At 69.7% G+C, this 53,035-nt stretch carries 50 protein-coding genes and 1 pseudogene (1 of these 51 only partly in view); 38 read left to right on the forward strand and 13 right to left on the reverse strand.

The window, feature by feature from the left end:
* The 6 genes in view from ACFXMG_RS29370 to ACFXMG_RS29395 are tightly spaced (at most 48 nt apart) and all read right to left on the reverse strand, a layout consistent with a single transcriptional unit that may run on beyond the window.
* Positions 1-1,001, reverse strand: the 5' portion of a protein-coding gene (locus tag ACFXMG_RS29370; RefSeq protein WP_383816546.1) for a hydroxymethylglutaryl-CoA synthase. The gene continues 265 nt to the left of window position 1, outside the view; only the first 1,001 of its 1,266 coding nucleotides appear in the window; it begins with the start codon at positions 999-1,001; its stop codon lies beyond the left edge, outside the window.
* Positions 998-2,053 carry a hydroxymethylglutaryl-CoA reductase gene (locus tag ACFXMG_RS29375; protein ID WP_383816543.1) on the reverse strand — a complete coding sequence of 352 codons (1,056 nt, stop codon included), beginning with the start codon at positions 2,051-2,053 and terminating at the stop codon, positions 998-1,000. Before ACFXMG_RS29375 ends, ACFXMG_RS29370 begins: the two co-directional genes overlap by 4 nt.
* A 24-nt stretch (positions 2,054-2,077) precedes the next feature.
* Entirely contained in the window at positions 2,078-3,208 is a 1,131-nt protein-coding gene (locus tag ACFXMG_RS29380; RefSeq protein ID WP_383816540.1) for a phosphomevalonate kinase, read from the reverse strand.
* On the reverse strand, positions 3,205-4,275 hold the full coding sequence (gene mvaD, locus ACFXMG_RS29385; RefSeq protein WP_383816537.1) for a diphosphomevalonate decarboxylase: 1,071 nt from the start codon (positions 4,273-4,275) through the stop codon (positions 3,205-3,207). The genes ACFXMG_RS29380 and mvaD overlap by 4 nt, the downstream gene beginning before the upstream one ends.
* On the reverse strand, positions 4,265-5,323 hold the full coding sequence (mvk, locus tag ACFXMG_RS29390) for a mevalonate kinase (protein WP_383816536.1): 1,059 nt from the start codon (positions 5,321-5,323) through the stop codon (positions 4,265-4,267). The genes mvaD and mvk overlap by 11 nt, the downstream gene beginning before the upstream one ends.
* A gap of 48 nt (positions 5,324-5,371) precedes the next feature.
* Entirely contained in the window at positions 5,372-6,220 is an 849-nt protein-coding gene (locus tag ACFXMG_RS29395; RefSeq protein ID WP_384338869.1) for an HAD family hydrolase, read from the reverse strand.
* Positions 6,221-6,456: 236 nt separating this feature from the next.
* Here ACFXMG_RS29395 and ACFXMG_RS29400 point away from each other — a divergent pair, with 236 nt between their 5' ends.
* The 8 genes from ACFXMG_RS29400 to ACFXMG_RS29435 all read left to right on the forward strand — a co-directional run bounded on the left by ACFXMG_RS29400 (position 6,457) and on the right by ACFXMG_RS29435 (position 15,939).
* Positions 6,457-7,767: a hypothetical protein gene (locus ACFXMG_RS29400; protein ID WP_384119963.1), complete on the forward strand. Its 1,311-nt coding sequence runs from the start codon at positions 6,457-6,459 to the stop codon at positions 7,765-7,767.
* A 917-nt stretch (positions 7,768-8,684) separates the two neighbouring features.
* On the forward strand, positions 8,685-9,770 hold the full coding sequence (locus tag ACFXMG_RS29405) for a polyprenyl synthetase family protein (RefSeq protein ID WP_383816528.1): 1,086 nt from the start codon (positions 8,685-8,687) through the stop codon (positions 9,768-9,770).
* A 147-nt stretch (positions 9,771-9,917) separates the two neighbouring features.
* Complete coding sequence (locus ACFXMG_RS29410; protein ID WP_383816525.1) at positions 9,918-10,637, forward strand: HAD family hydrolase; 720 nt, start codon at positions 9,918-9,920, stop codon at positions 10,635-10,637.
* 879 nt (positions 10,638-11,516) lie between these two features.
* Positions 11,517-11,861, forward strand: coding sequence for a hypothetical protein (locus ACFXMG_RS29415; RefSeq protein WP_384119960.1), 345 nt, complete (start codon positions 11,517-11,519; stop codon positions 11,859-11,861).
* Between the two features lie 43 nt (positions 11,862-11,904).
* The gene (locus ACFXMG_RS29420; RefSeq protein ID WP_383816521.1) at positions 11,905-12,552 is read left to right on the forward strand and encodes an undecaprenyl diphosphate synthase family protein; all 648 of its coding nucleotides are present in this window, start codon (positions 11,905-11,907) and stop codon (positions 12,550-12,552) included.
* 115 nt (positions 12,553-12,667) lie between these two features.
* Positions 12,668-12,922 carry a phosphopantetheine-binding protein gene (locus ACFXMG_RS29425; protein WP_383816518.1) on the forward strand — a complete coding sequence of 85 codons (255 nt, stop codon included), beginning with the start codon at positions 12,668-12,670 and terminating at the stop codon, positions 12,920-12,922.
* Positions 12,923-12,978: 56 nt separating this feature from the next.
* The gene (locus ACFXMG_RS29430) at positions 12,979-13,959 is read left to right on the forward strand and encodes a beta-ketoacyl-ACP synthase III (RefSeq protein WP_383816747.1); all 981 of its coding nucleotides are present in this window, start codon (positions 12,979-12,981) and stop codon (positions 13,957-13,959) included.
* A gap of 675 nt (positions 13,960-14,634) precedes the next feature.
* Positions 14,635-15,939, forward strand: a complete 1,305-nt coding sequence (locus ACFXMG_RS29435; protein ID WP_383816516.1) for a tyrosine-type recombinase/integrase — start codon at positions 14,635-14,637, stop codon at positions 15,937-15,939.
* Between the two features lie 303 nt (positions 15,940-16,242).
* Here the strand turns inward: ACFXMG_RS29435 and ACFXMG_RS29440 are convergent, their stop codons facing one another.
* The 4 genes from ACFXMG_RS29440 to ACFXMG_RS29455 all read right to left on the reverse strand — a co-directional run bounded on the left by ACFXMG_RS29440 (position 16,243) and on the right by ACFXMG_RS29455 (position 19,858).
* Complete coding sequence (locus ACFXMG_RS29440; protein ID WP_383816514.1) at positions 16,243-17,136, reverse strand: phosphotransferase family protein; 894 nt, start codon at positions 17,134-17,136, stop codon at positions 16,243-16,245.
* Positions 17,133-18,272, reverse strand: a complete 1,140-nt coding sequence (locus ACFXMG_RS29445) for an XRE family transcriptional regulator (protein WP_383816512.1) — start codon at positions 18,270-18,272, stop codon at positions 17,133-17,135. Before ACFXMG_RS29445 ends, ACFXMG_RS29440 begins: the two co-directional genes overlap by 4 nt.
* Before the next feature lie 439 nt (positions 18,273-18,711).
* Positions 18,712-18,900: a DUF397 domain-containing protein gene (locus ACFXMG_RS29450; RefSeq protein ID WP_383816509.1), complete on the reverse strand. Its 189-nt coding sequence runs from the start codon at positions 18,898-18,900 to the stop codon at positions 18,712-18,714.
* Between the two features lie 7 nt (positions 18,901-18,907).
* Complete coding sequence (locus ACFXMG_RS29455; RefSeq protein WP_384902633.1) at positions 18,908-19,858, reverse strand: helix-turn-helix domain-containing protein; 951 nt, start codon at positions 19,856-19,858, stop codon at positions 18,908-18,910.
* A gap of 261 nt (positions 19,859-20,119) precedes the next feature.
* Between ACFXMG_RS29455 and ACFXMG_RS29460 the strand changes: the two genes are divergently transcribed.
* The 11 genes from ACFXMG_RS29460 (at position 20,120) to ACFXMG_RS29510 (ending at position 32,845) form a co-directional block, all read left to right on the forward strand.
* Positions 20,120-20,728 carry a DUF6624 domain-containing protein gene (locus tag ACFXMG_RS29460; protein ID WP_383816504.1) on the forward strand — a complete coding sequence of 203 codons (609 nt, stop codon included), beginning with the start codon at positions 20,120-20,122 and terminating at the stop codon, positions 20,726-20,728.
* 199 nt (positions 20,729-20,927) lie between these two features.
* Positions 20,928-21,782 carry a hypothetical protein gene (locus ACFXMG_RS29465; protein ID WP_383816501.1) on the forward strand — a complete coding sequence of 285 codons (855 nt, stop codon included), beginning with the start codon at positions 20,928-20,930 and terminating at the stop codon, positions 21,780-21,782.
* Complete coding sequence (locus ACFXMG_RS29470) at positions 21,779-22,492, forward strand: hypothetical protein (RefSeq protein ID WP_383816499.1); 714 nt, start codon at positions 21,779-21,781, stop codon at positions 22,490-22,492. The genes ACFXMG_RS29465 and ACFXMG_RS29470 overlap by 4 nt, the downstream gene beginning before the upstream one ends.
* A gap of 62 nt (positions 22,493-22,554) precedes the next feature.
* A complete protein-coding gene (locus ACFXMG_RS29475) occupies positions 22,555-23,127 on the forward strand; it encodes a hypothetical protein (RefSeq protein ID WP_383816497.1) in 573 nt (190 codons plus the stop codon).
* On the forward strand, positions 23,124-23,924 hold the full coding sequence (locus tag ACFXMG_RS29480; protein ID WP_383816495.1) for a hypothetical protein: 801 nt from the start codon (positions 23,124-23,126) through the stop codon (positions 23,922-23,924). The genes ACFXMG_RS29475 and ACFXMG_RS29480 overlap by 4 nt, the downstream gene beginning before the upstream one ends.
* Before the next feature lie 53 nt (positions 23,925-23,977).
* Positions 23,978-24,175: a DUF5999 family protein gene (locus ACFXMG_RS29485; RefSeq protein WP_383816492.1), complete on the forward strand. Its 198-nt coding sequence runs from the start codon at positions 23,978-23,980 to the stop codon at positions 24,173-24,175.
* Positions 24,172-26,061: a glycoside hydrolase family 15 protein gene (locus tag ACFXMG_RS29490; protein WP_383816491.1), complete on the forward strand. Its 1,890-nt coding sequence runs from the start codon at positions 24,172-24,174 to the stop codon at positions 26,059-26,061. The genes ACFXMG_RS29485 and ACFXMG_RS29490 overlap by 4 nt, the downstream gene beginning before the upstream one ends.
* Positions 26,062-26,845: 784 nt before the next feature.
* Positions 26,846-27,187, forward strand: a complete 342-nt coding sequence (locus ACFXMG_RS29495; protein WP_383816489.1) for a hypothetical protein — start codon at positions 26,846-26,848, stop codon at positions 27,185-27,187.
* 1,091 nt (positions 27,188-28,278) lie between these two features.
* Positions 28,279-29,349: a PP2C family protein-serine/threonine phosphatase gene (locus ACFXMG_RS29500; protein WP_383816487.1), complete on the forward strand. Its 1,071-nt coding sequence runs from the start codon at positions 28,279-28,281 to the stop codon at positions 29,347-29,349.
* A 689-nt stretch (positions 29,350-30,038) separates the two neighbouring features.
* The gene (locus ACFXMG_RS29505) at positions 30,039-30,875 is read left to right on the forward strand and encodes an IclR family transcriptional regulator (protein ID WP_383816485.1); all 837 of its coding nucleotides are present in this window, start codon (positions 30,039-30,041) and stop codon (positions 30,873-30,875) included.
* Between the two features lie 626 nt (positions 30,876-31,501).
* A complete protein-coding gene (locus tag ACFXMG_RS29510; RefSeq protein ID WP_383816482.1) occupies positions 31,502-32,845 on the forward strand; it encodes a DUF1254 domain-containing protein in 1,344 nt (447 codons plus the stop codon).
* A 150-nt stretch (positions 32,846-32,995) separates the two neighbouring features.
* On the opposite strand, the gene ACFXMG_RS29515 is transcribed toward ACFXMG_RS29510, so the two are convergent.
* Together ACFXMG_RS29515 and ACFXMG_RS29520 are read right to left on the reverse strand one after the other, a co-directional pair.
* A complete protein-coding gene (locus ACFXMG_RS29515) occupies positions 32,996-33,520 on the reverse strand; it encodes a hypothetical protein (RefSeq protein ID WP_383816481.1) in 525 nt (174 codons plus the stop codon).
* A gap of 347 nt (positions 33,521-33,867) precedes the next feature.
* Complete coding sequence (locus ACFXMG_RS29520) at positions 33,868-35,175, reverse strand: XRE family transcriptional regulator (protein WP_383816478.1); 1,308 nt, start codon at positions 35,173-35,175, stop codon at positions 33,868-33,870.
* Between the two features lie 287 nt (positions 35,176-35,462).
* Here ACFXMG_RS29520 and ACFXMG_RS29525 point away from each other — a divergent pair, with 287 nt between their 5' ends.
* The 9 genes from ACFXMG_RS29525 to ACFXMG_RS29565 all read left to right on the forward strand — a co-directional run bounded on the left by ACFXMG_RS29525 (position 35,463) and on the right by ACFXMG_RS29565 (position 43,192).
* Positions 35,463-35,897: an NUDIX domain-containing protein gene (locus ACFXMG_RS29525; RefSeq protein ID WP_383816476.1), complete on the forward strand. Its 435-nt coding sequence runs from the start codon at positions 35,463-35,465 to the stop codon at positions 35,895-35,897.
* A 38-nt stretch (positions 35,898-35,935) separates the two neighbouring features.
* On the forward strand, positions 35,936-37,822 hold the full coding sequence (locus tag ACFXMG_RS29530) for a radical SAM protein (protein ID WP_383816473.1): 1,887 nt from the start codon (positions 35,936-35,938) through the stop codon (positions 37,820-37,822).
* The gene (locus tag ACFXMG_RS29535; RefSeq protein ID WP_383816470.1) at positions 37,819-38,463 is read left to right on the forward strand and encodes a hypothetical protein; all 645 of its coding nucleotides are present in this window, start codon (positions 37,819-37,821) and stop codon (positions 38,461-38,463) included. Before ACFXMG_RS29530 ends, ACFXMG_RS29535 begins: the two co-directional genes overlap by 4 nt.
* On the forward strand, positions 38,460-39,191 hold the full coding sequence (locus ACFXMG_RS29540; RefSeq protein ID WP_383816467.1) for a hypothetical protein: 732 nt from the start codon (positions 38,460-38,462) through the stop codon (positions 39,189-39,191). Before ACFXMG_RS29535 ends, ACFXMG_RS29540 begins: the two co-directional genes overlap by 4 nt.
* 5 nt (positions 39,192-39,196) lie before the next feature.
* Positions 39,197-39,832 (forward strand): hypothetical protein, encoded by a 636-nt coding sequence (locus ACFXMG_RS29545; RefSeq protein ID WP_384902645.1) that lies wholly within the window; start codon positions 39,197-39,199, stop codon positions 39,830-39,832.
* 16 nt (positions 39,833-39,848) lie between these two features.
* Positions 39,849-40,742 (forward strand): protein kinase, encoded by an 894-nt coding sequence (locus ACFXMG_RS29550; RefSeq protein ID WP_383816462.1) that lies wholly within the window; start codon positions 39,849-39,851, stop codon positions 40,740-40,742.
* Between the two features lie 109 nt (positions 40,743-40,851).
* The gene (locus tag ACFXMG_RS29555) at positions 40,852-41,007 is read left to right on the forward strand and encodes a hypothetical protein (protein ID WP_383816459.1); all 156 of its coding nucleotides are present in this window, start codon (positions 40,852-40,854) and stop codon (positions 41,005-41,007) included.
* Positions 41,008-41,109: 102 nt separating this feature from the next.
* Positions 41,110-42,012, forward strand: a complete 903-nt coding sequence (locus ACFXMG_RS29560; protein WP_383816456.1) for an aKG-HExxH-type peptide beta-hydroxylase — start codon at positions 41,110-41,112, stop codon at positions 42,010-42,012.
* A 550-nt stretch (positions 42,013-42,562) separates the two neighbouring features.
* On the forward strand, positions 42,563-43,192 hold the full coding sequence (locus tag ACFXMG_RS29565; RefSeq protein ID WP_383816453.1) for a response regulator transcription factor: 630 nt from the start codon (positions 42,563-42,565) through the stop codon (positions 43,190-43,192).
* 57 nt (positions 43,193-43,249) lie between these two features.
* Here the strand turns inward: ACFXMG_RS29565 and ACFXMG_RS29570 are convergent, their stop codons facing one another.
* Positions 43,250-44,287, reverse strand: a complete 1,038-nt coding sequence (locus ACFXMG_RS29570; protein WP_383816451.1) for a LuxR C-terminal-related transcriptional regulator — start codon at positions 44,285-44,287, stop codon at positions 43,250-43,252.
* A gap of 228 nt (positions 44,288-44,515) precedes the next feature.
* On the opposite strand from ACFXMG_RS29570, the gene ACFXMG_RS29575 reads away from it, so the two are divergent.
* From ACFXMG_RS29575 to ACFXMG_RS29620, 10 genes and pseudogenes are all read left to right on the forward strand, one after another.
* A complete protein-coding gene (locus ACFXMG_RS29575) occupies positions 44,516-44,680 on the forward strand; it encodes a hypothetical protein (protein WP_383816449.1) in 165 nt (54 codons plus the stop codon).
* A gap of 655 nt (positions 44,681-45,335) precedes the next feature.
* Positions 45,336-46,445, forward strand: coding sequence for a hypothetical protein (locus ACFXMG_RS29580; RefSeq protein ID WP_383816447.1), 1,110 nt, complete (start codon positions 45,336-45,338; stop codon positions 46,443-46,445).
* Positions 46,442-47,194 carry an ATP-binding protein gene (locus ACFXMG_RS29585; RefSeq protein ID WP_383816444.1) on the forward strand — a complete coding sequence of 251 codons (753 nt, stop codon included), beginning with the start codon at positions 46,442-46,444 and terminating at the stop codon, positions 47,192-47,194. Before ACFXMG_RS29580 ends, ACFXMG_RS29585 begins: the two co-directional genes overlap by 4 nt.
* Positions 47,195-47,316: 122 nt before the next feature.
* Entirely contained in the window at positions 47,317-48,000 is a 684-nt protein-coding gene (locus ACFXMG_RS29590) for a WhiB family transcriptional regulator (protein WP_383816441.1), read from the forward strand.
* Complete coding sequence (locus ACFXMG_RS29595) at positions 47,997-49,139, forward strand: DUF2637 domain-containing protein (RefSeq protein WP_383816438.1); 1,143 nt, start codon at positions 47,997-47,999, stop codon at positions 49,137-49,139. Before ACFXMG_RS29590 ends, ACFXMG_RS29595 begins: the two co-directional genes overlap by 4 nt.
* The gene (locus ACFXMG_RS29600; RefSeq protein WP_383816436.1) at positions 49,136-49,321 is read left to right on the forward strand and encodes a hypothetical protein; all 186 of its coding nucleotides are present in this window, start codon (positions 49,136-49,138) and stop codon (positions 49,319-49,321) included. Before ACFXMG_RS29595 ends, ACFXMG_RS29600 begins: the two co-directional genes overlap by 4 nt.
* 236 nt (positions 49,322-49,557) lie before the next feature.
* A complete protein-coding gene (locus ACFXMG_RS29605) occupies positions 49,558-50,052 on the forward strand; it encodes a plasmid mobilization protein (RefSeq protein ID WP_384338867.1) in 495 nt (164 codons plus the stop codon).
* 4 nt (positions 50,053-50,056) lie between these two features.
* On the forward strand, positions 50,057-51,766 hold the full coding sequence (locus tag ACFXMG_RS29610; RefSeq protein WP_383816430.1) for a relaxase/mobilization nuclease domain-containing protein: 1,710 nt from the start codon (positions 50,057-50,059) through the stop codon (positions 51,764-51,766).
* 750 nt (positions 51,767-52,516) lie between these two features.
* Complete coding sequence (locus ACFXMG_RS29615; protein WP_383816428.1) at positions 52,517-52,672, forward strand: hypothetical protein; 156 nt, start codon at positions 52,517-52,519, stop codon at positions 52,670-52,672.
* Positions 52,673-52,765: 93 nt separating this feature from the next.
* Positions 52,766-53,035, forward strand: a pseudogene (locus ACFXMG_RS29620) (hypothetical protein); the annotation flags it as partial.

The following is a 53,035-nucleotide window of genomic DNA, read 5'->3' on the forward strand; positions in this document are numbered from 1 at the left end:
CCGATGTGGTGCCCCGTCAGGTCCGGCGCGTGGTCGAGGAGCGAGGCGAGGGCCAGGTACATCGACGCGGTGTAGCTGTTCCCGATGACGGCGTTGTACTCCGTCGTGTACCGCAGCGCGTAGCCGACGGCACGGACAAGCTCCTCGGAGAGCTTCGTGTCCTCAGCGGGCGAGATCCCCCCGGAGAACGCGGAGTCCGGGAGGAGCGCCTCGTCCTGGCAGCGCAGGAGGTGCGCGTGGGCCTTGTGGGCCATCTTGGTGAACGGCTGGTGGTAGCAGAAGGAGTGGAACGCCTCGATCTCACGGCCCCCGCGCAGCGTGTAGTCCGACCAGGCGCCCTCGACCGCCCGGAGATACGCGGAGACCGACATCCGCCCTTCCACCAGGGCGGTCTGGCGGTAGTTCGGACGCCAGAAGTCCATGATGTCCGCGCAGTAGAGCCCCGACGGTCCGTCGACACGCAGCAGCGCGGGATCGGCGGAGATCAGGAGGGCCACGGCTCCCGCACCCTGCGTCGCCTCGCCCGGGCTGGCGAGGTCGTACTGGGAGACGTCGCTGGCGATCACCAGCACCTGCTCCTGCGGGTTCTGGTGGATCAGGCCGATGGCGCACTGGAGGGCCGCTGTCGCCGCGTAGCACGCCTGCTTCAGCTCCACCACGCGCGCGTGCGGGGAGAGCCCCAGGAGGGAGTGCACGTAGACGCCGGCGGCCTTGGACTGGTCGATGGACGTCTCCGTCGCGAGCAGGACGGTGCGGATACGTTCCTTCCCGTGACGCTTGAGGATCGGAGCCGCCGCGGCGGCCGCCATGGTCACGATGTCCTCGTCGGCCGCCGGTACGCTCATCGACTGCTGCCCGATGCCGATGTGGTACTTCTCGACCGGCACTCCGTTGCGCCGGGCCAGTTCCGCGTGCGGAAGGACGAACCGGGTGGTCGCGAACGAGAGGTCGTGGATGCCGATCGCCCGCGGCTCGGCGTTGGGCTGGACCTGGTACGTCATGCCGTTCCTCCTGTGCGTTCCAGCGTGGTGTGGGCCTTCATGAGTTCGCCCGGGTTGGTCTGGGCCGCGAGCAGCGACAGTTCGCCGCAGAGCGTGGCGGCGGCTGCCAGGACCGCGAGGCGGCGGGCGTTGCCGCCGGTGCCGGCGTTCTGGTCGCGACAGCCGAGCCGGTCCATGGCCTGGTCGGCGAAGTCCAGGTCCTTGCCGTTTCCGACGGTTCCGACGATCAGGTTCGGAAGGGTGCAGGAGAAGTACAGATCGCCGTCTCGGTCCTCAGCAACGGTCATCCCCTGGGAGCCCTCGATGATGTTCGCGGCGTCCTGCCCCGTGGCCAGGTAGAAGGCCAGCAGCATGTTGGCGTAGTGGGCGTTCGCGGTGCGGACGGCGCCCGCGAGCGACGTCCCGATGAGGTTCTTGCGGATGTTGAGGCGGGCGATCCTCGACGCCGTGGTGTGCAACACGTCGGTGACGACGCGGCGGGGCACCAGGATCTCGGTGACGACGTTCTTCCCGCGCCCGAGGATGCCATTGACGGCCGATGCCTTCTTGTCGGTGCAGTAGTTCGCGGAGATCGAGCAGTAGCTCGTCCCGGGCACGGTGCGCAGGATGTGGGCCTGCAGCGCGTCGGCGGCGAGCGTGACCATGTTGTGCCCGGACGCGTCCCCCGTGGACAGTTCGAAGCGTACGAACAGCAGGTCGGCGACGATCTCGCACCGCACGTCGAGGAGCCGCGCGAACCGGCTGGTCTGCCGCACCACGTGGCGGAGCTCCTCGATGCGCTCCCTGATGAGCTGGGCCGCGTGATGCGCCGCCGGGGCGTGCGTCGCCTGGATCAGCACGGACCGGGTCATGCGCTCGTCCACGAGCGTCGCCACGATCCCCGCCTCCGTAACCCTGGAGACCTTCGCCCCCCGGTTCACCGAGGGCCACAGCGGTGATTCGTACGTGGCGAGCGGTACCTCGGACTCGCCTCTCATGACGTTTCCGGAGATCCGGATCGGGCCCACCCACCGCAGGGGTACGGCGGCGACGTCGTGCTCCTTGTCCAGCATGTGACTTCCCTTCATCGATCGGGGTCAGGTGAGGCCGCGCCACTCCGCCGTGTTCACGGAGAGGCGCGTGATTCCGGCCCGTGACCACCGCGAGTGCAGGCGGGTGCGTGCGAGTTCGTTCCGTGCGGGGATGAGGGCGATGCCGCAGTCGCCGCCACCCGCACCCGATGGCTTCCCCGCTCCGCCGGCCTCTTCGGCGGCCTCGCACAGCGCCGTCAGGGCGTCCGTGAAGATGCCCAGGCCGAGCTCCTGGTCCAGTCCCGTGAGGACGAGCCGGGCGATGCGCACCCACTCCACGAGGAGGCGGGGGTCCCGCATCCTGAGCGCGGTCGCCGTTCCACGGGCACAGGCGTCGCTGTCCGCGAGGAACGTGCGGTGCGAGGGGCTCCCGCCCCACTCCCGGGTGCGCAAGGAGGAGAGGACCGCCGCCGTGGAGGCGGCGTCGCGGGTCCATCCCACTTGGAGGGTCGCACCCGAAGGGGGCGGGAGCCGGTTGATGGCGAGCCCTGGCCACTGCGTGCGCAGGGCTCGGTCGATGCCGTGGCCGCGTGCGATCTGCAGGACGGCCGCCCGGTCCGGTGCCTGGTAGGCGATCCATCCACCGAACGCGCTCGCGGCGACGTCTCCGCCGGATCCGAGCGGATCGAGCTTCGCCTGGGCCAGGATCGCCAGCCGGTACTGGGTCTCCGGCGGAAGGTTTCGTCCCTCGTAGGCGGCCAGCGCCGCCACCGTCGCCACGGTCACCGCTCCACTGGAACCGAGGCCCAGTTTGAGCCCGTTGTCGTGGAGGGTGCTGGTGACGCAGACGAGGACGCGGGGACGCGGGAACCTCCGCTGCCTCCACCACTGGTCGACGGTCTCGATCGCGGAGACGACGTGCGCGAGTTCCGTCGCCGCGCGCTGCTCGTCGGGAGGGTCACATCCCTGGAGCCCTCCTCCCGCCCTCCGCAGCCGCAGCGGCTCGGGAGAAAGGTCGGACACGACGACGATGTCGGCGGGACAGCCTGCGGCGTCCACGGGCAGGCCGGACACCGTGACGGTGACGTACCGGTCGACGGCCATGAGGACGGCGTGCCGCCCCGGCTCGGTGACGGCGTACTCCCCGGCGATGAACAGCTTCCCCGGAGCCCGGCGGGTCACCGTGCGCGAGCTCATGAGGCTTCCCTCCCCGCAGGGCCGGACGCCTCGCCGGGGACACCCCCGGCCGGATCGCGGCCGTCGGCGAGCAGCCGTGCGCCGGGGCCGGGACGGGCGACGACCAGCCGGCAGGCCGTGGCCTCGCGGACCACGTCCGACACCAGGGCGGCGTCCGCTCCCCGGCAGAGCACCTTGACGTTGGGACCGGCGTCGATCGACGCGTAGGCCGACACCCCGTCATGGCGCAGCCGCAGCACCGCGTCGAGCACGGCGAGAGTGGCCGGGGTCCAATAGCGCACGGCCGGACGCGCGGCCAGCATGGTGGCGTGCATCCCGAGCGCGCTGCGCTCCGCGATCTCCCCGACCGCCTCCGGATCACCCCGCCGCAGGGCGAGGTGCATCGCGTCGAGATCGGAGCCGTTCGACGCGGCCCAGGACTGGTAGCAGGGAGAGGTCGCCACCGTGTGACGCATCGCCTCGCGGCTGGAGACAGCCTTGGGCCCGGACTCCACGATGCTGATCACCAGAGCGAGGTCCATCTCGGCGGCCAGCACAGGGACCGCGTACGAGTCGAGATCAGGGTCACCGCCCTCCTCCTCGCCCGTACGCCACAGGGCATAGCCGCCCCAGACCGAGCGGCAGGCGGACCCCGAGCCGCGCCGGGCCAGCCGGGACAGCGCGACCCTGTCGAGCGTGAGCCCGTACGCGGTGGACGCGGCCAGCGCCAGCGCGGCGAACCCGCTCGACGACGAGGCCAGGCCCGCCCCGGTGGGCACGGTGTTGCGGGTCTCGACGACCGCCCGTTCCGACCGGCCCGCCCGTTCCCTGACGAGGTCGAGGAAATCGGAGACGCGCTGTTGGGTGGAGCCGGTCGCCATCGCGCCGTCGAGGACGACCGTGTCGGCCCCGGCGCCGGGCGCCAGTCGTACGGACGTGGTCGTCGGGAAGACGTCCAGGGTGAGGGAGAGACTGGGGGCGTAGGGCAGGATCAGGTCCTCGTCGCGCTTGCCCCAGTACTTGACCAGCGCGATGTTGGGATGCGCGATCGCAGTGCCCGTGGTGGTGCCGGTGTCGTCAGTTCCCATGTCCTGTCCTCCTCGCTGCGGGACGGTCCTGCGTACGGGTCTTGCTGAGGGGAGCGGTCCAAGTCCGTACCGCGCCGAGCGCACGCTGGCGTTCCGCGACCCGGCCGGCGACATCCGCGTCGGCGCAGAGGGCGGCCACACACCCGCCCAGGCCGCCGCCGCTGATCTTGGCTCCCCACGCTCCGGCGTCGAGAGCGGCCAGGACCAGCACGTCCGTGCCCACGACGCTCAGCCCCGCCGCGCCGAGCAGCCGGTGGTAGGAGCTGAGCCCCGCCCCGAACTCCTCGCCACGGCCCGAGGCCAGGTCCTCCAGCGCGCCCTCCGCGATGTCGGTGGCCGCGCGCACGAACACCTCCTGTGCCCCGGGGGCGTCCTGGAAGCGGCGACCGAGGAGGGCGACGGCGTCCCTGGTCCTGCTCGGGATCCCGGAGTCCGCGACCACGACCACCGCGTCGAGCCCGACGTCCGGCGTACGGGCCCGGCCGCCCGCCATCAGCACGGGTGCCTCCGCTCCCACGGTCAGGGCGTCGATCCCGCTGGCCAGACCGTGGGTGATGTTCTCGGAGACCTGGACGAGCTCCAGTACCACGTCCTCGGTGAGGCGGAGCCCGTACAACTCCGCCAGTGCGGCGACGGCAGCCCGCGCGACGGCCGCGCTGAACCCGAGACCCCGGCCCGGGGGGATGTCGCAGTCGACCCAGATCTCGCAGGGCCATTCCTCGGCCGGACCGATTCGGCGCATGAAGGCATCGGTGAGGCTCTGGAGTCCTGTCATCTCGGCGAGGGGGCGCGCCATTCCGGAGTCGGGGTGGCGGTAGGTGCAGGTGACGGGGGGCTTGCCTGCGTTCGCCGAGACCGCCGCGGTGGCGGCTACGGCTCTGGCGGACAGCTGCGTGATGGGCAGGGCCAGTGCGGGGGCGCCGTAGACCGCCGCGTGCTCGCCCAGGAGGATGATCTTCCCCGAGGCGGGGGCGGGATCGGAGGGGGCCCGGCTCGGCGTGAGCGGGTGCTTGTCTGCGGAATCAGGAGGATTGGGGGGAACGATCACGGCTGTGCCCTTTGCTGACGTGCCATCGGAGAGTGTGGAGAAGGAAGGTCAGAGCGGGTCGAGGGCGCGAACGAGCGTGGTGAGGGCGTCGTAGGCGGTGGACTGGTCGACGACCGGCCACAGATGGGTCCGTGTGATCGCATCCAGATCGGGGTCGGGTTCGAACACCACCGGATGTCCCACCAGATGGAACACCTCGATGTCGATGGGGGCGGTGCCGACGGCCAGGGACCGCCCAACGTCGACCCGTCGTCCTTGCACGCGGGAGAGCAGGTCGAAGAAGGCACGGCGCTTGCCGCCCACCAGGGCGGGCGTGGACGTCACCTCGCCGGTGTAGCGCCCCTCACGGACAGTCAGCTCCGTTCCTCTCCAGTGGCTCACGCCCAGGTCGAGGGCGGCCATCCGGACAGATACGGCGGGGCTCCCCGAGATCAGCCAGATCTCGTATCCGGCCTGCTGCAGTGCCGCCAGGGCCGGACGCGCGTAGGGGAACACGCGCTGCCGCGCACGACACCACACCTGCTCGGCGCGTGACGCTACGTGCTCCTCGGACAACCCGGCGAAGGTCTCCCGGAAGACACGGTGCGCGTACAACGTCATCGCCGTGTGGCTGATCGCACCATGCTGGTAGTGCGCCATGATGTCGGCGAGTGTTCCAAGGTCGAACGAGCTGTCCTTTGCAAGCGCGTGGGCGAGGTCGAGCCCGAGCGCCCCCGGCAACAGGGTCCCGTCCACGTCGAGCACCGCCAATTTCATGAGGCGTTCCGACGCCGTCATGAATTCGGAAGTAGTTTCTCCAGCAGCCTCGGGCAGGAGAGCGGATTCGGACATTCGCCCTGTGCCGCATGACATGCTCTGCGTCTCTGCTCGCTCAGAGTTGCGGATGAGGCACGTCATTGGCATCTCCTTCACCGATATGTGGAGGACGGGAGCGCACGGCATGGCGGATACACGCCGCACTGACCGCGCAACAGTCGGGTATTCATCAGTTCACCGCTTGTACGTCGAGCGGAACAGAGGTTCGCCGGGAGGTTCCGGTGCACTCCCCCTCACTTTGTGCGTTCGTGAAGGCGTGTGCGCCTCGGTCTGGCCGTGACGAGGAGGACGTGGTGTCGCGGGTTCCCAATTCTCGATTGCAGGCGCTTCTGGAGGAGGCCGGATGGAGCGGTTCTCAACTGGCCGGCTCCATTCGGAGCGTGGCGGCCGAACGCGGTGAGATCGTCACCTGTGACCGGTCGACGGTGTCCCGCTGGCTGGCGGGTGTGACACCCCGGCCGCCGGCCCCCTCGCTTCTGGTCGAGGCACTCTCCCGGCGGCTGGGCAGGCCGGTCAGCGCGGTGGAGGCCGGGCTGAGCCTCGCCCCCTACCGCGTGCTCGATCTGGAGCCGGAGGCGGACGCCGTACGCAAACTCTCGGCACTCACGCGGATCGACCTCGACCCCCACCGGCGCAGCCTCCTGACCACCCAGCCGTTCAGCCTGGGCGCGCTGGCATGGGCCGGTGCGTCGGAGACATCGTTCCTCAGCATGTACGTGGCACCACCCAGCCCGGCGAACCGTGCCGGGCAGTCCGCCGTCGAAGAGATGCAGGCCATGGTCTCGAACCTCTTCGGGATCACCCAACTACGAGGCGGAGACCACGTGCGGACGGTCCTCGCCACGTACATCGGCCAGAACGTGCTGCATCATCTCAACAACCCCGCACCCACCGCCGTCCACGCCAACCTCCTGTCCCAGGCCGCACGGCTCACCCTCCTGCTGGGCAACTCATGCGTCTCCGCAGGCTTCGACGCCCTCGCCCAGCGCTATCACCACGCCGCCCTTCAACTGGCCACGGAGGCCAGTGACGCGGACACCCTGGCCATAGCCCTGCGGACCATGTCCACACACGCACACAGCCTGGGGCACCAGGTCCCGGCCGTCCGGCACCTTGCGGAACAGGCCGTCGAGGTCGCCCGCCACGCGCCGTTCGCCGTCCGGGCGTACTCGTACGCCCAGCTCGCCGTCGTCCGTGCCAAGGACGACCGGCGAGCTGCCGTGCTGGCGCTCACCGAGGCGGAGAAGAGCTACGAACGCGCTGACACCACGCCCGGCCCCTTCACGCACTACCCTCCAGGCGCGCTCTACTACCAACGGGCCCAAGTGCTCGCCTCAATGCGTGATCTCCCCGGCGCCGTCAACGCGCTCACAGCCTCGCTGCGGCTGCGTGCTCCCTCCGAGCATCAAGTCCGGGCCCTCACCAGGTCCCGTCTCGCCGAATTGCTCCTGGCCCAAGGGAGCTTGGACGCCGCTCTCTCGCACTGGCACGTCGTCCTCGACGACTATCCGGCGCTCCGCTCCCATCAGATCGCCAGGCGGCTCGTCGTCATGCAACAGCGGCTCCGTCCGCACAGGCTCTATCCCCCGGTCGCCACACTCCTCGCACGTGCGGCAGGCAGGCCCTGACGACCGGCACTTCTGCGGCATGGGTGGACCGTCCGAATCAAGAGGCAAGGGAAGCGGCCGGGGCGCGTCGGGCCACCCGGATCCAAAGGGAAAAGGATCTTGCATGGGCGGCAGTGTGCCCGCTGCCGAACGCCCCAGTCAGCAACCCGCCGGAAACTGTCACACATTCGGACTTATCATGGAAAGTGCCCATAGATCCGTCCGATGCCATCCACCGTGGCGCGCTCGGATGGGCTCAGGCTGCTGCGCGCTTACATGGGTGCCTCTGGGGGACAGGTCGACCAGGGAGGGTCAGGAAGCGCGGTCCGAGGCGGTGTGCGTGAGTGGTCTCCATGCACGTCGTATCCTCCGAGGCGCCGCGCTTCGTCCCGTGCCGTGCAACGGCTGGGCTGGGCTGGGCTGGTTCAAGCATCTTTCCTGCTCATGCTGATGTACCTGACGCTGGGCGCCCCGACGCCACACTCTGCGGCGCGGGTCCGCACGGATCGAGGATGAAAGAGGTGCGGCGGCCCTCAGGCCGCCGTGAGACCGGTTCAGCAGGTGGGCGAATTCCTCACCCGCCCTTCCTTCACAACTTCACAATCTCGCGGTGAATGCAGCACTCATCCCGCTGTTCACCCCTCGCCGAGCTGACGCCGAACCGGTTGACTGATGAAAACGCAATCGACAGCCCTTCCGATTCCTGTCCGTCACTACAGATGACGCGACATCGTTTCCAGGTCCGTCGATAACCAACATATGGAGCAGCGCCGCGGCGCCCCGTTCCTCCACAATCCGTCCGCAACGGCGCAGACGCCTCCTGCGGCCGGGGACGCCGGGCTCCAGCGCATCCCCTCCACGCCGCTCCGGCCTCACCGTTGCAGCCGCCGCCCGCCCTCATCCGGTCCGGATATCAAAACGACGGAGAGAGAAACACCGTGAAAGCCAACACCGAATGGGGACCGGCAGACCCTGTCACTGAACACCTCAACGCTTTCAGGCACAACGTCGATGCCCACCTGCGGGGGTTCCTGACTGCCCGCCCGGAGATCCGCCATCCCACCCTGGCCCCCCTCGTCGACGAAGTGATCCAGTTCGTTCTCGAAGGAGGAAAGCGGCTCCGGCCGGCGATGTGCCACGCAGGCTACCTGGCCGCTGGTGGCGACCGGCCCGACAACTGCCTCCCCGCTGCGGCCTCACTGGAGCTCTGGCACGCCGCCATGCTGATTCACGACGACATCGCGGACGCCTCCGACACCCGACGCGGCCGACCGACCCTGCACCGGGCATACGAAGCCGCCCACCGTGCACAGGGCTGGGCGGGAGACGCAGCACGTCACGGTATGGGCACCGCCATTCTGGCCGGCGACCTCTGCCTGCTGTGGTCCACGGAACTCCTGCACGCCACCACCGCGACCGACGATCGCCTCCATGAGGCAGCCCTGCTCGCACAGGAGATGCGCGGCGAGGTCGTGAAGGGTCAGCTGCTCGACCTACTGGAGCAGGCCAATCCCCGGAACACCGAGGGAGCCCTGGAAGTCATCCACTACAAGACCGCCATGTACACCGTGGAAAGGCCCCTGCGCCTCGGCGCTGCCCTAGCGGGAGCCAGCCCCTCTGTGCAGCGTGCGTTCTCACGGATCGGAACGTCCTTGGGCATGGCCTTCCAGCTCCGCGACGATCTCCTGGGGACCTTCGGACATCCCGACACTACGGGCAAGTCCAACCTGGACGACCTCCGCGACGGCAAGGCCACCGTCCTGATCGCCCACGCCCGCAACGCCGCCAACACCGCCCAACACCGACACCTGGACACCCTGCTCGGCAACCCCGACCTCACCGAGGAACAGGCCGGGGTCCTGCGCACGATCCTTGACGAGACCGGAGCCCGCACCTTCGGCGAAACCCTCCTGGCCGACTACACCACCCAGGCGCGCCAGGCCCTCGGCAACTCCTCCCTGCACCCCTTCGGCGCGGAACTCCTCAACCGGCTCGTCGACCAGTGCGTCTCGCGCCTCGGCTGACCACGGCTCACCCGCCCTCCCACGTAGGCCGTGCGTCCGGCCGCCGCCACGCGCCGCTCCCTCCCGCCCGAACTCCGCGAAGCTCCCGCCACCGCACAGCGACGCGGCAACCACCCCACCGCACGTCCACGACACCGAGGAGCCCCGATGAAACTGGCCATCTTCGACGTCGACGACACCCTCCTCACCGGCGCCCTCGGCCTCGACCTCGCCCATGCCCTCGCCCAGGACACCGACGTCGACATCCCCGCCCTGACCCGCCTCATGACCGACTTCGCCCACGGCGACATCACCCACGACCAGATGACCACCATGGGCTACCGCTTCATGAGCCGCACCTTCCACGGCCTGACCACCGCGCAGGTGGAACACCGCTCCCAGCAGGTGTGGAAGCGCGCCGAACCCCGCCTGCACCACTACGTCCGGCCCGCCTTCGCCGCACTCCGCGCGGCCGGCTACGAGATCTGCCTCATCTCCGGCAGCCCCTCCCAGGTCGTACGCCTCCTGGCCGAAGAGTTGAACGTCGGACACTGGTACGCGGCCGAGGTCGCGTGCCGTGACGGCTTCTTTCAGCACCAGGTCCTGGCTGCCCCTGCCCTCACCGGCGGCAAACACCGCGCTTTCGACGACCTCCTGGCCAAAGCCGCCCGCGACACCGCCGACCTCGCCGCCTCCCTCGCCATGGGCGACTCACCCGCCGACGCCGAGATCTTCGAGCGAATCGGCCACCCCCTCGCCTTCGAACCCGACGCCGAACTCGAAGCCCGTGCCCTCACGGAGGGCTGGCCCATCGTCAACCGCTCCACAGCCCTGGCTCACCTGACGAGCCTTGCCTCCGACGCCGACCTCACACGTCACCGCCCTTGACCGCGAGCACCCTCCGACCGCCCGCTCCACCTCCGAAACCAGGCACTGATGCGACAGCTCCGCAACGGCGGGCCTTCACCCTTCGACCTCGAACTCAACTCCGACCCCGGCAATTGGATCGGCGCCGTCCTCCACGCAGACGGAGCGGTACCGCCCCTCTCCACCCTGCGCCGCCACCTGGCCGATCGGCTGCCGGACCTTCCCACCCTGCGGACCCGGATCCGCGGCGAGGCATGGGAGCCCGCACACCCCGACCTCGCTACCCACCTACGCGAACGCACCACAGACTCGATCGAAGCCACCGTGACGGGGCTGTGCCGAGAGCCTCTCCCCTGCGACGGCCCGCCATGGGACCTCACGCTCATCCGACGACCAGACCCTGAGAAATGGGCCCTGTGCTACCGGGTCCATCACGCCGTCCAGGATTTCGGGGCCGTCACCCACGTCCTGGAAACCCTCTTCGGCCCCGGATCCTCCAGCTCCGCAGTGATCCCGGGCAGCCACCGGCGCCCCAAACCACGGGACCTGGCCACCGCTGCCCGGCTCATCGCCTCCTCAGTTCCTAAGGCAACCTGGCTCCCCCTCGACCGTGACCGCGTCACCGTGGGGCGCACCTTCTCGTGGGTACGGACACCAACCGCCTGCCTGCGCTCCCCAGGGGCGACCGTATCCGACACCTACGCGGCCGCGGTCTCCGCAGCACTGCGCGACTGGGCGGGAGAGACCGGACAGACACCACGGTCACGGCCGGTGCAACTCGTGATCCCAGTGAACCTGCGCACCCTGCAGAACCTCGACCGCCCGGGGAATCAGCTCCTGCCCGTGCGCATCCGACTCCGAGAGGACCTGCCCGGCGCGGTGGGCCGTGCCCTCGCGCCCGTGAAGAGTCCCACGGTCCGATCCGCGATGCGCATCCTGACCGATCACCTTCCCCACCGGCTCGGCCGCGCATCAGCGGGTCTGCTGGCTGCCCCCGACCACGCGGTCCCGACCGCGTCCTCGTTCACCCTGCGCAGCCCGCTCACCTGCCAGGGCCAACCGATCCGGCGCGTGGACCCCATCGGCGTACTGGTCAACGGATACCCCGCGTTCGTCCTGGCCGTCAGCTACCAGGGCGAGACCAGCCTCTCCTTCGTCACCGACGACGGCCTTCCGCACCTGGACTCACTGCCCCAGCGATGGCTCGAACACATCCCCGCCACCCCTCCGATCCTCGGCTCCTGAACCCGTCCAACACCCACTCCGGCTCAAGCAAGGAGATACCCACATGAGTCCCGTGCGCCGCGTCCTCCTGATTCCCGACGGCACCCGCCGGTGGTGCACCCGCGAAGGCCAAGAGCTCTCCGCGGGCTACCTCAAGGCCGCCGAGAAGATCGCCCTCACCGCCGACTACCTCTGCAAGCACGGCGCGACCGAGCTGGTCGTCGCCCTGTCTTCCAAAAACAACCTGATGCGCAGCCCTGAGGCGATCGGCGCCTACCTCGAAGCCTGCCTGGCCATCCCCCAGATGTGCACGGTTCCGGTTCGCATGGCCGTCTCCGGCGACCTGGACCTCCTCGAGGAGCCCTACCGCTCGCAGCTCATCGCCATGACCCGCGAGCACTCCAGCGGTTTCCACATCACCCAGATGCAAGGCTGGTCCCTCGACCACGAGGTCGTCCGCATCGTCAACGCCCTTCGCAACAGCCCCGCGCCGGTCACCACCGAATCGATCGCACAGGTCGCCGACCTCCCACGCACCATCGACCTGGTCGTCCGCACCGGAGGCGACCATCGCCTCTCATCCTTCGTGCCGCTCTTGTCCCCCTACGTCGAACTCGCCTTCATCGACACCCTCATTCCCGACCTCGACGTCGAGGACCTACGGGAACTCCATCTCACGTACAAGAACAAGGCCCGGCGATTCGGCGTCTGAGCAAACCCGTGCACCCATGCCCAGTGCAACGGCCGCCATGTCTCACGCCACCGGCCCTCACCCCGCACCGCCCCCCACTGCGATCAACCCTCTAGTTCTCTTGTGGAGGAAGACCATGCCCGAGGACCTGACCACCCCCCTGACCCGCATCCTCGTCGAGGACCTCGGGGCAGAGGCGAGCCACATCACCCAGACCTCGACCCTGAACAGCCTCGACCTCGACTCCCTGGCCGTGGCCGAACTCGTCCTCCTCAACAAGGAGCAGACCGGCGCCGACCTGTCGAGGGAGGAGGCCGGCCTCGGAGACCTGACCCTGTGCGACCCGATCCAGCTCGTCTCCTCGCGCGTCACCGACAAGGTCGTCCCGTGAAGGCGCCCGTTCGTGCCCTCTCCACCACCGGAGCGGCCGAAGAGCGGAACGCCGGCATCACGCGGAAGAGCACCGGCGCGGCGGCGGTGGTAACGGGATTGGGCACCTGCCTGCCCACCCGAGCCGTCGACAACCACGAACTGTCTCGCCGACTCGACACCTCGCACGAGTGGATCCACAGCCGCACCGGGATCACCCGACGCCGCGTGGCGGACGCCGGAACGTCCACCGCCGACCTCGCCGTCGCGGCCGGTGCGGCGGCACTGAACTCCGGCGGCCGCGAAGCCTGTGACCTGGTGGTGCTGGCGACGACCACACCGGACCGGAGGTGCCCGGCCACCGCCCCCGAGGTCGCATCGGCACTGGGACTGCCGGGAATCCCGGCCTTCGACCTCTCAGCGGTCTGCTCCGGATTCGTCTACGGTCTCACCACGGCCGCTGCAATGATCACATCGGGTACCTACGACAGCGCCCTGGTCATCGGAGCCGAGCGATACTCGTCCATCATCGACCCCGAGGACCGTGCCACGGCGGTCATCTTCGGCGACGGAGCAGGCGCGGTACTGCTGGAACGCGGCGAGGCCGGTACGCCTGGAGCCGTACTCCACACCGAACTGGGCAGCGACGGCACCGGCAGGGAACTGATCACGATCCCGCCCGGCAGCCCGCACCTCACCATGGCCGGACGCGAGGTCTACGCAAGCGCGGTGGCGACGATGGCCGAGTCGGCACGACGCGTCAGCGAGGCCGTGGGGTGGCAGCCCACCGACGTGGACGCGTTCGTCGGACACCAGGCCAACCAACGGATCCTGGACGCCGTGGCCAGGAGGCTGGCCCTTCCGACGGACCGAATGATCACGAACATCGAGGACATCGGGAACACCGCCGCCGCGTCCATCCCCCTGGCGCTAGCGTCCGCCGTGGAGGAAGGGCACCTCAAATGCGGAGACCGCGTCATCCTGACCGCCTTCGGCGGTGGCGTGACATGGGGGTCCGCGGCCCTGATCTGGTCCGACATCAAACCAGTACACCGCTGACACGACGGCCGGTGCCCACGGCCTCCTGCGCTCTGGGCACCAAGCCCTTCCCACCCACTCGTTGCCGCAGTTGCAGACCACGAGGGTGCGAACGGCTCGGGTGCTCGGGTGGTGCGCGCTCCCGGACCCGCCTCTTTCGTGCCCCGTCGGCCGCCACGATCCGCTGCGCGAGAACCCCAAAGTCCCTTTCAGAAAGCGACAGTTCACCAAAGCGGTCGGTGAACGGTGCGCCATTTGCCGCCGCCCGATCGGCCACGCCCGACGGGAGCTGAGCAAGTCGCGCAAACCCTGCCACGCGTCCTGTCACCAACGGCCGACTGCTGCAGGCCAGCGCTCGGCGCGAGATGTGTTCCCCACCACCCGACCGTGATCGACCATCCAAGGCTCGACGTCTCACCGCCGACCGTGCACGAGCTCGTTAAACGCTCTTGAAGGATCGCATTGCCGGCAGATGCCACCCGGTGATCGTCCCGCAAGCTTGGAGACGGCCCTTGGCACGTAGGCAAGGGAAAACCGCTGGTCACAGGCCCTCCGACGGGCTTGGTGGTCGCGTGTGGTCGCAGGATGAGGGTGTCGGACCTTTCCCGCCTGGTGGAGGCGATCGCCATGCGTACCAGCACCGGCCGAGGCCGCATCTACCGTCGCTGTGGTTGCCGGGACACCCACCGGCGTCAGATGGGTACCCGCTGCCCTCATCTGCTCGCCGACAGCACTCACGGGACCTGGGGCTTCGCCGTCGATGTCCCCGCCTTGGGCCACCGTCGGACGACGGTGCGCCGGGGCGGCTTCACCAGCCAGGACTCGGCCGAAGAGGCACTGTGCCGGTTCCTCGAGGGTGAAGCCGGCGGGTTCGACGCAGACCCGAACCAGACCGTCGCCGCATATCTGGACGCGTGGCTGGCGGGGAAGGCTCTGGTGCTGAAGCCGACGACGATGGCCCGGTACCGCGACTACGTGCGCAACGATCTCGTCCCCGCCTTCGACACCCTCAAGCTCGACCAGCTCGCCCACCGCCACATCACGGCCTTCGTCACCGGCCAGCTCGCCGCCGGCCGCGGCCGCACCACCCTCTACCGGTGCCTGGCCACCTTCTCCAGCGCCCTCGGCGACGCCGTCCGCCGGCACCGCCTCCCCCACAACCCCGCCTCTCCCCCGGTCCTGCGCCGGCCGCCGTCGCCGGAACGGCGGATCTGGACCGCAGAGGAGGGGGCGCGCTTCCTCACTGGCATGCGCAAGGGAGAGGCCCTCGGACTGCACTGGGACGACGTCCACCTCAACGAGGGCGTGCTCTACATCCGCTGCACGCTCTCCGCCATCGACAACAACCGCCTGGTCATCACCACCCCCAAAACCCGGTCGAGCAGAGGCTGGATCGCCATCTCACCCCGGGTCGCCACCGCGCTGCGGCATCGGGCTCGATCCGCTCCAACTCTTCGCGGCGACCCGCGCGATCCGCTCCAACTCTTCGCGGCGACCCGCGCGATCCGCTCGCGGGGCTGGTCTTCTGCCGGCCCGACGGCAGTCCGCTCGGGCCACATCTGGTGCTCGACCGGCTTCATAGGTTGTCCGAAGAAGCGGGCGTCCCCCGGGTCACGGTCCACGACCTGCGCCATCTCGCCGCCACCATCACCATCTGCCGGCGTCCCGCTCACCGTGGTCTCCAAGACACTGCGGCACTCCACCCTGTCGACCACCGCGAACCCCTACAGTCACCTCACCCAACAGGCCGCGCACCAGGCCGTCGACACCATCGACCACGTCCTCAGCGGCGCCCAGCCAACGGCCAGTCGTACGGACCGGCCCGCGTGGCTACGACCACCGCGCGACCACCTCAACCGCCTCCACGAAGCCCTCGGACGGTTCCGCTCCCCCGCACCACCCGCCACCAGCACCCTGACGAATCAGCCCCAGCCCGGGCGTGCGACCACACTGCGACCACCACGCCGCCGGACGCACGAAAAGCCGCCCTCCCACGAATGAGAGAACGGCCTCCGACCAGCGTTTCCGCATGGTCGGGACGACAGGATTTGAACCTGCGACCCCTTGACCCCCAGCGGGCGGGGGTCTGTCGTGCACCGTCGTGCACGCCGTGTGGTCCCCAACTGGTCCCCAAGCGCGGTGCGCGCCACCCTCGGTCGCGGTAGGTCCGCGTCCGCGCCCGGCGCGATCGTTTCCTTCTTGGGGGGTACACGCCGAACATCCTCGCCGGTGTCGCGCAGGCGATCACGATCCAGCGGCGGCGCGAGATGTGCGGCTCGGGGTCTCCGTTTCAGCCCTGGCCTGCTACCCGACCGCTCGCCATCCCCAGGGACGAGGCCCTCTCCTCCCTCGCACGCACTCGACCCGGCGTTGGGCCTCGCCTCTCGCAGAGGGGTCCCGTTCTGCGATCTGCAACGCGAAGGTGACAAGTCGGAGCTCTCGGATGCCGCGGAGCGTCGGGTACCCGGGCCAGCCCATCACGTCGTACCCGTACCGATCGCAGAAGGCCCGGTACTTCTCAGTGGAAAGGCTCCCGAAAGTGTCGACCTCGATGGCGGTCGAGGTGAGATCCCACTCAGGCGGCCCGAGGGACGTTCGTTCGTAGTCGAGGAGAACAGCTCGACGGGACGGTTCATTGACCACCGCGCAGTTTCCCGTCCAGGCGTCGCCGTGGACCACGCAGTCCCCCCGTCCGCCGGGCAGGTCCTGCCATTGGCCTTCGAGCTCGCCGAGGCGACTCAAGAGCCAGGCGCGATCTTCTTCCGCCACGACACGGGAGGCAATGAGCCGATCCTCGATCCGAACGAACGGATTGAGACGGCCGATCGCGAAGGTCGGAACCGGGAGGCTATGGAGCTGGGCCAGGAGGCCGGCGAGGTCTGCCTCCGTGCCGGCCTCGTGCGGAGGGAGTAGAGCCCAGAACGTCGCGGCTCGACCACCTACCCTCACCGGCTGGTCCATCGCGAGTGGTTCGACCGTCGGCACACCGGCCGACGCCAGCCAACGTGCCACTGCGACTTCACGAGCGGCGGCCGCACCTTGACCAGTCCTGGCGATCCTGACGACCACATTGGATGTCAGCCGCCATAGCGCGTTCTCGCCCACCCGGATGAGCGTGGCGCCGTCGGCGGACAAGCTTCGCGCCGCCGCAGCCTCCGCGAGGAGTGCCCGCGACACCTGGATCTCGGTCGTGGTCATGCCAGCACGGTACCGATCCTGGCTCGTAGCTCGGCGAGCTCCGGCCTCCGACTGAAGGGAGCGGCGGCCCTCGCGAGGGAGGCGACGTCAGCCGCGGCGCGCCGGGAGCGCAGTCGTCCGACGTCGTCCAGGGCTCTGGTGGCCACTGCCACAGCGCGATCCGGCTCGCCGGTCGACATCAGCAGCGTCGCGAGCTTGGTCCCGGAAAGAGCACGGGACCGAGCGAATTCGGTGGAGTGTCCGTCCACTGCGGCTTCCAGGCGGTGGCGCGCGAGCTCCACCGATCCCTGGTTCCCTCGGAGCATCGCGATGTCGAAGGCCGCATGGCCTGTGTCGCCCAAGTGCTGGGCGTGGTCGTAGAAGACCATCCACGGAGCTTCCTCGCCGACATCCTTCGCCCGAGTGACGATGTCGTCGGACAGGCTGATCGCGGAGCGGGCCTCGCCGGGACGCTCCATCTTGGCGAAAGCACGCGCTCTCGCGTTGTGAAGCATCGATTGCTCTCGCGGAGTGAGTCGATCGGCCCGCACCAAGCCCTCCTCCGCAAGGGTGAGCCCTTCCTCTGGTCGTCCGCGCCAGATCTCCTGTCTCGCACGCCAGTTGAGAGCGTTGGCCCGCAGGCTCCAATTGTCGGCCTCCTCGGCACACTGGCGCCCCAGGTCCAGAAGCACGGTGGCCTCGTTGTGCTGGAGTCGGTCGAAGGCCGCAGCCCCGAGCACGATCGCCAGCCGGCCGACGTCCGTGAACAGGTCCTGCTTGAGAGAGGCGGGGCAGCTCAGCTCCAGTAGGGCGCGGGCTCTGGCCATCTCCCCCTCGGCGGCACTCTGGACGAGTCCGTCCCCGCCGAACCGGGCGTCCCATTGGGACAGGGTGATGGAGGCGGCCCGGACTTGTCGGATGTCCTCCGCGCGTACGACCCTCGGGCGCGCAAGATCAGAAGTCAGGGCCGTGGCTGCAACGCCGAGGCCGCCAAGCAAGGTCATCAGCTTCCGGCGGTCCACTGCAGACATCCTCTTCAGGTAGGAGACCGGGATCTCCCCCACCCTGCCCGAGGGCCGGTCTTCCATGCCGCCCTCGGAGAGAAGAGGCACACCGTTGTCCGCATCGGAGCCCCTCTGCTGCTCCTCGCGTTCCACATACCGCCACAGCCGCGTTAAGGCTCCGCCAGCGTCGAGCGCAACGTCGAACCTGGCCGCCAGGGGCGCCGTGCACGTTCGCTGGTTCTTCTCGAATCCGCTCGATCATCGTGCCGCTGAGCTGCACCAGCTCGCCCAGCGCCTTGGAGGAGAGCTGCCGCACCCGGCGCCAGTTCCGAAGCTCCTTGCCCCACCAGGCTCGCACCGAGTGGTTCTCGTCCAGCGACGCCGGCTTCTGCGCCATGGCTCCCCCTTCGGCTCTTCCATGCGGACAAGCGGCTTGTCCGCATCGATAGAATTCTTGAATACCCCACTCCACGCTCCGAGTTGGCCCAATCCGTCAGACTCCACCCGTCCATGTATCGAAGATCCCGGGCGTCGACGCGACGAAGCCCGGCACCTCCCAGGGAAGCGCCGGGCCTGGAAGGAACGGCCGGCGTCAGATCACGCCTTGGTCCACCGCGGCGGTGAAGGCCGCCCACGCGTCGTGGCCCACGCGGATCGTTCCGCTACCGGGCTGCTTGGAGTCACGTACGCGGAGCCCTTCCGGCGCGAACGCGCACGCCACGCACTCGTTGTTGGGCGAGCCGCTGTACGAGCTGGTGAAGTACTCGAGCTGATCTTCCACTTGTCCTCTACTTACTCGCGAGCTGCAGGAAGGAATCACGCGCATTGGCGATCAGGGCCGCCGATGCGGATGGGTCCAGCGCCTCCTGGCGCAGGTAGGCGTAGCCGCCTGCGTACTCCTCAAGCGCCCCGGCGTCCTCCAGGAAGACGCCGCCGGTCTGATGCTCCAGAAAGACGACGTCGAGAGCCGGGTCGGGCCCACCGAATCCACCGTAGATCACGTGACTGCCGAGCCCCGCGCTGTAGGCGCCTCCTTCCAGGGGGAGGACCTGGATGGTGATGGCATCGCTTGCGCCGCGCTCCAGCAGCTGCGCCATCTGAGCGGCCATGACCTCGGGTCCGCCCACGTTGCGCCGAAGCACGGCCTCGTCGAGGAACACGTCGTACCGCGGCGGCAGCTCTCGATCGAGAATCTCCTGCCGCCGCATCCGGAGGCCCAGGCGATCCCCCAGGTCGGCCTCTGGCAAGGACCACCCGGGGGTTGCCTTGATGCTCTTGGCGTAGTCCATCGTCTGCAGCAGACCCGGTATCACGCCGCCGGCAAGCTGGCGGATGTGGGACGCCTCATTCTCCAGGGCCAGCAGAAGCCGCATGTGCTCGGGGAGGTCGCCTCCGAAGTCCATCCACCACCCGTCGGTGTACTGGCTGTTCTTGGCTAGGTCGACCAGCGCAAGACGCTCTTCGTCCGTTGCTTCGTAGACCCGGCACAACTGGTCCACGAGGAGCCATCGAACCTTGGTCTTCGCTCGCTCGTACCTGCTCATGGTGGCCTTCGAGATCCCCACCCTGGACCCGGCCTCCTCCAAGGAGAGGCCGGACCGCTTCCGAAGGGCCGCAAGGCGGATGCCGAGCAGACGAAGGCGGGTGGTCGGGCCTTCCCAACCGAGGGCACCAGCCGAAGCGGCCGGCCCTGTCGGCCCTGTCAGCATGGCGTACTCCCTTGATGCGAGTGCCGCCATCCTTCCCGCTCGCGCGGGGCGGCCACAACGCAAGTTACACGGCACGGCTTCGGCAGCAGCATATACGTGATCCGCTCATGCGGACACTCTCACCGTGAGAGTTTCACGGCTGCCCGTTCGGCGACATACTCCAGTCGCCGCGCCAAGCAAGAGAGCGGACTTCGGTCCCAAGCGCTACGCAGCCGCTCTAGCGCTGTGGCGGCAGACCACCCCATGCACATCCCGCAGTAGTCCGCCGTCGCGTACGCCTGAGGAGTCTCCATGGCAAACGAGCGCAACATGATCACCTCCCCGCGAAGCCCGAACCTCGCACGTGAGCTGATTGCTCGGGCGAAGCAGTCCGACGAACACTGGGCCCGTCTCGCCCGGCTGCCGCCGGGCGACGAGCAGGTTGGCGCGGACCGCCACATCGACCACACCAACGCAGAAGTCCTGGCCCGTGCTATCGCGGACCACGGGTGGCCGGACGTGCCGCTCGTGGGAGAGGGCGGCGCGAAGGCCGCATGGAAGCTCGCCCTTCGGGCCGACACCCGCGCCGACCTCCAGCGGCTCGCCTACCGGGTGATGTACGCAGCGGTGAAGCGCGGCACCGCGTCGAAGCGGCACTGGGCCCACCTGTACGACCGGTGCCTCCTGGGGGCTGGCCGGCCCCAGTTCTACGGCACGCAGTACCGCCTCGGTTCCTCCGGACCGGAACTGGAGCCCGTATCCGAACCGGACACCGATCTCGACGCGCGCCGGGCCGCCCTCGGACTCCCGCTGGCCTCGATGGCCCTGCATCAGCTGCGAGACCGTCTCGCGGTGGCGCCCCACTTCGACGACAGGGAGTACGTCGATTCGCCAGGCCCCCCGCTCCGGGACGTGGCGTAACAGCTGCTTCCACGAAGTGGACTGAATCCTGCCCCAGTTACCTGGGGGGCGGGGCTGATCCGGGGCCCCTCTACCGGCGATCCGCCTGGAGCGGGTGGGGGGCGACGCCCCGGCCCCCACGTGGTCGGTCCCGCCCCGAATGCGGGGCCGGGCCCGCTCTCCCGTAGCCCCAGCACCGCCATCGGCGAAGGAGGCCGGAGTGCCCTGCTTGAACCCGACCGGTCTGGTCGTGCTGGTGCTCTTCGGGCTCGTGGCCGTCGCCGGCCCGTACGCCTCCCGCCGCTTCCATCCCGCTACCCGACCCACGGTGCCCACCATGACCGACACCCCTGATCTCTCATCACCCCAGTCCCAGCCCGCTCAGCTCCAATCCGCACTGAACGAGCTGAAGGACGTTCTGGCTGACGCTCCCGGCCTCCACACCGTGTCCGTCGACCCCCCGTCTCGACTGATGGTGCTCTCCTGTCTCGGACCGATTCTGGGGCTGCCCGATTCGGACTCGGACGACGTCACCACGATCGGCATCGCCCGTCAGGCCCTGGCCGAAGCCGGAATCACCGCCGAAATCGAACCCTGCTCCGCCAACCTCGCCTACCCCGGGGTGCGCACGACGCTCGCCGACGTCAGTGACGCTGATCGGCTGGCCCGACTGGTCCTCGACCGTATGCCGCGGCTGACCCTCGTCACACGAAGACTGGCGCAAGCACTGGCCGCGCACCGGTGCGTCTACGCCGACAAGGTGGAGGCACGAGCGGGTAGGGTGTGGGACCTGCTGCTCACGCTGGACGACGTTCGTACCGTACTCGTCGCGCTCGGTGAGCACGCGGAGGAGCCGGCCGCCTACGGGGTCGAGTTGTACAGGCTTGCCGACCGTGTTGCCCAGGTCCTGCACGACCGGCTCGGCGGCAAGCGGGTCCAAGTCAGTGCGTTCCCTTCCCGCGGTCAGCTGTGCAGCACGTGCCACGAGGAGGTCCTGGCGGTCGAGCCGCTGTCGCCCGAGCAGGCCGAAGCCCTGACGACCGCGCTCGTCCGGACGCAGCCGGAGTCCTCGTGAACCGACTGCCCCAGCGGGAGCTGGTCCCCGCCGTCGCCCTGTGGAGCGACGAGAGCATCGACGTACCTCCCGTGTGCCTGGGTCCCGGCGGCATCCACCACCCGGACCTCGAGGACCGGGAGATGGGGGTGCTCTGGCCGCGGATCTCCGGCTCCGCGACCGGTGCCCCGCGGTACGCGGACGTGAACCCATTCCAGCAGCGCAAGGCGATGGCCGAGCTGCGGTGCCAGATCGGCATGGGTCCGGCCACGCGGTCGCCACTGGGCGTGCTGTGGCTTCTGCCCGTGCCCGAGGGCACGGACGACGACCCGGAACGCGACTGGGGGGCAGGTGAGAACGTGATCGAACCGCCCACCTGCCTCTTCCACGCTCGCGATGCCACGGTCAGATGCCCTGAACTGCGCCAGGGCCACGAGGCAGTGTGGGCCGGCGTCACCGAGCTGGTCGGGGTCGCCGGGGTCTTCTACCCGCCCGACCGGCCGCAGCCGGTCAATCGGACGCTCGCCCTCGGCGATCCGAACCTCGCCTTCATGGTCGCCACAGCGCTGGTCCGCTACCTCGGCGCCATCACTCCCGTGGACCTGAGCGATCCCCGGCTCTTCGCCGACGCGGTGCCGTGCAACGCCCCTTCCGGCGACGCACCCGCGGTCCGCTGTCCCGCGCAGCCATCCCATTCCCCGTTCTCCTCCTCTCTCCTGGACGTGAAGTGATCGCCTCTCTCCTGGATCGCCGCCGGACGCCGGCGGACCCCGCCGCCGCGCAGACCGCAGGCATGCTGACGCAGGACATCAGCAGGCTGCGGTCGGTGAAGGGGCGGCGCACCAACCCGTCGGCCAAGGCCGTCGAGGACGCCTACCACCTCGTGTACGCCTCGGCGGGACCGTTGCTCGGCCTGGCCCGGACCCGCCGCGCCACGAGCGACTCGCCGACCGACCGTGCCCGGTGGGATGCATGGATCGTGGCCCTCACCCCGCCCACCTACGGCATCTGGGGCACCTGGCCGCAAGCGTGCCTCCTCGCCGACCTGGCCCGGGAGATGCTGCGGGCCCTGCGCGAGACCCTCGTGCCCTGCCTCTCCGTCGGCTCGGTCGCCCAGGAGATCCAGCGGCGCATCGAGAGTGGGACCTTGGCCCCGTCCGCCCGTATCCGTCGGCGCACGCTGGCGAAGTCGCTGCGGGTACCGGCCTCGTATGTCGGCCTGGCGCTCGTGGACCTCGCCACGACCGGGCGGGGGAAGGTCCACTCCGGTGGGCACTTCGCTGTCGCGTCCATCGGCCACCGGATGAGTCGGCCCGGCCGGCGGGAGCGCATCGCCATAGGCGCGACCGAGGCGCGTGTGGCATGACCGCCCGTGTGCCCACCCACTCCGAGGCGCTGCTGCCCCATCTGGAACGGCATGTCCTGGAGCTGATCGCCGAGGGCCACGAGGACCCGGAAGTAGCCGCGCGACTCGGGCTGAAGAGCGCCGCGCTCGTGAAGTACCGGCTCGGCCGGATCGCGCGCCGCTTCCAGTTCGACGCCATCGTCCGGCCACAGCTCGTCGACTACGCGTACACCCACGGCGTCCTACCCACACCCGCCGTACTCCAGCCGCTCCTGCTGGAGGCGAATGCGTACGGCCTGGTCCGTACGCTCGCCGCCGGCGGGCCGGTCAACGCGTACGCACGACGCCAGGGTCTGAAGCCCCACCACGCCCAGTACCTGCTGAAGACGACCCGGGACAGGCTGGATGCCCCGACGCGGGCCTCGATGATCCGGCGGTCCTGGCAGCGGCAGGTCCTCGGCCCGACGCCGTTCGCCGCGGACCTGGCCGGCCTGTACGACGAAGGCCCGCAGCCGGCGGTAGTGGGGCGCTGGGTGATCGTGCCTCTCCTGAGCGGCTACCGCCTCGTGAGCCCGGTCAGTGGCCTCCATCGCGCCCGGCACCTCCACGTCCCCGGCCAGGAGGCGGCCGACGCCGCCGCGCGGTTCCTCTCCGGCCGTGCGGGCTTCGCCCCACTGTGGATCACCCAGCCCTCGCGCCCGGGCGACCCGTTCCGCGTCAACTGGGGTCGATCGCTCTCGGCGGTCAACCCGGCGCCCGACATCAGGCCGGTCCGGCAGCCTCGACACGCCGGCCTCCGCCTCCCCCAGCGCGCCTGACCGAAGCGCGCCTGCTCCTCCTCTCCCCGTTCATCTCCAGCAAGGACTCCACCATGTGCGAGCACTCGACACCCTGCCCGTCCGCGGACTCCCCCGACCGGGAGGCTGCCGAGCCGACCGCGAGCCACCCCGAGCAGGGCTGGACTCTGCTGTGCAACGGCGTGCTTCTCTTCGAGGACACCGGCGAGCTGTTGCCCGACGGACGGATCATCGCCCCGCACCGCCCCATGACCGTGGCGGTGGCCGCATGAGCGCCCTCCCCGCCATCCCCCACCAGCACACGGCCGACCGCGTGCTCGCCGCCACCCCGCGGATCGAGGACCACGGGTACGTGGGCGACCAGAAGGGCAGCGCCCTGGTCCGCCGGGACGGCTCCATCCCGTGGCTGTGCATGCCGCGGTTCGACTCCGCCGCCGTGTTCGCCAGCCTCCTCGGCACCGAGCAGCACGGCTTCTGGCAGATCGCGCCCACTATGCTCATGGACGGCAGCGCCGTCCCCGCCTCCAGCCGCCAGTACGCGGGCAACTCGCTCGTCTTGCAGACTACTTGGAGCTACGGCACCACCAGCGCGGTCGTCTCGGACTTCATGGTGCCCGGCGGTGGCGCACCGCGCCTGGTGCGGATCGTGACAGGGCTCTCGGGCACGATGACCATGCGGTCGCTGCTCCGAACCCGCCCCGACTACGGAGCAACTGTGCCTCGGATCGTCGAGTTCGGCCGGCGCCACGCGATCGACCTCCCCGAGCACGATGGTGGCCGACTGTGGCTCGATGCCGGCGCCCCCGCGCACGTCGACCGCGCCGACCTCGTCTCGGAATTCACCGTCACCGCAGGCGAGACGGTCGCCTTCGGCCTCTCCTGGCGGGAGGGGGTGGACAGCCCGCCGCCCATCCCCATCGACGATGCCTTGATGAAGTTCACCCTGGACTTCTGGGAGGCGTGGGCGGCCCGCTGCACCTACTCCGGTCCGGACCGCGAGGCGGTCGTCCGCTCCCTGCTCACCCTGGGCGCGCTCATCTACGCCCCGACGGGCGCGATCGTGGCCGCACCGACCACTTCCCTGCCCGAAGCGATCGGCGGCGTCCGGAACTACGACTACCGCTACTCCTGGTTGAGGGACGGCGCTCTCAGCGCGGGCGTCCTGCGCAAGTACGGCTACCTGCGCGAGGCTCTCGCCTGGGCGAGCTGGGCGGTACAGGCCAGCCACAGCGAGACCGGTCGGCGGCAGATCATGTTCGGGGTCGGCGGCGAGACGGAGCTGCCGGAGATGGAGCTGGGCTGGCTGCCGGGATACGAGGGGTCAGCGCCGGTCCGCATCGGCAACGCCGCCGCGGACCAGCTCCAGGTCGACATCTACGGCGAGCTCGCGATGGAGTTCTACGAGCTTGCCCAGGCGGAGAGCAGCTGGGCCCGGCGGCTCGGTTCGGTTCTCGTCGCGCTCGCCGGGGAGCTGGAGCAGGTCTGGGATCGACCCGATTCGGGCATCTGGGAGATGCGCGGGCCGGAGCGTCACTTCACCCACTCCAAGATCATGGCCTGGGCCACCATCGACCGGGCCGTCCGCACTATCGAGGCCGGCCACGCCGACGGGCCGCTGGAACGGTGGCGGGCGCTGCGCGAGGCGATCCACATCGAGGTGTGCGAGAACGGCTTCAACACCGACCTCAACTCCTTCAGTCAGTCCTACGGGTCAGGAGAGCTGGACGCCTCCCTCCTGCACGGCCTGCTCTCCGGCTTCCTGCCCGCCGACGACAAGCGGGTCATCGGCACCATCGAGGCGGTCCAGCGTGAGCTCGGCACCGACGACGGGTTCGTCCTCCGCTACCGCACCGTCGGCGAGGAAGTCGGGGCCGACGGATTCCCCGGCGACGAGGGACGGTTCCTCATCTGCACCGGGTGGTTGGCCGAGGCCCTCGCGCTGATCGGGCGGCCCGCCGATGCCCGCACCGCCCTCGACAGCCTCCTCGCCGTCCGCAACGGCCTCGGCCTGCTCGCCGAGGAGTACGACCCGCACGGCGCCCGGCAGCTCGGCAACTTCCCACAGGCGTTCAGCCACGTCGGTCACCTGGGCGCGACCGCCGAACTCGCGGGCCTCGATGCCTCCAGCACACCCCGTCCGGCGGGAGCGGAGTCATGACCGCCTGGCCCCGTACGCACTCGCTCCTGGGCGGCTGGGACATGCCTCCCTGAGTGTCGGGCAGCAGCAAGACCCTTCGCGCTCGCTGCGGCGAGGACTTCACCGCGGTCCGTGTCCCGGACGACTGGCCCTACGGCGCCCGCGTCATACCGAAGGGTAGGCCCTAGGCATCCCGCCACTGGCGACGACCGGCGGCCGGGACGTGCACTGGGTCATGCCCCCGGCCAGGTCGTCATCTCGCCCGCCGACCTACACCGGGTCCTGAACGGCCCGCTTCTCCTGGCCGGCCTCACTCCCGCGCAGGCCAATCCCCCGTTCAGCAGAGGGCCCGCGCCTCTGCCCCCGCCACACCACGCCCGCTCTTCCCGGCCCAACTGGCGGTCGGGCGAATGCAGCTCGCCGACGCGTCTGAAGCTGAGATCGCCGAGAAGCTGGGCCTACCCATCGAGACCGTCCGCCAGCACCTGAACCGAATCGACCTCCGTTTCGTCGCCCCCACCGCTGCCCGCCAGGCCGCAGCCCTGCCGCGGGCGGCCATCTCTCTCCCCCCGCTCCCAGTCCAGATACTCGGCCCGACCGACCTCGCAGTCCTGCACGTCCTCGCTGGTCTCCCTGCGGACGACGACCTCCCCACCGAGCTCCGGCCACCGGCCTGTTCCTCGACCACGTCGACGAGCTTCGTGAACGGTGCGGCGCCCGCACCGACCTGCATCTCATCCCCCTGGGCGCCTTCTGGGGCCCTCCTGCCCAGCCTCACCAACCCCGCCTCCGGATTGGAGCAACAGTGACCCGCAACGCACGCTTACCCGTCTTCACCACCAGACTCCGGTGGTCCGCCTCCAACCTCGCCGAGATCGTCCCCAGCCTGATCTTCATCAGCTGGAACGCCGCCGGCATCGCCCTAGCCGGAAGCCTTGTAGTCGACGAGATCGACACCGCCCACGGACTCTCAGTCGCGTCCGCGCCGGACCTGGAGCTGTACGCCGAAGAGCAGCCGCAGGACGCGGCCAAAGCCACGGCAAGCACTCACACGTACCCGTACGAATCCCATACGACGAGCCCGGCCCACCGGACCGCTTCGCTGCCGCTGAACGGCGACGGCCTCCGCGAGGAGGTCTGGTCGTGACCGCGAGACGTTGGCTCTGTACATCGGCCACAGGCCGCCGACGCTGGAGGAGCTGGACCGAAGCTGTGGACGATCGCTGCCGAGCACCGGGAGGTCTGCACCTTGCGCTAGATCCGCCGCTCCCGCGATGACCGGCCCATGACCATGCTGAACCTCCCCGGCAGCCACAAGCACGTTCTCGTCATCGGCGCCCCGCACCCGAACGAGCCGATGGAGACGGCCTCAGCCCTCGCGCTCGCCCCGTAACTCGCCGATCGCCCCGGAGATCGCGAGAAGGTCACCTGGCAGCTCGCGGGATGCGCTGACCGCTACGGCGTCGCGGCCAACCAGGACTGATCGTCCTCGACCTGGCCGCCGACGCTGGCGTCGTACCACCGCGGCCTGGACCGGGCCCTCTGCCACCGCGCGGCGCGGGTGTCCGGCGCCCGCCGGCGGTACTCATGTCGGCCGCTGCGACCGCCCCGAAGGTGCCTATCCCTCCCGGGCACAGCGAGGGAAATTCCTGCCTATATGTGACATTCGCCCTCTTGTTGAAAAGCCACCCAGAAGGGACTGTTGAAGGGGGCCGGATTTCCGGGTGACCGGGCGGGGCAGCCGAGTGACGGCACCCGTTTCTCGGGTGCCAGGACGGGATGCGGAACTATGCCGAGAGCCCTTCGTCTTGGTGGCCTGTTCGCCGTTCTGGTGATGACGCTGGCGGTGATCTCCGTCGGTGTCCACTACGCGGTGGTGCAGATCAGGTCCGACCGGACGCAGTCGCAGATCCGCAACGGCCTCACCCCGGCGGCTGAGGCCGCGCAGGCGCTGGAGGCCGCCGTGGACCTCCAGGCTGTCGCCCACCGCGGGTACCTCCACACCGGCCGCGACGAGTACAGGACCAAGGCGGAGTCGCAGGTTGCGATGGCCGTGTTCCACTACGACGCACTGCGACACCAGCGTCCGCTGTTCCCGGGCTGGATGCGGAGGCGGCAGCGCTCGAAGGCAGGCTGGCCCGCTGGGCCAACGCATTTCAGGCCCCCGCCGCACGGGACGTCTCCAATACCGCAACAGCGGCATCAGACGCGGCCGGGGCGATCAGCGCGGGCGAGCTGGTGCCGGTGATACGAGGGCTGGCGAACCGGATCGACCACGTCCGCACCACCGCCCGCGCGAACGTCGTCAGCAACCAGGGCCAGATGTTCCTGGTCGTGGAACTGGCGGCCGGACTTCTCCTGATCCTGATGTCCGCACTCGTCGTCCTCGTCTCACGCAAGGTGATGGCCCCGCTCACCGCGATCGAGCAGACCCTCGGGCATGCCGCGAACGGCGACCTCGACCCTCAGCCCGGCGCAGAGCGCGGGTGGCTCACGGGCGCGGCGACCGAAGCCGACCGCGTCCGGACCCGCCTGCGCGAGTACCGGTGGGCACACCGCCGCGACCGGGAGGCGCTCACACAGGACGGCCAGACCACCCTCGGCCTGTCCGCCTTCCTCGCACACCTCGACGGCGCCGGCCACGGCGTCCGTGCGGACGGATCCCTCATCCCGGCCGAGGGCCTCATGGCCGGCGACTTCAACGGCGCCCTGCCCCTGCCCGACGGCCGGACGGCCGTGATCCAGGGCGATGTCTCCGGCCACGGCGTCCAGGCAGGACTCGTCGCAGCCATGGCCAAGAGCCGCGCACTAGTGGCGCTGCGCCTCGGGCACAGCGCCCTTGAAGCCGTCGAGACTGCGTGGACGGCCATCGCGGACCAGGACGAGCGGTTCCTCACCCTGGCCGTGGCAGTCCTCGACCCACGGACCGGCACGGTGGAATGGGTGAACGCCGGCCACACCGCGGCGTTCCTCCGACGGACCGGCGGAACCGTCGAACGGCTGACCGTGACCGGCCCCCTGCTCAGCTCCATCGTCACCCCCGACCTCGCGCCCTGGGACACCTACCGCACCCACCTCAGAGAAGGCGACGTCCTGGTACTGACCACCGACGGCCTGGCCGAGGCCCGCAACACACACGGCCACGAGTTCGGCGAACACCGCATCACCGAAAGCCTGACGGCCATGGACACCACCCACCCGGCCGACGTGATCCGCACCCTGCACGCCGCAGCGGACAGATTCGGCATCGACTGGCAACGCGACGACACCACCATCATCGCCGCCACCTTCGACAAAACCCCGGAATGAGAACCTCAGTTCTGAAACAGGTCCGGGCAGAACCTGCCGCACGCGGCTCCCTATTGAGCCCGGAGCCGCCAATAGTTGATCTTGGAGGTGCCGGTCCACCGCCCCGCTGGGGGGTCACATGCGCCAACGCGGCAGGTGCCCGCGCCGACGGCGGGGCAGGCGTACCGCTCCTCGGTGGCGGTCGGCAGAGCCGGTGGAGTGCTCAGCCGTCCAGATCCTTGCCGCCTCGGGGAAGGGTGGTGTCGGCCGGCAGTCGGACTCTCTCCTCGAAGACTTCCTCAGTGACGACAGGAAGGCCGGACTCTTCCCTCCCATGGCGATCGACCGGTGGGCTGCCGAAGGCGTCGCCGTCCGGTTTCAGTGGTGGAGGCTCCTTTGTCGGGCATGCACAGAACACGCTTTTCAGAACTCTTACACCAATTCACATGATTCGCTTCGAATCCGACGTCCGCGATCCCCGCTGCCGACCTCACGCAGGCTCTGCGCGCCGCAGCCAACATCGCACCAGAAGGCGTGAATTGCGCGAATAGCACCCCCTCTCCACACCGCTGGAAGGTATGGACCTGACATCACTTGGCTGAATAATGCTGTCCACTTCGGCCCTTCGGGATTCAACTGACATGGTCCTGTTTCGCCGGCCGGAGCGCGGGGCGGGGCCTCCGCCGATGCCAGAAGTCAGGAGGCCGCTCGTGGCTGAAGGACGACCGGACGCGGGTCCGACGCTGATCCAGTCGGTGCAGCGTGCGCTGAGGCTGCTCGACTGCCTGGAACGGCGGGGCGGCGTGGGCAGTGCCAAGCAGCTCGCCAGAGACGTGATGCTGCCTTTGCCGACGACGTACCACCTGCTGCGCACCCTGGCACACGAGGGGTTCGTCCGCAGCGAGAACGGGGTGTACGTGCTCACCCTCCCGGTCCGGCCGGTCGAGGACGATGGCGAGGTCGTCGCGCTGGGCGTGCAGGGCTGGGTCGAGCACCTCAGCCGTGAACTGGACGCGGCCGTGTACTTCGCGCAGTACCGGGACGGGGAGGTAGAGGTGTCTGCTGTGTCCGGCAACCCGGCCGCCCCGCCGGTCGCCGAGTGGGCGGATTTCCGGGCGACGGCCCACGCGCACGCGATCGGCCAGTGCCTGCTCCGCCAACTCGACGAGGGTGAGCGCGTCGACCATCTCCACCGTCACCCCGTCACACCCCTCACCACTCACACTGTTCCCGACGCGCGCGAGCTGGAGCGGAGACTGGCCGGACTGCCGCGCCGGGCACCGGTGCTGGAGTACCGGGAGTACGAGCCAGGGACAGTGTGCGCGGCGGTGCCGATCTCCGTCGGAGCCTCGGTCGCCACGCTGGCACTGTCCGTTCCCGCAGCCCGCGGCGGGTCTCTCCGGTCACTGGCGGTCCGGCTCCAGGAGTCCGTGGAAGAGGTCCTGATGTCCCGGACGTTCGCCGTCGTCCGGCAGAAGGCCGCACCCTCCTCAATCGCGCAGATCGCGAACGGCTGCGCGTCGACCGACAGCTCGAAGAGGCCCTGACCCACGGCGCCGACCGCTCCACCTCGCGCTCGTCTTCGGCATCGACGAGAAGACAGCCATCCGCTACGGCGACGCCGCTTCTTGCATCAGAAGCCGAGGACACCACGGGGGGTCACAGGCATGCACATCTCCTCGCCTCCTTGAGGATGCTGATCAGGTCGATAGCGCCCCAGCGGCGTTCGATCTCCGTATTCAGAGCGACCAGACTCCCCGGCGCCATCTGCTTGCCCAGAGGCGAAACCTTGATCCACGGCTCGCCGTGCCGGCGGACGATCTCATCCCGCCCGTGGTGCCCAGCTCCAGCGCCGCACCGAAGCGGGTCACAGCATCGCCCAGCCGCTTCGAAGCACATCGATGAATCTCTCCGGGTCCTGCGGCTGCCGGACCGCGTCGTCGTGCACATCCCGGCCGTCCCGACGGCCTGGCCGAGACCCGCGGCGGCCGCCCCTCACCGGCCGACGTGATCCACACCCTGAACACCGCAGCGGACAGACTCGGAATCGACCGGCACGCGACGACATCGAGCCCCTGGGCGGGCGTGCCGAGCACTCATGATCTAACGTGCAAACACCATCGAAAGTATCAATGTGGTGATTTATAGTCACCGCGTCAGGGGGAATGGTGTCATGAGCGGGTTCCAGGCGTCGCTGGTGCGTTCCGCGTTCATCTATTCGCTGCCGTTGGCGGAGATCTACCGGCAGACGTCGTTGTCGCAGCTCACCGAGAGCAGACTGAACAGGCTGATGCCGTACCGGGACCTCCTCGACGCGACGTACCGGAAGGTCCCGTCCCCGAACAACGACACGCTGTACACGGCGTTCGGCTTCGACCTGTCCGAAGGGCCTCTCGTCGTGCAGGCGCCCCCGATCCCCCCGGACCGCTACTTCGTCCTGCCCTTCTACGACGCCTTCACCAATGTGTTCGCCTCGTACGGCACGCGCATGGGGACGACGGACGGAGTGAACCTGCTGCTGACCCCGCCGGGGTACGACGGCCCCGTGCCGCCGGGGCTCACCGAATTGCGCTCGCCCTCCTTCATCGGCGTGATGCTCGGCAGGATCCTGGTCCAGGGCCCCGAGGACCTCGACGCGGTACACACGATCCAGGACCGGTTCGTGGTGGAGCCGCTCGACGGCTGGCTGAAGGGGGTGCGCACGCCGGCCCTGGACGTGAAGCACCCGCAGCCTGTGCCGGGCTTCACCTTCTTCGACACCCGCAACAACCCGGAAGGCTTCTGGCAGGGCGTGGGCGAGATCATCGTGGGAACGCCGGTCCCGGACACGGACCGCGAGCTGTTCGACACCTTCGCACCGCTGGGGCTCACCCAGGAGGGCTTCACCTTCCCCGAGGACCCGGACGAGCGGGCACTGCTGCTCCAGGAGACCGAGGCGTCGTGGAAGTTCATCGCCGACTTCACCGCCGACCAGTCCGCCGCCGAGGCACACGGCGTGAAGTTCTTCAACTCCAACGGCTGGGGATGGCCCTCGGCCGTCCGCGACCCCCAGAACGTGGGCAGGACCTCCTACGGCGAGAACTACCTCGTCCGCGCCTGGGTGAACTACCTGTACTACGGCATGCTGCCGTCCGACGAAGCTCTGTACCCCGCGGTGTACACCGACGCCGACGGAGCCCGTCTGCACGGTGACCACACCTACACGCTCACGCTCCCGGCAACCGGGCGTCCCGTGCGCGAGAACGGCTTCACGTCGGTCACCCTCTACGGCGACGACGGCTACTTCGTCCCCAACCCGCAGAACACCTACAAAATCGGCGACCGCGACCGGGACCTCGTCACCGACGCCGACGGCAACACCGTCATCACGATCAGCGCCGAGCGCCCCACGCACGCCACGAACTGGCTGCCCGCGCCGCGCGGTGGTCTCTTCTACCTGATGTACCGGGCATACCTGCCGGTCGACACGGTCCTCGACGGGACGCACACCTTCCCGGGCGTACACAAGGTGCGTTGAGGACGCTGGTCGGACACGCGGTCGGTCCGCTGACCACGTCACGCACTTCGAGGGCCGAGCCGTGGGACGGCCTCGGCCCTCGAAAACTGAGCGTCGAGAACGTCTCACAGGGTCAGCGCTCGGCACACTGCGAGGACCCGATACGGACCGTCAGGCGCAGGGGTTGGTCCTGACGTAGGAACCGTTCATACGGCCGATGGCATCGGTGGTCGTGCTGCTGTCCCAGTACATCGAAGCCCGGAATCCGCCGCCGACGAAGACGCCGTTCGCTGCCTGCTCACAGGTAAGCCCTTCCTCGCCGACGATGTCGTACGAACTGGGGCCACTTCGCCGGAGGTAGGTGTCCGGGTAGATGGCGTGCTTGGCGTCCAGGGATTCGAGCTTGAAGGTCATGGTCACGTTGCAGGGCTTGTCGTAGTACCAGAGGCCCGCCTCGCCTCCCCACTTGTAGCTGCAGTTCACGCGGGCCGCGGGGTACACCTTCTGATCCTTGACGTGGTAACAGGTCTCCACCTTGGCCCACACGTAGCCGTCCTGGCCGTAGACCTCCTCGGTGTCGCCGGTACACACCGTGCCTTCCGACACCGCGACCGCCGGCGCGGGAACGCTGACCACCATGGCCGCACCCAGAGCAGCGGCAGCCGAAGCCGCCTTCGCGAACCACCGATATCCCATGTTCTTCTCCTCTCGCGGATCGCCCGAAATGGGACAATCCCTGCCCTAGAACGACCGCAAGGAAGATCGGCAACGGCCAGGAACTCGCTCGGCACGCCAGGCAGCAGCGTTCCAGCCAATGATGGCCGCAACCACCCGCTCCGGCCCGCCCCAGAACCACGCCCCCAGCACAGGTACTGACGAGGCAGCGGCCTTCTTCGAGGCCCTCCTCACCCAGAAGGTCGCAACGTTCATTGACCGGGATGGTGAGTCCGGCGCGCCGCTTTCGGAGGGGGTGTGAGCAGCGATTGAGGGGCGCCGTCAGGCCACGCGACAGAGCGCCGGCCAGGAGGTGCGTTCTCCGTTCGTCAGCCGGCGGCCAGGGTCAGGAACTCCTCGACGCCCTCGGCGGTCCGTACGTGCCGGAAGGCAGGGACGAGGTCCTGGACGAGGGCTTCGCAGCGCGGTGCTCCGATGCGGCGGGCGAGTCGGAGAGCTTCTCCGGCGGTGCGGGCGGCGATCTCCGGCTCCTTGAGTTCGAGGTGGCTGGCCGCCTGGTAGGCGAGGAAGACTCCGCGGGTCTTGTCACGCTCGGGGGGCAGAAGGGCACGCCCTTCGGTGATCAGCTGGTGTGCACGGGCCGTGTCGCCGAGGTCGAGGAGGGCCTGGCCGGTGTCGACGGCCAGGTCGGCTTCGCCGTACCAGGAGCACCAGGCGGGCAGGGGCCTCGTGGTCGAGGCCGCGAGAAGCCGTTCGGCTTGGGTCAGGGCGCGTCGGGTCTTCCGCTCGTCTTTCTGGGCGGCCAGGGCCCGGGCGAGGCGGAGGTGGAGCAGACTGCTCGCGGCGGGGTGGTCGGTGCGGGTGATGGCGTGGGTGAGGATGCCTACGGCGGTGGGGTGGTCCTTGCACCAGGCCGCCTGGTAGGCGAGGTCTCCGAGCATGGCGGCGCCCATGTCGCGGTCCCCGGTGGCCTGGGCGCTGTGGAGGGCGCCGACCCAGTGCTTCGTGGCGGTCGTGTGCTGTCCGCGGTCGAAGCGGTGCCAGGCGGCTGTCTGCGCGAGGGAAGCCGCCAGGTGGTGAAGCCGCTGACCCGTCGGTTTGTCGTAGCGGCCGTGCTCGATCAGGTCGGTGACGGTGGCGAGGTGCCCGTCGAGGAGCCCGGTGAGGTGCTGACGCTGCTCGGTGGCGATCGAGCTGAGGCGCTGCGTGGTGTCCTCGAGCAGGGTGACCAGGTCGCCTCCCACGCTCGGGCCGCCTTTCGCGGAGGAGAGGTCGACGGGCCCCGCACCTGCCCAGGCGGCGGCGAGGCCGGTGAGGGCCACACCCGAAGCGGAAAGAAACGCACGTCGGTCCATAGTGCTGCTGAGGGCCTCTCGCAGAGCGGGCACGGTGCTGAACGGGCCGAGGGGGACGATCCCCGTGTCGCCCCCAAGGAGCCAGTTCGGCCAGGTGGACGGGTCGACAGCGTCGGCCGGCATCCCCAGAGCCTCGGCGATGTCGTGCTGAGTGTCGGCGTCGGGGACGACTCCCCGCTCCCACTTCCGCACGCGTTGCCTGTCCGCCCCGGAGCGCAGACCACGGCGAGCCGCGGCGGCGCGGACCTCGGCCGCGAAGTCGGGCCCGGTCAGTCCGCGTTGCCATCGGGCGTAGGCGAGCGGGTGGGTGAACTGGTCCACACCGCTATACAAGCACCGTCTCCGGCCTTCCGTGTCTCCTTCGACCGAGGGGACTACCGAGGGACTACCGGCAACCCCTTTGTCGGTATGGACAGTTGAGCCATCCTCGAAGTCCTGCACGAGAGACGGCGACAGCCTCAAGCGGCAGGTCCCTTCGGCCTCTGCGGACTCCGCCGAGAGCCTCCTCGCGAGACCTAAACTCAGCGCTTCCGCCCCGGCCGGCCCTCGTGGCCCGACTTCGGGTGTGGCCGGCGGGCGCGTTCCGACGATTCCTGAGGAGAACCCCCGTGTCCGAGAAGGTCACCAAGGCCAAGGCGCTGTGTTACATCGTGCGCGACGGCAAGCTGCTGGTCCACCGCCACGTCGACTTCCCCTGGGAAGAGGTCGGCGTCCAGGTCCCGGCCGGCAGCATCGGCGAGGGCGAGACGCCCGAGGCGGCGGCGATGCGCGAGGCCCGCGAAGAGACCGGCCTGCAGGACTTCAAGATCGTGCGCAAGCTCGGCGTGACCGAGTACGACATGGGCCCGTACCGCCCCGAGATCCAGGAGCGGCACGTCTTCCTTCTGGAGCTGACCGAGCCGACCCCCGAGCGGTGGGCGAGCCAGGAGGACCACGACGGCGAGCAGGAGCCGACCCGGTTCGAGTGCTTCTGGATCCCGTTGAAGACCGCACATGTGCTGCAGTCCGGACAGGGCGCGCTGCTCGGGCTCCTGGACGTCTGACCCCACCCATTTACTCGACCCGTACAGGGAGGCAGCCGATGCACAGCACACCTGCCGGGCACAGCCCGATCGACGAGCTGTACCGCAGCCTGGAGACCGACGACGGCAAGGCGGCCGTCTCAGTGATCCTCAAGGTGCGCGGGGAGACCTGCGACATCGACTGCCTGTACTGCTACGAGAAGCGCAAGGAGGCCCCGGGGGGAGCTCGGATCGACGCCGGGCAGGTACACCGGCTCGCTGAGATCTTCCCGGGCCGCCGTCTCGCGGTCGAACTGCACGGCGGCGAGCCGCTGACCGCGGGCCGCGCGCACATCGCCGAGGTACTGCACGAACTCGCCGCGGAGCCGGCCGTAGTCCGTGTCTCGATGCAGACCAACGGCATCGCACTGGACGATGCCTGGCTGGACCTGTTCGAGTCCGCGTACTCGGGGCTGCGGATCGGCGTCTCGCTGGACGGGGACGCGAAGGGCAACGCCTGGAGGGTCGGATACGACGGTCAGCCGGTGTACCCGAAGGTGGCCGCCGCCCTTCGGCTCCTGGCTGCCCGCGGGTGGAAAGCCGGGGTGATCGCGGCGGTCACCCCGGCCGTCCTCGGTCGCGCCGAGGAGGTCCTGGATCACCTGGCCGGGTTCGAGGCGGTCAACGCCGTCAGCTTCGTTCCCTGCTTCGACACCCCCGTGCAGCGGCCCACCGCCGTCTCCGGTCGACGGGTTCCGGCGAGCCGGCTGCTCCAGCAGGTGGCCGTCGGCGCCGAAGGCGGCCCGGCCTGGGCGGTCAGCCCGGAGCAGTACGCGGAGTTCGTCCTCGCTTCCACGACCCGGTGGATCGGTGCCGGGTACTTCACCCGGCTGAAGCTGGAACCGGCGGTGTCGACCATCCGCCGACTCCAGGGGCTGGGCACCGGCTTCTGTCACTTCTCCGATCTGAAGTGCGATCACGTCTTCACGCTCTACCCCGATGGACGATTGGGCAGCTGCGACGAACTCCCTTGGCCGCAGGCCCAGATCGGCCGTATCGACCTGGTGACCGGGGAGCCGGGGATCGCCGCCGCCCAACGTCGGCTTCCTCTGCTGAGCCAGGGCAAAGACCTGATGCAACGGTGCGCCGGCTGTTCTTACCGTTCGGCGTGCGGCGGGGGCTGTATCGCCACCCGCTGGCGCTACGAGAAGTTCGGGGACCAGGACGCCTATTGCGACTACCGCATGCGGATGATCGACGGGATCGCGGCCCTCCTCGCTCAGCCCGCGCATCCGGACGGCGCCTGGTGCCGCACGGCCCGCTGGCGCCCGCGGACACCGAACAGCATGCGAGACGTCGACGGCTTCCTCGCCCGGTGGAGCCACCGCGACGAGGAACCCCTGCCAGCAAGGCTGCACACCAGCACGTACGGCAACATCAACACCGTCGGCGAACCGGGTGTTCACGAGGCCGACGACCTCGACCCGGCCCACCCCCAGTGGTACGAGGCGATCGAGACCGGCGTCCGTCCGCTGGTCGATGCCATCACAGGCCCGTGGGGCTGTGTCACGTACGACAGCTGCGAGGGCCACCGGTACGACGGCCTCGACATGCCGCCTACCGAACGCCGAATCGGGATCCTCCCGCGCGACCGGGCAGAGTGCGCCCGCGTGGCCGCCGCGCTGTGCCGAGCGGCCACCGCCGCGGCGCCCGCCCTGCCCGCTTCCGTCCAGGTGACACTGGGCCGCACCGAACTGGAGTGCGAGACCAGTGGGCGAGGCGTACCCGTGCTCGATCTGGTCCTGCTGCCCTCACCCGGACACGACTGGGGGTCGTACTTCGCGGCCGTGGACAAGGCGACCCGCATCGTCGCCGGCGCCCTCGGCCACGAGCGACCGACCAGCTACGGATGCGCCTGCCCCGTTCCGGCACCGGAGACACCCCTCCATGACGGGGTTCCGGTGTGAGCGGCGAACGGGGTCTGCACGAGCTGACCGTCCACCAGCTCCTCGGACGCATTGTCTACTTCCACGTACTGCTCATCGCCCCCGAGCCGCCGAGCGCGGGCAGAACGCCCATGCCAGGACCGGCCTGCTGCCGTCACCAGGCTCGCGGCTCACGCTCCCGCGCCGCGGTACTGGAGAGCTCCGCGTGGGGAGCGCTCATAGAGATCGCGGCCGAGCTGCCCGACGGCCACCGACCCTGCCCGCACACGTCCGACGAGTGCTGCGCGACCTGCCGTGTCACCTCAGCCTCCATGGCGGTGGGCAGGAGCTGGGCCACGGCCGAGTACCGCGCCTACTACCAGAACGAGCCGGGCTCTCAGCTCGTCCGCGACTGTGGCCGCGCGGTGGCCTACCGGCTGGGACGGGTCTTCGCAGCCCAGCACCCAGCCTCGTGTACGGCTCCAGACCGGCTCGCCGCCGAACCGCCGGCCTCTGAGCGTCTACCTGGCGTGGAGGAACTCCCGCTGACCGGAGAGCTGCTGATCCTGTGGACGGAACCGGACGCCACCGCCCAGTCACCCGTGGCCAGCTGGCTCAACCACTGCACCGGCGGCCTGGGCGACGTTCGCCGCGTGCTCGAATCGAGGAGGACCCCTTCGTGATCCACATCGCCGAGACCGTCACCACCGGAAGTGTCGAAGGCTTCCTCACCCCCGCCGAACGGGACCAGCTCGCCGCCCTGATGCGCACCTTCCTCACCGAGGAGCGCCGAGGGCACTTCGATGACCAACGGACCAGCTCCATCCACGAGATCCCCGGCCACTCCGCCGAGCAGGCCATGGCCGTCTACGAGCCGGCCGGACGAGTGGAGATCCCGAGGATCCCCCAGCAGGCCGAGCGGCTACTCCAGGACGCCTTCGACCGCGCCCGCCCCGCCCTGTCCCGCGTCATGCCCTCGATCACGACGTGCCGACCGTGGACGTACGTCGAGTACGGGCCCGGCCAGCACATCACCTCCCACCTCGACGGCATCGCCCCCGACCCCAGCGCCTGGCCCCGGCAGATCGCCGGCATCAGCGTGGTGATCAGCGAGGCGGAGGCCGGTGGCGGGTTCTACGTCGAAACCTCCTCCAACAGCCGCTTGTGGAGCACCCAACTCGACCACGCCCCCTGCAACGGCTACGCGCACGGCATGTGGCTGGCGCACGACGGTGCCGACCACTCTGCCGACTGGTTCACCCAGATGCCCCGAACCCGCTGGAACGTGAGCCCCACCCCGGGCACCGCCCTGCTCTACGGCTCCCAGCTCGCCCACGGCACCGAGCCTGTGGTCCACGGACGGTGCGCGAAGTTCATCAGCTGGCTGACCGCCGAAGCCGACGAGCGGTGAAGGGGATGCTGCTGGCCTTGGAGGGTATCTCCGGAGCGGGCAAGAGCACCCTGCGCGACCGGCTCCTCCGCGCCGCACTCGCCGAGGGCCTGCCGCTTGGCCACCTCGGCCAGTTCTCCTGGCTCTCGCTGCCCGCCACACGGGCGATCGTCCAGCTGCGCTCCGGCCTCCGCACCGCCAGCACCCCCACGGCGATGGACGCAGTACGACGAGACCTCGAGCTACACGGCCGCCACAACCTGGCTCCTGCCCTCGCCCGCGGGCACGTCGTCGCCGACCGGCTCACCCTGTCCACCGCCTGCCTGTTCGCCCTGGTCCACGACCTGCCCGTGGCCGACTGCGTCCGGCAGCTCGCCCAGGTGCGCGCAGCGCGCGCTGAGCTGACTGTCCTGCTGACCACGCCGGCCGATCTGTGCCACGAACGACTCACGCAACGGGTCACTCGACGCCGCTTCGGCGAAGGCCCCGACATCGCCGAACGCCTCGCCGACCTCTACGACCAGGCAACCATCACGTGGGCGGAGGCAACCGGGCTGCCGGTCCTGCGGCACCCCTGCAGCACCGGCACCGACCTGGACACGCTGACCGCCTTGTGCCTGGGCGCCCTACGCCAAGCCCCCGCGCCCACGGCGCACGTGTAGGAGGAGTACCCCCGACATGCGTCTGCATCCGATGCACCCTGCCGCCTGGGTCCTCGACCAGCTCGGGACCGAGGGGTGGCAGGTCCACAGCCTGCTCTCCTTCACCCGAGCCAGCACCCTGGCCCTCGTCAGCCGTGACGACCAGCCGCCCGTAGTCCTCAAGGCCGGATTCGGCAGCAACCACGTCCTCGCCGAACTCGACGAGGAAGACCGTCCGGCCGCGTACGGCTTCTACTGGTACGCCGAGATGACCCCGCCCGAACGCGCCCTCGCCCGGCAGGACTTCCGGCACGAGATCGCGCTCGCCCGCACCGCCACCGGTGCGAGGCACGTCACTCCGCTCCTGGCAGAAGGCACGACCGACCGGTTCGACTGGTACACGATGCCCTACTGCCCCAGCGGGTCCTTCCGCTCCTGGCTCTCCGCCTCGCACGACGAGAAGACCACGGCCGCGGGGCTGGGCATCCTGGCCGACGTCGCGGCCGGCCTCACCCACCTGCACGGATGCGGCATCGTGCACCGCGACGTCTATCAGGAGAACGTCCTCGTCCACGACGGCCACGGGATGATCACCGACCTCGGCGCCGCCCGGCTCACCACCACACCCCGAGGACCCGCCGGTCGTGGACCGGAGGTCCACTGGCCCCCGGAATACGCCTCGTCCTACAACGCCGCCACCCCGGCCGCCGACGTGTTCAGCCTCGGGATCCTGGTCCACCGCTTCACATCCGGCGACATCCCGCGCCACGGCTACCACGGCCTGGACTCCGCACCCGCCTCACTGCGCCCGCTGCTCACCGGCGCGCTCGCGGCCGACCCCAGGGATCGCCCCACCATGACGGACCTGCGCAACGGTCTCCGGCGGGCGGCCGAACCGAGTTCCGCGCCGCAACCGCACCGCGGCCCCTAGCACCCTTCGAAAGGAGGGCGCGCAGTGCAATCCGCCCGAGCACCCCCGCCCCTGCCCCTGCCCGCGCACACGACACCGACCACCCCAACATCGAGAGGACAAACCGATCATGACCGAGAACCAGACGACCCCCGAGTCCTTCCTCGCCGCCGTGGACACCCTGCGCGACGGCGAGGACGCCGTCCGCGCCACCGCCCACACCTCCAGCGTCTCCGCCGAGGGCTGGACCGCCGCCGAGACCGCCTCCGAGGGCACCGACGCCTGAGCCGCCACGCACTGACACGCCGGCGGCGGTCCGCCGGTGGTCATCCTGGGGCCGGCTCCTTCGGGGCCGGCCCCAGGCCCAGCCTACGGAAGGACCCCCCTCGTGCCCGCACCTGCCATCGACTTCGCTTTCTCCCCCATCCAGACCCTGCACCTGGAACGCACACGGCAGATCCACAGCCTCTTCCGAACCTCCGTGGGCAGGACCGAGCGGCCGGCCGACGCCTACTGCCTGGCCCATCACGCCCTCGAAGGCGCCGAGGCCGCCGCCCGGGCCGGTAACACCCCTGCTTTCGACTGGTACCAGGCTCACCCCGACGCGAACGGTCCCGCCCTGGCCACGCCGACCGCCGTCGGCCACCGCATCGTGGTCTCGCCCAACCCGAGCCGTATGCAGCGGTCTTCGATCTCCGACACCGCTTACTACGCCCTGGGCCCCGACACCACCGTCGCCCCGGCGAACGAACTCGCCCTCGCCACGGCCGCCTACGCCACGGCCAGCCGAAACGGGTTCGGCGAACTGCTGGCGGACCACGCGGTCGTCACCTGCCTCCTCCGGCGCAAGACACTCGCCGACTCCCTCGTCAGCTGGGCCATCACACGACTTCCGGGAACCGTCTACACCGATCACGTCGACGACCCTGTCGTGCTGGCGCGGGACCAGATCCACGAAGCCGGCCACAACTGGCTCAACGACGCCCTGACCTCGACCGAGTGCAAGCTCAGCGAGGAAGCGACGTTCCACTCCCCCTGGAGAAACGCACGAAGGCCCGCGTTCGGATTCCTCCACGCCTGCTGGGCCTTCCCCCTGACCATGATCTACACCGCCCGCGTCCTCGCCGAGACTGGCGGTGCCGTCCACCGCTTCCTGACCGGCTACCTAGACCAGCAGCGCCGCCTGCTCGCCGCCACCACCACCGATCACGCGAACGCGCTCACCCTCATCCCCCACACCGTGCTCCGGCAGCGCCTGCACACCGTGTACACCATGGCACTCGCGCTGTAGTCCCACTCCAGGCCCAGTCGATCCACACGGCAGCGGCCAAGGCCCCCGAAACACCGGACCATCTGCCCGAGCTCCAACAACAGCTCCCGTGCGCCCCACCACGGCCCGGACACGGGCACACCCGGAATCGGAGGCGAGGAGGAACGGTCTCGGTGAGGTCCGGGGGCACCCGTCCGGCGTCGACGCCCTCCTCGGCCGCCACCCCGGGCCCCGGCTCACCGTCCTCGGCTAGCCCGCCCCCGGCCGCCCCTCACAAAGACCCCATCCTCACCCCGGTCGAACAACAACCCCTGGGCCTGCCCGACCGTCACCCGGACGGATCCCTCGCCAAGGGCAGCGGAGCAGCCCCCATCCGCTCGTGGTGGGAGGCGCACTAGATCCCGACCCAACGACCATCCCCCATGGTCTCCAGCAGAAAGGCTCCGATCCACGTGGCCCCACCCCTCTCCCCCGGCACCCTGGCCTCTCCTCAGCAGTATCGTGACGGAGCTCGCTTGGCCTGCGAAGCCGCATCCACTGCGCTGGCCGTGACCAATTGAGCGCCTGGGCCATGGACAGAACTGCGGTCGCCGTGCTCGCACAGGACCCGATCTCGAAGGCCGGCGTCGCCAGCCAGCTGCGGCCGCGCCCAGAGATCACAATGACGGAGTGGGGAGAGGCCGTCGACCCGGCGCCCGAGGTCGTCGTGCTAGTCGTGGACACGGTCGACGAAGAGACGCTGCGGCTGCTGCGGAACATCTGCCGCACCAGCACCGCCCGCCCCGTCCTCGTTACGACGGACATCGACGAGCAGAAGCTGGTGAACGCGGCGGAGTGCGGAGTCGCCGGGGTGATCCGGCGCGCGGAGGCGACATCGGAGCACCTGGTACACGTCATCGGCACGGTCGCCAAGGGCGCCGGATACCTCCCCTCCGACCTGCTCGGCCGCCTCCTGGAGGAGGTCGGCCGACTCCAAGGCCAGGTCCTCGCCCCGCGTGGGCTGCACTTCACCGGCCTGGCGACGCGCGAGGTGGACGTGCTGCGCCTGGTCGCGGAGGGCTACGACACGGCGGACATCGCCGCGAAGCTCTCGTACTCCGAGCGCACCATCAAGAACGTGCTGCACGGCGTCATCACCCGACTCCAACTCCGCAACCGGTCGCACGCGGTGGCGTACGCGATGCGACAGGGACTCATATAGCGAGCCCGGCATCGCGTGCATGGGCACTCCCTCAACGTCGATCCGGCCGGAGTGCTGTCAGTCTGTCGGGCGCTCCTCCGACGATGCCCACCACTGCCCGAGCCGGAACTGGTCGCCGGGTTCGAACCCCAGGCGCTCGTACAGCTTCGTCAGATGGTTCGTGAGGGTACGGGTACTCACACCCAGGTCGTAGGCGATCGCTGCTTGCGTCCTGCCCTTACTGAGTCCCTCGAGGATCATCCTGGTCATCGGCGTAGTGACAGCTTCCGCAGATTCCTGTCCGCGTTGCTCACCCAGCCAGGGCTCGGCCCGCCTCCATTGATCGTCGAAGACCTCCGACAGGAAGGCAACCAGCCCCCGATGATTCACTTTCCAGCCTGTCTTCCGAATCGAAGACGCCACGTGATCACCAACGATGACGAATGCGTCATCAATCAGCACCATGCGACGAAAAGGTCCCTTAAGGGTGCGCACTTGCGCGCCGTACTGAGTCACCGCCTCAGCCCATACCCTCTCCGGATCCCTCATGCGCGCCTCGTCCGCGTAGATGGTGCGTAGGGCGAGGCCCCGCTCCAAGAGCTGGATATCGCGCGGAAGTGATGCCTTCATCGACCGGCCAGGGCGCGATATGGGGTGCGCGGTGTGCACGCGCGTGCGGGCCGCTGCCAGCGCCGTGATGATCGCGCCGTTGGCTTCGTCCTTCGTTGCCATGTACCTGATTCCGGCCTCACCTCGCTCCGCTCTCCCGGGGAGCGTTTCGAAGACGGATTCCAGCGTCTGCAGACGAACGACAGCGTCGGCTATCTCTTGCCGCGCCTGGTCAACTTGATGCCTCCAGGTGCGGAAGGGATCGGCCTGCACGTACATCTCTTCCTCGTAGATGTTGGGGACCACGAGGGCGTAGTCGAGAAGCTCGTCCAGTCCGGGCTCGTCCCTTTGGTGTGCAACGTCGCCCTGGCCAATTCTCTTGTAGAGGCTCAGCGCTTCCGGGGAAAGACCACCTGCAGCTGCGGCTGGCGTCCGTTCGGAAGGTTCAGGCACCACCCCCGTACCTCCTGCCTCTTTCCGCAGTTGCGTCCACGCGAAGGTGCGCACAGACGCAACTGCGATTCCTTGATCCCCACGTCTGCGGCGGAGAAAATAGGTCAACGACCTGCGGCACCTCTACCAGGGTGACCCGCCAGGGGGGCAGCCGCACTCTGACGTGCGACAAAGGGGTGAAAAGGTCACAACCAGGTTTCCTCTTGCATGCTCGGAGAACGCCTTCCCAACACGGGGCTGCAGCGCGAAGCCGACCAACCCATGACCTCTGAGGTAGACCCCATGAAGCAGATCAAGAACTGCGTTGCCATCGCCGCTGCGACGTTCGTCGCCCTCGTCTCGCTCGGGTGCATGACACCCGCCGCTGACGACGTCCTGCGTGCGGACCCGAACTGGGACTCGGCACCAGCGGACATCAGTGAGGCCAAGAGCCCGACGCACGTCTAGCAGTCTGCAAAGTGCCGCCCCATTCGTCGTTCATGCGGGGCGGCAGCGCTCGCTTCTCGCACGCCCCCACTTCGCCCCACGGGGCGCCCTCTGACCGGACCAGGGCACCTCGGTGACGATGCCCCCCGAAGCTGCGGTCCTAGCCGAGTCCAGGCGGTCAGGGAGACAGTCCTTGCCGTCAGCCTCGATGGCGAGACGCGGACGAGGCCCAGCATCGTTGTCGCTGCGTGCCCAGCGCGCCGCCGGCTTCGATGCCTGCCCGTCGCCGACGACAAGGCCGCGCATCTGTTCTCGCCCAGAACAGCCGCCTGTCGGGGCCGTACGAGAAGTTGTACGGGGTTGTAGAGCTATGTCTAGACCTTGCCGCACGGTCCTCGTATGTTCGTCGTCGCTCGCCGGGCAACCCGTCCGGCGAGAGTGGACGGAGAGGAGAGGCATGACCAGCACGCGCAGCCGTCGCGCCGGATAGACGGCAGAAACAGCGACGGCGCCTGAGAGAGGCAACTCTCAGACGCCGGACGCTCACGATGCTCCGCCCAGGCAAGGGTCGGAGATCACCTTCATCCGCACCGATCCTTCTCACAGAACCATTGGTGCGGCTTCACTGCTCAGGAGATTATGTCATGTCTGCTGCTCGCCGCGAAAGACCGAACCCTTGGGCCCGCGCGACATCGGCCCCCGTTCGCAACCCCGCCCACGGGGGTGCTGTCTGATGGCCCGCATCCGAACGATCAAGCCCGAGGCGTTCGAAAGCGAGGACCTGGCAGCGGTCAGCGTGACCGCGATGGTGACTTTCTTCGGTCTGCTCACCCAAGCCGACGACTCCGGCCGCTTCCGTGACCACGCCGCGATCATCGCGGGACGGCTCTGGGCCCTGCGGGCCGACCACACGCCGGCGAACGTGGCCATTGACCTGGAGCAGCTCGCCGAGGCCGGCCTGATCTGCCGTTACATCGGCTGCGACGGGAACGCGTACCTCCACGTGGTGACGTGGGAGAAGCACCAGAAGATCGACCGGCCCTCCGCCTCCCGGCGCCCACGTTGCCCGGCCCACCAGGGCCACCAGAAGTGCGGTGCCTGCACGAAGAACTCATGCCCGACGGCCGAGCGCCCCCGCACCTCGCTCCCCGGCCTCCCGCGCACCGCACGGGCCGCTTCGTCCCAACCTCGTGGAAGCCTCGACACACGGAATTCGGCCGCCGCCGTGCAGCCGCCGGCCGTCTCGGAGGAGGTCGTGAGCGGCGGGCCGGTGCGGGTGAGTAGCGACGAGCCGCCTGCCCGAGCCGGCTCGGGGCTATCCGGCGAATCCGCAGGTCACAAGGGATTCGGCGACGATTCGGCAAGGGCTCGCGAGGGTGCGGCGTCTGGATCTAGGATCCTGGATCCAGGATCTTTCCCTAAGGGGGGCGATGCCCCCGCCCCGCGTACCGGTCCGGTCGGCACTTCGGCGAAGGCGCTGGTGGCCGAATACATACGGGAGTCCGCGCACAAGCCTCCGAAGGACGTCGTGGGGCTTGTCGGCCGCCAGGTGAAGGGGCTGCTGGAGGAGGGTTTCGACCCGGCGGTGATCCGGAGTGCCCTGGAACGGCTGCGGCTGAAGGGCCTGCACGGGAGTGTGCTGCCGAGCCTGGTCAACGAGGCGTTGAACGCCTCACCGCCTCCGACCGCCGTCGGCGCCTCCGGCGCGGGGCCCTGGGCCACCTCCGGCTACGTGCCCTACCTCGACCCCGCTGCCGAGCCGACCGGATTCGGAGGCCGGTTGTGACCCGCTACCAGCTCGACGACCCGCAGCCGCCCGTGCCTGAGCGTCTGCGAGCCCGCCTGGAGGCCAAGCTCGCCGAGCGCGGAATCAACCCTGCCGCCGCGCTCCCCGACACCCCGGAGCCCATCCCGGCCCTGGAGGCGGCGCAGCTGCGGATCCCGATCGACTACCGCGAAGCCCTGGTGGAGCACGCCGAAGTCGCCGCCTGGGTACGGAAGGTCTCTGAGGGCGCGGTCGCCCCGTCCGCCGGCGGGCTGAACCCGCAGTACGGCGCGTCCGGACGCCGACGGATCATGCACGGGCCGTCGCTGATGCTCTGGGGGAATCTCGGGACCGGCAAGACGCACCAGGCGTACGCCGCGATCCGGGCGCTGACGGCCACCGGGTGTGGGGTGTCCTGGCACGCGACCACCGCCGCCGATCTGTTCGGCGACACCCGGCCGCAGGCCGGCGTGGACCTGGAGCACCAGCTCCGCCGGATCGTCCGGGTGCCGCTGCTGCTCCTGGACGATGTCGGTGCGGCGAAGGTGTCGGCGTGGAACGAAGAGGTCCTCTTCCGGCTGGTGAACTGGCGCAGCGAGAACAAGCTGCCGACGATCTTCACCACGAACCTGGCGCCGGTCCGCGAGCTTGCCGAGTCCGCCCGGCAGCCGGTCCTGCGTGACGTGGTCGGCGACCGCGTGCTGAGCCGCCTGTCCGGCATGTGCACCCCGGTCCGCTTCACCGGCCCCGACCGTCGCTTCCAGCGCTGAGACGCGCCTCCCTTTCCTCGGCCCGCCGCCGCAGCCGGGCCCATCCCTCCGCCTCACCCCGCGCCTCCGCCGCCCCGCGGCGTTGAGGAAGCCCGAGGCGTACCCGAAAGACACCCACCCTGATGCGCTACATCACCACCAACACCGGTCCGCAGCCGACCATCCGCTCGATCGCCGACCACAGCTGGCACTCCCGCGCCGCCTGCTACGGCATCAACCCCAAGGAAGCGGACAGGCTCTTCTTCCACGGCCCTCGCAACTATCGCGACCGTCACCAGGCCAAGCAGGTGTGCGCGGCCTGCCCCGTGCAGCGGGACTGTATGACCTTCGCGCTGGAGAACAAGGTCGAGCACGGCATGTGGGGCGGCCTGACACTCAAGGAGCTCGCCAATTGGCGCAAGAAGCTCGACAGCCGGCTCGACTACGCCCGAGTGCGCTCCGCGATCAACGGGCGGGACGTCCACCTCAGCAGTCTGGAGCGCAAGGCGGTCGTCCGGTACGCCTGCACCCGGGGCTGGACCACGACCCGCCTGGCCCATGTCCTGGGCATCACGGTCGAGTGGGCCCGCGACGTGATGAGCGAGGAAGCCCGCGCCATCGAGGACCGCGACCGGCACAACGTGCACGCCGATCCCGCCCCGGCCACGGAGGCCCAGAGGGGCGAGTCGAGCGCGGAGGGCCCGCCGCCGAGCAGCGTCCAGCACACGGACGGCTCTGACGCCGTGCGCCCGGGCGACGCGGTCGTCCCGGTGGACCGGCACGTCCACACCCCCGTCATTGTCGACAACCTCCGAAAGGCAGCATGACTCACCCTCACCCGACCGGCCGCGCCGCTCAGCGGGCGGCTGAGCGGTACGTCCTGATCGCCGCCGGCGCCGTCATCGTGGCCTTGACCATCGCGTCCTTCTGGCTGTCCTACGCTCACCTGGCCGAAGTCGCCGGCCAGCACGGGCTGGGCAGTGCCCGCGCCAGGCAGTGGGCATGGCCGGGAACAGTAGATGCCTTCATCGTGACCGGCGAGCTGCTCATGCTGCGGGCAGGGCTGAGGCGAGTCACGGACTGGTGGGCGATCGGCTTGACGGTCACCGGGTCGGTGGGCTCCATCGCGCTGAACGTGGCCGGCGTCCGGGGCGGCAGCGGCGGACCGGTCCCGCTGCTCGACTACATCGTCGCCGCAGTCCCCCCGACCGCCGCCCTGCTCGCCTTCGGAGTCCTCATGCGGCAGATCCACCAGCTCGTCGCCCCGCAGACCCGAACCCATGAAGAGGCGACCCCGGGGACCCGGAACGGGACCACGACCGACGCGGGGACCGCAACCGGGACCGGAACCGAGTCGGGGACGGCGCCCGACATGGGGACCGGGACCTACCAGGGGACCGACACCGGCACGGGGACCGGGACGGGGACCGGGACGGGGACCGAGTCCGGGACCGAGTCCGGGACCGAGTCCGGGACGGGGACCGACACCGGCACGGGGACGGGGACCGAGACCGGGACCGAGTCCGGGACGGGGACCGGGACCGGAGCGGGGACAGCGGCCGACATGGGGGCCGGGACCTACCAGGGGACCGACACCGGCACGGGGACGGGGACCGGGACCGAGACCGGAACGGGGACCGACACCGGCATGGGCACCGGGACGGGGACCGGGACCGAGACCGGCACCGGGACCGGCACCGGGACCGGCACGAGGACCGAGGGCGGCCAGGAACCGTCCCCGGGAGCAGGAGGCCGGCGTCCCCGGCTGACCGTGGACGAGATCGTCGACCTCGTCCGTCCCCACGTCCCTGATGTCCTGGAGCGGGACGGCAATGAGGCGGTCACCCGCGTGCAGCTCCGCAAGATCATGCGCGAGCACAAGATCCCGATTCGGAACGAGCGGCTGACCCCGGTCTTGGCCCTCCTGCGTACCACCCAGCCCACGCCTGCTAGGAGCAACCGATGAAGACATGCCAGGAGTTCGCCCGCATCCGGGCGAAGTACGAGCAGGAGACCACCTACTTGCTCAATCACGCCGCCCGCCGCGGTTCGGCCGCGAACGGCAGCGCGGGGCTGGCCATGGGCAGCAAGCACCGCATGGCCCGGGATCTGTCCGGGCATGTCGCCCGGTGCCTCGAATGCGGGTAGTCCCCCCCGCCAGCAGGACTGCCCGTGACCCCCACCGCTCCGGCCTCCGTCCGGAGCGGTCCCACTTCCTCCCCGAATCGAGAACGCAGGCCATGCCGGACTCGCAGGAACCGCCCCTCCCCTCGGCCATTCAGCTGGGGACCAACTCGTCCCCAAGAGAAGCAAGTTATCGGCCAAGACACTCTTCCCCGTCGGGGAAGCGCGTCTTGGCCGGTCCCGCCCCGGAGGGAGCGGGAGTGGTCCAGCACCAGGGGGTGCTGGACCACGAGGCAGCGACCGAGGGCGGATCGCAGCCGGAGAAGCCCGAGCCCCGCCGCAAGCGCCGTGCCGCGAAGACCGCTTCGCGCAAGCGCTCGCCGAAGCCCGATCCTGACAAGCGTTCCTACGTGTGCAGCGTCCGTCTCAGCACCGCCGAGAAGCAGCAGCTCGTCGACGCCGCCGCTGCCGCCCGTACGAGCCTTCCCGCCTTCCTCGCCCGCGCTGCTCTCGCCGCCGCCCGGGACCCGGAATCCGCCGCCGGGTCCATCGCCGGCGAACGCGAGCTGATCTCCGAAGTCTTCGCCGCCCGCCGGCACCTCGGTCACGTCGGCAACAACCTCAACCAACTGACGAGGGCGGTCAACTCCGGCGGCCGCCCGGCGGACGCTCAGCTCGACGCCGTGCTCGACGCCGTTCGCCGGGCGGCCGAGCGCGTCCAGGCCGCCACCGACAAGCTCCTCGAAAGCCGCTAGGAACATGGTCCCGAGAATCCACAAGCGCGGGAAGCGCACCATCGGCCTGCTCTACTACCTGTACGGGCCAGGCAAGGCCGAGGAGCACACCGACCCGCACCTCGTGGCGTCCTGGGACCATGCCGCCCCCGACCCCGGCCGCGACGCCGAGGCCACGTACAAGCAGCTCCAGCAGCTCCTCGACCAGCCCCTCGCTCTCCTCACCGACGACCAGCGGGCGAAGCCGCACGTGTGGCACCTGTCCGTGCGCAACGCGCCCGGCGACCGGATCGTCACGGACGAGGAGTGGGGCGACATCGCCCGGCGCATGGTCGCCGCCGCCGGCATCGACGACCCCGACCAGGGCGCGGGCTGCCGCTGGGTCGCCGTGCGGCACGCCGACGACCACATCCACATCCTCGCCACCCTCGCCCGCGAGGACGGCTACCGACCCGACCTCGACCGCGACGCCGTCCGCGTCCAGGCCGAGGCACGCCTCCTGGAACAGGAGCTGGGACTGCGCCGCCTCAAGCCCGGCGACGGCACCGCCGCCCAGCGGCCCTCCAGCGCCGAGCAGCACAAGGCGGCGCGCCAGGGCCGCGAGCGCACCGCCCGCGAGGAGCTGCGCGAAACCGTGCGCCGGGCTGTGGCCGGCGCCGTCAGCGAGGAGGAGTTCTTCGGCCGTCTGGCAGCCGTCGGCCTTCTGGTGAAGACGCGCGTGGCCCCTTCCGGCGACCTCCTGGGCTACAAGGTCGCGCTGCCCGACGACCGCAACGCGAAGGGTGAGCCCGTCTACTACCCCGGCGCCCGCCTCGCCCCCGATCTCTCCCTTCCCCGCATCCGCGAACGCTGGACCGCGGGCTCCCCCGCCCGAGACGGCGACCCGGTCCAGCCGCTGCACTCGGTTCCCGCGGCGCCTGCCACAGCGCGGCGTAGCGCGGCGGCTGCCGCCTGGCAGGCCGTCCTGGTCGTCGAGCACGGCCAGGACGGCGTCGCCGCCGCCCATATCGCCGCCGCCGGAGAGGTCCTCGACGCGCTCTCGAAGACGTCCGCCGCCCACACCCGGCGCGAACTGCGTGAAGCCGCAGCGGCGTTCGAGCGGGCCTCCCGCTCCCACGTCCGCGCTGAACGTGGCCACGACCGTGCCCTGCGGCAAGCCGCCCGCGACCTCGTCCGCGGTGGGACAGCCCTTGGGCGCGGCGAGGACGGCGCGAGCACAGCCATGGCGATCGACATGCTGTTGTTCCTGATCACTGCCGCCGCTCACTGGCATGCGAGGAAGGACCACGCGCAGCAGGCCGAGGCCGCTCAGCAGGCCGCCGAGTACCTTCGGGCCGCCTACCGCGCTGCCGCCGGCCACCCACTCGCCGTGCTCCACCAGCGCGGTCGGCACCTCGCCCGTCCCCTGCTCCAGCGCCAGACCTCCCTCGTGCGCGCAGCGGTCCCCCACCTCGCCGACCAGGTCCTCGCCGAGGAAGGCTGGTACGCCCTGGCGGCCACCCTCGCCGACGCCGAGGCCGCCGGCCACGACCCGGCTGCCCTGCTCGCCGACGCGGCCGGCCGGCGCGAACTCGGCACCGCCGAGTCGGTCAGCGACGTCCTCGTCTGGCGCCTCCGCCGGACCGCGGACCTCCCCGCAGACGCGACCGGCATGCCAGCCGCCGCCCGCTCTGGCACGGCGCCGTCGAGCGGAACAGCACGAGAGAGGGAACAGCGCGGCCACCGGCGCCGGTAGTCGAGCCACTCCTTCCGCCCCTTAGCCTCGGGGCCCCTACAACCGGCAGAGCGACGGCCACGTGCCGCTACTTCTCCTCGCCTCCGCGGGATCTCCCCCAGTCCCGTGCGCGAGATCGCTGAGACTGATCTGACCAAGGGCCACATGGCGCGCGAGGTTATCCCGAAGGAGCATCTCGCCGACGGCGAGTGGCCCGAGGTCAGGCTGCCCCTGACGCTTCCCCGGCCACCCATCTGGACGGGCCGTGCCCCTCTCCCCCAGCCCACCCCACCGTGACCAGTGCAGTCAACGGCGATCTGCCTCCGGCACCCAGACCGTGCTGCTGGAGAACGCCCTCAGGTGCGAACTGTGGTCTTGCGGCCTCTTCCGCCAGCGGGACGACCAGACCCACACGAGATAGCAGACCAAGGCCCTGCCACCTACCGAAGCATCCGCCGCCAAGCACTCGGCGACATGACATTGGCATTTCCCAGAGTTGAAGCTGCCTGACCCCTCGCGGCACGATCCCCATCCGACGGAAGCGCCACAGGAAGGGGAGACGTGTTCGGACGTAGGCGTGTGGCTCGTCAGCAACAAGGAGCATGGAAGTGGGCCCGGGAGGTGAGCGCCACACATGTGGAGCCCCCACTCGACTCTCCCACTGTGGTGCGCCAGGACGTGGAGGGGCTGATGATGGCACACCCCCACCCCCTGGTTGTCGACGGAGACGTCCGGGCGTGCGGGACATGCGGGTCCTATCGCGGCTGGATCGTGATCAGCCTCCGTGACGAGGTCTGGCTGCGCTGCCCCGCCGGCCACGAACAACACGAACCCTGCCTCGACACCACGTGGTACGACCGGCACAGCGGCCCGGTCACTCACCGGCACGACACGTACGACGACGGCCTGCGGGACCTCGGCCACTGACCCGCCCCTACCCACGATCCCGCCCGAGACCGCCGGAAGAGAGCCTGCTTCGGGCCCGGCGCCGTCAGCCCGCCCGACCACCGAAGGATTCCCGTGCACCGTCGCGTCTCCACCGTCCTGTCCCTCGCCGCCATCGCTACCCTCTCCGTCTCGGGCTGTGCGAAGGACAACTCGATCCCGGCTCCCTCCAGCTCCTCTCCGGCCCCCGCAGGGAAGTCGACTCTTGCCGCAAAGCCCGCAGACGCCCCGCTCACCTCGGCAGCCCTGGCCAAGCGGCTGCTGGACGAGACCGACCTCGGCCAGGGCTACACCCGTCAGAAGGAAACCGGTGATGGCGACCGCGACGACGTCACCGTGATCGGG

The organism is Streptomyces sp. NPDC059201, from assembly GCF_042754585.1.
Lineage (GTDB): Bacteria > Actinomycetota > Actinomycetes > Streptomycetales > Streptomycetaceae > Streptomyces.

What these genes read in the sequence shown, in the direction of transcription:
- ACFXMG_RS29375 (WP_383816543.1), bottom strand. Translation starts at nt 2,053, where the DNA reads ATGCTGGACAAGGAGCACGACGTCGCCGCCGTACCCCTGCGGTGGGTG.
- ACFXMG_RS29380 (WP_383816540.1), bottom strand. Translation starts at nt 3,208, where the DNA reads ATGAGCTCGCGCACGGTGACCCGCCGGGCTCCGGGGAAGCTGTTCATC.
- mvaD (WP_383816537.1), bottom strand. Translation starts at nt 4,275, where the DNA reads ATGGGAACTGACGACACCGGCACCACCACGGGCACTGCGATCGCGCAT.
- ACFXMG_RS29395 (WP_384338869.1), bottom strand. Translation starts at nt 6,220, where the DNA reads ATGACGTGCCTCATCCGCAACTCTGAGCGAGCAGAGACGCAGAGCATG.
- ACFXMG_RS29410 (WP_383816525.1), top strand. Translation starts at nt 9,918, where the DNA reads ATGAAACTGGCCATCTTCGACGTCGACGACACCCTCCTCACCGGCGCC.
- ACFXMG_RS29420 (WP_383816521.1), top strand. Translation starts at nt 11,905, where the DNA reads ATGAGTCCCGTGCGCCGCGTCCTCCTGATTCCCGACGGCACCCGCCGG.
- ACFXMG_RS29425 (WP_383816518.1), top strand. Translation starts at nt 12,668, where the DNA reads ATGCCCGAGGACCTGACCACCCCCCTGACCCGCATCCTCGTCGAGGAC.
- ACFXMG_RS29435 (WP_383816516.1), top strand. Translation starts at nt 14,635, where the DNA reads ATGGGTACCCGCTGCCCTCATCTGCTCGCCGACAGCACTCACGGGACC.
- ACFXMG_RS29440 (WP_383816514.1), bottom strand. Translation starts at nt 17,136, where the DNA reads ATGACCACGACCGAGATCCAGGTGTCGCGGGCACTCCTCGCGGAGGCT.
- ACFXMG_RS29455 (WP_384902633.1), bottom strand. Translation starts at nt 19,858, where the DNA reads ATGGCGGCACTCGCATCAAGGGAGTACGCCATGCTGACAGGGCCGACA.
- ACFXMG_RS29460 (WP_383816504.1), top strand. Translation starts at nt 20,120, where the DNA reads ATGGCAAACGAGCGCAACATGATCACCTCCCCGCGAAGCCCGAACCTC.
- ACFXMG_RS29475 (WP_383816497.1), top strand. Translation starts at nt 22,555, where the DNA reads ATGCTGACGCAGGACATCAGCAGGCTGCGGTCGGTGAAGGGGCGGCGC.
- ACFXMG_RS29480 (WP_383816495.1), top strand. Translation starts at nt 23,124, where the DNA reads ATGACCGCCCGTGTGCCCACCCACTCCGAGGCGCTGCTGCCCCATCTG.
- ACFXMG_RS29485 (WP_383816492.1), top strand. Translation starts at nt 23,978, where the DNA reads ATGTGCGAGCACTCGACACCCTGCCCGTCCGCGGACTCCCCCGACCGG.
- ACFXMG_RS29490 (WP_383816491.1), top strand. Translation starts at nt 24,172, where the DNA reads ATGAGCGCCCTCCCCGCCATCCCCCACCAGCACACGGCCGACCGCGTG.
- ACFXMG_RS29510 (WP_383816482.1), top strand. Translation starts at nt 31,502, where the DNA reads ATGAGCGGGTTCCAGGCGTCGCTGGTGCGTTCCGCGTTCATCTATTCG.
- ACFXMG_RS29515 (WP_383816481.1), bottom strand. Translation starts at nt 33,520, where the DNA reads ATGGGATATCGGTGGTTCGCGAAGGCGGCTTCGGCTGCCGCTGCTCTG.
- ACFXMG_RS29530 (WP_383816473.1), top strand. Translation starts at nt 35,936, where the DNA reads ATGCACAGCACACCTGCCGGGCACAGCCCGATCGACGAGCTGTACCGC.
- ACFXMG_RS29545 (WP_384902645.1), top strand. Translation starts at nt 39,197, where the DNA reads ATGCTGCTGGCCTTGGAGGGTATCTCCGGAGCGGGCAAGAGCACCCTG.
- ACFXMG_RS29550 (WP_383816462.1), top strand. Translation starts at nt 39,849, where the DNA reads ATGCGTCTGCATCCGATGCACCCTGCCGCCTGGGTCCTCGACCAGCTC.
- ACFXMG_RS29555 (WP_383816459.1), top strand. Translation starts at nt 40,852, where the DNA reads ATGACCGAGAACCAGACGACCCCCGAGTCCTTCCTCGCCGCCGTGGAC.
- ACFXMG_RS29565 (WP_383816453.1), top strand. Translation starts at nt 42,563, where the DNA reads ATGGACAGAACTGCGGTCGCCGTGCTCGCACAGGACCCGATCTCGAAG.
- ACFXMG_RS29575 (WP_383816449.1), top strand. Translation starts at nt 44,516, where the DNA reads ATGAAGCAGATCAAGAACTGCGTTGCCATCGCCGCTGCGACGTTCGTC.
- ACFXMG_RS29590 (WP_383816441.1), top strand. Translation starts at nt 47,317, where the DNA reads ATGCGCTACATCACCACCAACACCGGTCCGCAGCCGACCATCCGCTCG.
- ACFXMG_RS29595 (WP_383816438.1), top strand. Translation starts at nt 47,997, where the DNA reads ATGACTCACCCTCACCCGACCGGCCGCGCCGCTCAGCGGGCGGCTGAG.
- ACFXMG_RS29600 (WP_383816436.1), top strand. Translation starts at nt 49,136, where the DNA reads ATGAAGACATGCCAGGAGTTCGCCCGCATCCGGGCGAAGTACGAGCAG.
- ACFXMG_RS29610 (WP_383816430.1), top strand. Translation starts at nt 50,057, where the DNA reads ATGGTCCCGAGAATCCACAAGCGCGGGAAGCGCACCATCGGCCTGCTC.